The sequence below is a fragment of the Massilia polaris genome (genome assembly GCF_012927275.1).
GTDB lineage: Bacteria > Pseudomonadota > Gammaproteobacteria > Burkholderiales > Burkholderiaceae_D > Telluria_A > Telluria_A polaris.
Map to the genome: position 1 here is coordinate 228,548 of NZ_JABBGG010000005.1, position 55,979 is coordinate 284,526.

At 63.9% G+C, this 55,979-nt stretch carries 54 protein-coding genes, 1 tRNA gene and 2 pseudogenes (1 of these 57 cut by a window edge); 26 read left to right on the forward strand and 31 right to left on the reverse strand.

The features are described from left to right. Window positions 1-257: 257 nt before the first annotated feature. The gene (locus tag HHL21_RS10760; RefSeq protein ID WP_169465574.1) at window positions 258-1,451 is read right to left on the reverse strand and encodes an acyl-CoA dehydrogenase; all 1,194 of its coding nucleotides are present in this window, start codon (window positions 1,449-1,451) and stop codon (window positions 258-260) included. Between the two features lie 66 nt (window positions 1,452-1,517). Beyond that, window positions 1,518-2,027 (reverse strand): flavin reductase family protein, encoded by a 510-nt coding sequence (locus tag HHL21_RS10765; protein ID WP_169465576.1) that lies wholly within the window; start codon window positions 2,025-2,027, stop codon window positions 1,518-1,520. Window positions 2,028-2,168: 141 nt separating this feature from the next. Here HHL21_RS10765 and msrA point away from each other — a divergent pair, with 141 nt between their 5' ends. Then, the gene (msrA, locus tag HHL21_RS10770) at window positions 2,169-2,708 is read left to right on the forward strand and encodes a peptide-methionine (S)-S-oxide reductase MsrA (protein WP_169465578.1); all 540 of its coding nucleotides are present in this window, start codon (window positions 2,169-2,171) and stop codon (window positions 2,706-2,708) included. Window positions 2,709-2,811: 103 nt separating this feature from the next. On the opposite strand, the gene HHL21_RS10775 is transcribed toward msrA, so the two are convergent. Both HHL21_RS10775 and pdxH read right to left on the reverse strand, forming a co-directional pair. After that, window positions 2,812-4,014, reverse strand: a complete 1,203-nt coding sequence (locus HHL21_RS10775; protein ID WP_169465580.1) for a class I SAM-dependent methyltransferase — start codon at window positions 4,012-4,014, stop codon at window positions 2,812-2,814. Window positions 4,015-4,061: 47 nt separating this feature from the next. Further along, entirely contained in the window at window positions 4,062-5,243 is a 1,182-nt protein-coding gene (gene pdxH, locus HHL21_RS10780) for a pyridoxamine 5'-phosphate oxidase (RefSeq protein ID WP_169465583.1), read from the reverse strand. A gap of 76 nt (window positions 5,244-5,319) precedes the next feature. Here pdxH and tcdA point away from each other — a divergent pair, with 76 nt between their 5' ends. The 3 genes from tcdA to cysK are packed head-to-tail and all read left to right on the forward strand — an operon-like array spanning window position 5,320 to window position 7,788. Further along, window positions 5,320-6,198, forward strand: a complete 879-nt coding sequence (gene tcdA / locus HHL21_RS10785) for a tRNA cyclic N6-threonylcarbamoyladenosine(37) synthase TcdA (protein WP_169465585.1) — start codon at window positions 5,320-5,322, stop codon at window positions 6,196-6,198. A 47-nt stretch (window positions 6,199-6,245) separates the two neighbouring features. Beyond that, the gene (locus HHL21_RS10790) at window positions 6,246-6,824 is read left to right on the forward strand and encodes an FKBP-type peptidyl-prolyl cis-trans isomerase (protein WP_169465587.1); all 579 of its coding nucleotides are present in this window, start codon (window positions 6,246-6,248) and stop codon (window positions 6,822-6,824) included. Between the two features lie 34 nt (window positions 6,825-6,858). Next, the gene (cysK, locus tag HHL21_RS10795) at window positions 6,859-7,788 is read left to right on the forward strand and encodes a cysteine synthase A (protein ID WP_169465589.1); all 930 of its coding nucleotides are present in this window, start codon (window positions 6,859-6,861) and stop codon (window positions 7,786-7,788) included. 112 nt (window positions 7,789-7,900) lie between these two features. Here cysK and HHL21_RS10800 read toward each other — a convergent pair whose 3' ends face one another. The 6 genes from HHL21_RS10800 to HHL21_RS10825 form a co-directional block, all read right to left on the reverse strand. Continuing rightward, window positions 7,901-8,320 carry a hypothetical protein gene (locus HHL21_RS10800; RefSeq protein ID WP_169465591.1) on the reverse strand — a complete coding sequence of 140 codons (420 nt, stop codon included), beginning with the start codon at window positions 8,318-8,320 and terminating at the stop codon, window positions 7,901-7,903. A gap of 615 nt (window positions 8,321-8,935) precedes the next feature. After that, window positions 8,936-9,880, reverse strand: a complete 945-nt coding sequence (locus HHL21_RS10805) for a cation diffusion facilitator family transporter (protein WP_169465593.1) — start codon at window positions 9,878-9,880, stop codon at window positions 8,936-8,938. A 1-nt stretch (window position 9,881) separates the two neighbouring features. After that, the gene (locus tag HHL21_RS10810) at window positions 9,882-10,385 is read right to left on the reverse strand and encodes a hypothetical protein (RefSeq protein WP_169465595.1); all 504 of its coding nucleotides are present in this window, start codon (window positions 10,383-10,385) and stop codon (window positions 9,882-9,884) included. A gap of 5 nt (window positions 10,386-10,390) precedes the next feature. After that, on the reverse strand, window positions 10,391-11,119 hold the full coding sequence (locus HHL21_RS10815; RefSeq protein WP_169465597.1) for a P-loop NTPase family protein: 729 nt from the start codon (window positions 11,117-11,119) through the stop codon (window positions 10,391-10,393). A gap of 39 nt (window positions 11,120-11,158) precedes the next feature. After that, window positions 11,159-11,482 carry a hypothetical protein gene (locus tag HHL21_RS10820; protein WP_169465599.1) on the reverse strand — a complete coding sequence of 108 codons (324 nt, stop codon included), beginning with the start codon at window positions 11,480-11,482 and terminating at the stop codon, window positions 11,159-11,161. Between the two features lie 420 nt (window positions 11,483-11,902). Then, window positions 11,903-12,385: a CinA family protein gene (locus HHL21_RS10825; protein WP_169465602.1), complete on the reverse strand. Its 483-nt coding sequence runs from the start codon at window positions 12,383-12,385 to the stop codon at window positions 11,903-11,905. A gap of 327 nt (window positions 12,386-12,712) precedes the next feature. Between HHL21_RS10825 and HHL21_RS10830 the strand changes: the two genes are divergently transcribed. Genes HHL21_RS10830 through HHL21_RS10840 form a run of 3 tightly spaced genes read left to right on the forward strand, consistent with a single transcriptional unit; the run spans window position 12,713 to window position 17,888 of the window. Further along, window positions 12,713-13,264 (forward strand): TOL_0243 family YfiR-like periplasmic protein, encoded by a 552-nt coding sequence (locus HHL21_RS10830; protein ID WP_169465604.1) that lies wholly within the window; start codon window positions 12,713-12,715, stop codon window positions 13,262-13,264. After that, window positions 13,261-15,288 carry a sensor histidine kinase, YfiR-like protein-associated gene (locus tag HHL21_RS10835; protein WP_169465606.1) on the forward strand — a complete coding sequence of 676 codons (2,028 nt, stop codon included), beginning with the start codon at window positions 13,261-13,263 and terminating at the stop codon, window positions 15,286-15,288. Before HHL21_RS10830 ends, HHL21_RS10835 begins: the two co-directional genes overlap by 4 nt. Beyond that, window positions 15,285-17,888, forward strand: coding sequence for an EAL domain-containing protein (locus HHL21_RS10840; RefSeq protein ID WP_169465608.1), 2,604 nt, complete (start codon window positions 15,285-15,287; stop codon window positions 17,886-17,888). Before HHL21_RS10835 ends, HHL21_RS10840 begins: the two co-directional genes overlap by 4 nt. On the opposite strand, the gene thiL is transcribed toward HHL21_RS10840, so the two are convergent. The 3 genes from thiL to HHL21_RS10855 form a co-directional block, all read right to left on the reverse strand. Further along, window positions 17,875-18,843: a thiamine-phosphate kinase gene (gene thiL / locus HHL21_RS10845; RefSeq protein WP_169465610.1), complete on the reverse strand. Its 969-nt coding sequence runs from the start codon at window positions 18,841-18,843 to the stop codon at window positions 17,875-17,877. The genes HHL21_RS10840 and thiL overlap by 14 nt on opposite strands. Before the next feature lie 49 nt (window positions 18,844-18,892). Then, window positions 18,893-19,057, reverse strand: a complete 165-nt coding sequence (locus HHL21_RS10850; RefSeq protein WP_169465612.1) for a rubredoxin — start codon at window positions 19,055-19,057, stop codon at window positions 18,893-18,895. An 89-nt stretch (window positions 19,058-19,146) separates the two neighbouring features. After that, window positions 19,147-19,629: a rubrerythrin family protein gene (locus tag HHL21_RS10855; protein ID WP_169465614.1), complete on the reverse strand. Its 483-nt coding sequence runs from the start codon at window positions 19,627-19,629 to the stop codon at window positions 19,147-19,149. 185 nt (window positions 19,630-19,814) lie between these two features. Between HHL21_RS10855 and HHL21_RS10860 the strand changes: the two genes are divergently transcribed. The 8 genes and pseudogenes from HHL21_RS10860 to HHL21_RS10895 all read left to right on the forward strand — a co-directional run. Then, window positions 19,815-22,127, forward strand: a complete 2,313-nt coding sequence (locus HHL21_RS10860) for an NADP-dependent malic enzyme (protein WP_169465616.1) — start codon at window positions 19,815-19,817, stop codon at window positions 22,125-22,127. Window positions 22,128-22,425: 298 nt separating this feature from the next. Beyond that, a complete protein-coding gene (gene gmd / locus HHL21_RS10865) occupies window positions 22,426-23,469 on the forward strand; it encodes a GDP-mannose 4,6-dehydratase (RefSeq protein WP_169465618.1) in 1,044 nt (347 codons plus the stop codon). 1 nt (window position 23,470) lies between these two features. Then, a complete protein-coding gene (locus HHL21_RS10870; RefSeq protein WP_169465620.1) occupies window positions 23,471-24,412 on the forward strand; it encodes a GDP-mannose 4,6-dehydratase in 942 nt (313 codons plus the stop codon). Continuing rightward, window positions 24,409-25,539: a glycosyltransferase family 4 protein gene (locus HHL21_RS10875; protein ID WP_370659702.1), complete on the forward strand. Its 1,131-nt coding sequence runs from the start codon at window positions 24,409-24,411 to the stop codon at window positions 25,537-25,539. The genes HHL21_RS10870 and HHL21_RS10875 overlap by 4 nt, the downstream gene beginning before the upstream one ends. A 2-nt stretch (window positions 25,540-25,541) precedes the next feature. Continuing rightward, entirely contained in the window at window positions 25,542-26,687 is a 1,146-nt protein-coding gene (locus HHL21_RS10880) for a glycosyltransferase family 4 protein (protein WP_169465622.1), read from the forward strand. Between the two features lie 69 nt (window positions 26,688-26,756). Beyond that, window positions 26,757-27,509 carry a substrate-binding periplasmic protein gene (locus HHL21_RS10885; protein WP_229496303.1) on the forward strand — a complete coding sequence of 251 codons (753 nt, stop codon included), beginning with the start codon at window positions 26,757-26,759 and terminating at the stop codon, window positions 27,507-27,509. A gap of 91 nt (window positions 27,510-27,600) precedes the next feature. Then, on the forward strand, window positions 27,601-27,993 hold the full coding sequence (locus HHL21_RS10890) for a GFA family protein (RefSeq protein ID WP_169465624.1): 393 nt from the start codon (window positions 27,601-27,603) through the stop codon (window positions 27,991-27,993). Window positions 27,994-28,174: 181 nt separating this feature from the next. Further along, a pseudogene (locus HHL21_RS10895) lies at window positions 28,175-28,324 on the forward strand (YbfB/YjiJ family MFS transporter); the annotation flags it as partial. A 9-nt stretch (window positions 28,325-28,333) separates the two neighbouring features. Here the strand turns inward: HHL21_RS10895 and HHL21_RS10900 are convergent. The 11 genes from HHL21_RS10900 to hutC form a co-directional block, all read right to left on the reverse strand. Next, entirely contained in the window at window positions 28,334-28,711 is a 378-nt protein-coding gene (locus HHL21_RS10900; protein WP_169465627.1) for a PH domain-containing protein, read from the reverse strand. A 43-nt stretch (window positions 28,712-28,754) separates the two neighbouring features. After that, complete coding sequence (gene ampC / locus HHL21_RS10905) at window positions 28,755-29,906, reverse strand: class C beta-lactamase (RefSeq protein ID WP_370659710.1); 1,152 nt, start codon at window positions 29,904-29,906, stop codon at window positions 28,755-28,757. A gap of 76 nt (window positions 29,907-29,982) precedes the next feature. Continuing rightward, window positions 29,983-30,309 carry a hypothetical protein gene (locus tag HHL21_RS10910; protein WP_206085725.1) on the reverse strand — a complete coding sequence of 109 codons (327 nt, stop codon included), beginning with the start codon at window positions 30,307-30,309 and terminating at the stop codon, window positions 29,983-29,985. Between the two features lie 137 nt (window positions 30,310-30,446). Beyond that, window positions 30,447-30,531: transfer RNA gene (locus HHL21_RS10915), tRNA-Leu, on the reverse strand. A 65-nt stretch (window positions 30,532-30,596) separates the two neighbouring features. Further along, window positions 30,597-32,324 (reverse strand): ArnT family glycosyltransferase, encoded by a 1,728-nt coding sequence (locus HHL21_RS10920; RefSeq protein WP_169465631.1) that lies wholly within the window; start codon window positions 32,322-32,324, stop codon window positions 30,597-30,599. A 105-nt stretch (window positions 32,325-32,429) separates the two neighbouring features. After that, window positions 32,430-32,699, reverse strand: a complete 270-nt coding sequence (locus HHL21_RS10925) for a type B 50S ribosomal protein L31 (RefSeq protein ID WP_169465633.1) — start codon at window positions 32,697-32,699, stop codon at window positions 32,430-32,432. A 143-nt stretch (window positions 32,700-32,842) separates the two neighbouring features. Beyond that, window positions 32,843-33,151 (reverse strand): hypothetical protein, encoded by a 309-nt coding sequence (locus HHL21_RS10930; RefSeq protein WP_169465635.1) that lies wholly within the window; start codon window positions 33,149-33,151, stop codon window positions 32,843-32,845. Between the two features lie 129 nt (window positions 33,152-33,280). After that, a complete protein-coding gene (rho, locus tag HHL21_RS10935) occupies window positions 33,281-34,543 on the reverse strand; it encodes a transcription termination factor Rho (RefSeq protein ID WP_169465637.1) in 1,263 nt (420 codons plus the stop codon). 144 nt (window positions 34,544-34,687) lie between these two features. Next, on the reverse strand, window positions 34,688-35,014 hold the full coding sequence (gene trxA / locus HHL21_RS10940; protein WP_169465639.1) for a thioredoxin TrxA: 327 nt from the start codon (window positions 35,012-35,014) through the stop codon (window positions 34,688-34,690). A gap of 225 nt (window positions 35,015-35,239) precedes the next feature. Continuing rightward, the gene (locus HHL21_RS10945; protein ID WP_229496305.1) at window positions 35,240-35,662 is read right to left on the reverse strand and encodes a response regulator; all 423 of its coding nucleotides are present in this window, start codon (window positions 35,660-35,662) and stop codon (window positions 35,240-35,242) included. A 177-nt stretch (window positions 35,663-35,839) separates the two neighbouring features. Continuing rightward, on the reverse strand, window positions 35,840-36,559 hold the full coding sequence (gene hutC, locus HHL21_RS10950; protein WP_169465641.1) for a histidine utilization transcriptional repressor HutC: 720 nt from the start codon (window positions 36,557-36,559) through the stop codon (window positions 35,840-35,842). Between the two features lie 144 nt (window positions 36,560-36,703). On the opposite strand from hutC, the gene ada reads away from it, so the two are divergent. The 9 genes and pseudogenes from ada (at window position 36,704) to hutI (ending at window position 47,223) form a co-directional block, all read left to right on the forward strand. Then, the gene (gene ada / locus HHL21_RS10955; RefSeq protein ID WP_229496307.1) at window positions 36,704-37,762 is read left to right on the forward strand and encodes a bifunctional DNA-binding transcriptional regulator/O6-methylguanine-DNA methyltransferase Ada; all 1,059 of its coding nucleotides are present in this window, start codon (window positions 36,704-36,706) and stop codon (window positions 37,760-37,762) included. Between the two features lie 165 nt (window positions 37,763-37,927). Beyond that, window positions 37,928-38,134 (forward strand): annotated as a pseudogene (locus tag HHL21_RS10960) (2OG-Fe(II) oxygenase); the annotation flags it as partial. A 48-nt stretch (window positions 38,135-38,182) separates the two neighbouring features. Next, a complete protein-coding gene (locus HHL21_RS10965; RefSeq protein WP_169465646.1) occupies window positions 38,183-39,853 on the forward strand; it encodes an amidohydrolase in 1,671 nt (556 codons plus the stop codon). 105 nt (window positions 39,854-39,958) lie between these two features. Continuing rightward, on the forward strand, window positions 39,959-41,671 hold the full coding sequence (hutU, locus tag HHL21_RS10970; RefSeq protein WP_169465648.1) for a urocanate hydratase: 1,713 nt from the start codon (window positions 39,959-39,961) through the stop codon (window positions 41,669-41,671). Between the two features lie 19 nt (window positions 41,672-41,690). Then, window positions 41,691-43,235, forward strand: coding sequence for a histidine ammonia-lyase (gene hutH, locus HHL21_RS10975; RefSeq protein ID WP_370659703.1), 1,545 nt, complete (start codon window positions 41,691-41,693; stop codon window positions 43,233-43,235). A 15-nt stretch (window positions 43,236-43,250) separates the two neighbouring features. Next, window positions 43,251-44,039: an N-formylglutamate deformylase gene (gene hutG, locus HHL21_RS10980; protein ID WP_169465652.1), complete on the forward strand. Its 789-nt coding sequence runs from the start codon at window positions 43,251-43,253 to the stop codon at window positions 44,037-44,039. After that, window positions 44,036-45,403: a formimidoylglutamate deiminase gene (locus HHL21_RS10985; RefSeq protein ID WP_169465654.1), complete on the forward strand. Its 1,368-nt coding sequence runs from the start codon at window positions 44,036-44,038 to the stop codon at window positions 45,401-45,403. Before hutG ends, HHL21_RS10985 begins: the two co-directional genes overlap by 4 nt. Continuing rightward, a complete protein-coding gene (locus tag HHL21_RS10990; RefSeq protein WP_169465656.1) occupies window positions 45,400-45,984 on the forward strand; it encodes a HutD/Ves family protein in 585 nt (194 codons plus the stop codon). Before HHL21_RS10985 ends, HHL21_RS10990 begins: the two co-directional genes overlap by 4 nt. Then, window positions 45,985-47,223 (forward strand): imidazolonepropionase, encoded by a 1,239-nt coding sequence (gene hutI, locus HHL21_RS10995; protein WP_169465659.1) that lies wholly within the window; start codon window positions 45,985-45,987, stop codon window positions 47,221-47,223. A 282-nt stretch (window positions 47,224-47,505) separates the two neighbouring features. Here hutI and HHL21_RS11000 read toward each other — a convergent pair whose 3' ends face one another. From HHL21_RS11000 to HHL21_RS11010, 3 genes are all read right to left on the reverse strand, one after another. After that, window positions 47,506-47,994, reverse strand: coding sequence for a GNAT family N-acetyltransferase (locus tag HHL21_RS11000; RefSeq protein WP_169465661.1), 489 nt, complete (start codon window positions 47,992-47,994; stop codon window positions 47,506-47,508). Further along, window positions 47,991-48,929 carry a DMT family transporter gene (locus HHL21_RS11005; RefSeq protein ID WP_169465664.1) on the reverse strand — a complete coding sequence of 313 codons (939 nt, stop codon included), beginning with the start codon at window positions 48,927-48,929 and terminating at the stop codon, window positions 47,991-47,993. Before HHL21_RS11005 ends, HHL21_RS11000 begins: the two co-directional genes overlap by 4 nt. Before the next feature lie 159 nt (window positions 48,930-49,088). After that, window positions 49,089-49,535 carry an Mpo1 family 2-hydroxy fatty acid dioxygenase gene (locus HHL21_RS11010; RefSeq protein WP_169465666.1) on the reverse strand — a complete coding sequence of 149 codons (447 nt, stop codon included), beginning with the start codon at window positions 49,533-49,535 and terminating at the stop codon, window positions 49,089-49,091. Window positions 49,536-49,671: 136 nt separating this feature from the next. Between HHL21_RS11010 and HHL21_RS11015 the strand changes: the two genes are divergently transcribed. Continuing rightward, on the forward strand, window positions 49,672-50,238 hold the full coding sequence (locus tag HHL21_RS11015) for a DNA-deoxyinosine glycosylase (protein WP_169465668.1): 567 nt from the start codon (window positions 49,672-49,674) through the stop codon (window positions 50,236-50,238). Window positions 50,239-50,441: 203 nt separating this feature from the next. On the opposite strand, the gene HHL21_RS11020 is transcribed toward HHL21_RS11015, so the two are convergent. The 3 genes from HHL21_RS11020 to HHL21_RS11030 form a co-directional block, all read right to left on the reverse strand. After that, on the reverse strand, window positions 50,442-51,929 hold the full coding sequence (locus tag HHL21_RS11020; protein WP_169465670.1) for an asparagine synthase-related protein: 1,488 nt from the start codon (window positions 51,927-51,929) through the stop codon (window positions 50,442-50,444). 111 nt (window positions 51,930-52,040) lie between these two features. Next, a complete protein-coding gene (locus HHL21_RS11025) occupies window positions 52,041-53,249 on the reverse strand; it encodes a tetratricopeptide repeat protein (protein ID WP_229496309.1) in 1,209 nt (402 codons plus the stop codon). A 92-nt stretch (window positions 53,250-53,341) separates the two neighbouring features. Beyond that, on the reverse strand, window positions 53,342-54,187 hold the full coding sequence (locus tag HHL21_RS11030) for an HDOD domain-containing protein (RefSeq protein ID WP_229496311.1): 846 nt from the start codon (window positions 54,185-54,187) through the stop codon (window positions 53,342-53,344). 162 nt (window positions 54,188-54,349) lie between these two features. On the opposite strand from HHL21_RS11030, the gene HHL21_RS11035 reads away from it, so the two are divergent. After that, entirely contained in the window at window positions 54,350-54,922 is a 573-nt protein-coding gene (locus tag HHL21_RS11035; RefSeq protein ID WP_169465673.1) for a DNA-3-methyladenine glycosylase, read from the forward strand. Here the strand turns inward: HHL21_RS11035 and HHL21_RS11040 are convergent. Next, window positions 54,919-55,979: the 3' portion of a methyl-accepting chemotaxis protein gene (locus HHL21_RS11040; protein ID WP_169465674.1), read on the reverse strand. 619 nt of this gene lie beyond the right edge of the window; the window shows 1,061 of its 1,680 coding nt (coding positions 620-1,680); its start codon lies off the right edge, out of view — the gene reads right to left on this strand; it ends in the stop codon at window positions 54,919-54,921. The two genes, HHL21_RS11035 and HHL21_RS11040, sit on opposite strands and share 4 nt — an antisense overlap.

Sequence of the window (55,979 nt, forward strand, 5' to 3'; positions counted from 1 at the left end):
GATCATGATGCCGTCGGCTTTGCCCTCGGCGTTGACGAATATTTTTGGCGGGTTCGCGTAGATGCCGACCCTGACGTGCTGGTCCTCGCCGGTACTCATGCCCGTGGCGCATGAGAGCAGGACAAGGCACAGCACCAGGCGATGTACACGACGCACATGTCCTCCCGGACCAAAGCGGTAACCGCACTTGCCGGTGTACGCCCGTCGCCATGAAACAAACCCGCCGCAGCGGGTTTTTCATGAGCACGGCTGCGACCTTAAAACGCCGCGATGCCGGTCTGCGCGCGGCCCAGGATCAGCGCGTGGATATCGTGCGTGCCTTCGTAGGTGTTGACCACCTCGAGGTTGACCATGTGGCGGATCACGCCGAACTCGTCGGAGATGCCGTTACCGCCGAGCATGTCGCGCGCGACGCGGGCGATGTCCAGCGACTTGCCGCAGGAATTGCGCTTCATCATCGACGTGATCTCGACCGCGGCGGTGCCGGCGTCCTTCATGCGGCCCAGCTGCAGGCAGCCCTGCAGGCCCAGCGTGATTTCGGTCTGCATGTCGGCCAGCTTCTTCTGCACCAGCTGGTTGGCCGCCAAGGGCTTGCCGAACTGCTGGCGGTCCATCGTGTACTGGCGCGCGGTGTGCCAGCAGGCTTCGGCCGCGCCCAGCGCACCCCAGGCGATGCCGTAGCGTGCCGAATTCAGGCAGGTGAACGGACCTTTCAGGCCGCGCACGTCCGGGAACGCGTTCTCTTCAGGGCAGAACACGTTGTCCATCACGATTTCGCCGGTGACCGACGCGCGCAGCCCGAACTTGCCGTGGATGGCGGGCGCCGACAGGCCGGCCATGCCTTTTTCCAGCACGAAGCCGCGGATCGCGCCTTCATCGTCCTTGGCCCAGACCACGAACACGTCGGCCACCGGCGAGTTGGTGATCCACATCTTGGAGCCGCTCAGCGCGTAGCCGCCGTCGACCTTGCGCGCGCGGGTGATCATCGAGCCAGGGTCGGAACCATGGTTCGGCTCGGTCAGGCCGAAGCAGCCGATCCATTCGCCGGTCGCCAGCTTCGGCAGGTACTTCTGGCGCTGCGCTTCGGTGCCGAATTCATAAATCGGCACCATCACCAGCGACGACTGTACGCTTGCCATCGAGCGGTAGCCGGAATCGACGCGCTCGATTTCGCGCGCGATCAGGCCGTAGGACACGTAGTTCAGGCCCGGGCCGCCGTACTGTTCCGGAATCGTCGGTCCCAGCAGGCCGAGTTCGCCCATCTCGCGGAAGATGGAGGTGTCCATGCGCTCGTGGCGGAACGCCTCGAGGATGCGCGGCGCCAGCTTGTCCTGGCAGTACGCCGCGGCAGCGTCGCGCACCATGCGCTCTTCGTCGGTCAGCTGTTCGTTCAGCAACAGCGGATCATCCCAGTGGAACTGCGCCTTACGGGGCGAATCGGATCGGTTCATGCTCTTTCCTGTCTCAGTGTTGGATGGTGGAACAAGTTGTATATACTGCTTTATGGATATGCAATTTTACCGCGTTTGCGTGCTTCCGAATTGCCCGGCGTGGAAAATCAGCGACGCCTGGGGATGGAAGGCGCAATTCTCGACTTCGCCCACGAAAATGACGTGGTCGCCCTCCGGGTAGCGGCTGCGGTTGTGGCATTCGAACCACGCCGACACGCCCTTGAGGATCGGCTGGCCGGTGCGCGACAGCTCGTACTCGACGCCGGCGAACGGGTCGTCGGTGCGGCGCGAGAAGCGCTGGGCCAGATGGGCCTGCCCGGCGCCCAGCACATTGATGACGTAGTGGGAATTGCCGCTGAAAATGGGCATGCTGTTGGCGCCCTCGGAAAGGCTCCACAGCACCAGCGGCGGTTCCAGCGAGACCGAGTTGAACGAGCTGGCGGTCAGGCCGCGGAAACTGCCGTCCGCCAGCCGCGTGGTGATCACGGTAACGCCTGTAGCGAACTGGGACAGCGCTTGCCGGAACTGCGTCGAATCGAAATCGCGGGCTACAGCGCGCGGGGAGCTAATGTTCATTGGTGACCTGTCTATTTATACCATTATGCCAAACTTCGGCCCTGCCGTACCACCGGCGGGCCCGGCACTTGTCATAGCTGCACGGTACTGCACTTTGCGTTACAGTTGCTCCATACGCGTTTGCGGGCAATGAGGTGTGTGATGACGAACCAATCGGCGGGCAATGTCGCGATACTCGGGGGCGGCTGTTTCTGGTGCCTGGAAGCGGTGTACCTTGAGGCGCGCGGGGTGACGAAGGTCGAGTCCGGCTATATGGGCGGGCATGAGGACCATCCCAGCTACGAGCAGGTCTGCGCGGGAACCACCGGGCACGCGGAAGTGGTGCGGCTCGAGTTCGACCCGGCCGTGGTCAGCTACCACGACCTGCTGGAAGTGTTCTTCACCATCCACGACCCGACCACCCTGAACCGCCAGGGCAATGACGTCGGCACCCAATACCGCTCGGTTATTTATTACACGACGCCGGAGCAGGAGCGGGTGGCGCACCAGGTGATCGCTGAAATGGCCAATGTCTGGGACGCGCCGATCGTGACCGAATTGGCGGCTGCCGAGACCTGGCACAGGGCCGAGGATTATCACCAGGATTATTTCCGCCAGCACCCGTTGCAGGGGTATTGCGCGTTCGTCGTCGCGCCGAAGGTGGCCAAGTTCCGCAATACGTTCGCCAACCGGCTGAAGTAGTAATCCGGCGGAACAGGCCGAAGGCCGGTGAAGCAGGGGTTTCGAATCGCATGCGGAACGGTATTCGCGTGCAAGCGAATACTCCTTTCGTCCGCCGAATTTATCACGGGTACATATGCCGCCGCGACCAGGGATGATTGTCCGGCGTACTCCCCGCCTTCCCGCACACCACCTGGTACAAACTGATCAGGTCATGGTTGAACGCATACGTGCATCCCGCCAGGTACACATGCCATATCCGGAAATGGCGCTCGTCCGTCAACGTGCGTATCGTCGCCGCATTCGCCTCGTAATTCTCGGTCCATAGCTCGCAGGTACGCGCGTAATGCCGGCGCAGGTTCTCCACATCGCGCGCTTCCAGCCCGCCTTGCTGCATCGCCCTGATGACCGCGCCGAGGTGCGCCAGTTCTCCATGCGGAAACACATACCTGCTGATGAACTCGCCGCCTCCGTACGGCGTCGCGCGTCCCTCCGGATCGGTGCTGGTGATGCCGTGGTTCATCGCCAGGCCGTCCGGCGCCAGCAGCGCATTGATGCGGCCGAAATACTCGGCAAGATGGCGCACTCCGACATGCTCGAACATGCCGACGCTGGTGATGCGGTCGAACTGCCCCTCGACATCGCGGTAATCCTGCAGGCGGATCTCAACCTTGTCCTGCAGGCCGGCCCTGGCGACCTGCGCGCGCGCCAGCCGGTGCTGGTTTTCGGACAGGGTGATGCCGACGCAGCGCGCACCGAAGCGTTCGGCGGCGCGGATCGCCAGCGCGCCCCAGCCGCAGCCGATGTCGAGCAAGGTCTGTCCCGGCCGCACGTCGAGTTTTGTCAGGATGTGGTCGATCTTTTTTTGCTGCGCGGTGGCCAGGTCCTCGTCGCCGTTTTCAAAGTAGGCGCAGGAGTACACCATGGCGGGGTCGAGCCACGCGCGATAGAACTCGTTGGACACGTCGTAGTGGTAGCGGATGGCGTCGGCATCCACCTGGCGGGTGTGCGGCAGCGAGCGCATGAAGCGCCGCAGCGCGCCGTGCGGCCGGACCGAGGCGGCCGCCAGTGCATTGACGACGGCGATCATGTCGGTGGCGCGGCCGCTGACCTCGATGGCGCCCTCGACGTAAGCCCGTCCGAGGTTGTACAGCGACGGCGACACCAGGTAGCGCACCGCCGACGCCTCGGGCACGCGGATCGTGACGCGCGGCGGCTCGGACGAGAAATCCAGGCGCTGGCCATTCCACAGCTCGATCCGCAGCGGCACTGTCGTCTTGCTGCGCACGCCTGAGCTCCAGGCGTCCAATCGTAGTTGGCTAAACACGCTTTCCTCCGGCTCATCGGGCAGGGGCTTTGGCGCCGCCGGTCCCCTTACGGTTGCAAACGCTGCCGTGTCCAGCCGCCGTCCTGCAGCGTATACACGATGCGGTCATGAAAACGCGAACGGCGTCCCTGCCAGAACTCGATGCGTTCGGGCACCAGACGGAAACCGCCCCAGTTGTCCGGGCGCGGCGGCTGTTCGCCATACTGCTGTGCTATCGATTCGTATTGCTGCTCCATGGCCGCGCGGCTGCCGATCGGCTCGCTTTGCGCGGACGCGACGGCAGCCAGCCGGCTCTTCAGTGGCCGGCTGTGGAAATATTGGTCGCTTTCGGCCGGCGACGTGCGCTCCACTCTACCTTCGATACGGATCTGGCGCTCAAGTTCGCTCCAGAAGAACAGCAGCGACGCAAATGGGTTTTGCGCAAGCTGGCGGCCCTTCTGGCTGCCGTAGTTCGTGTACCAGGTGAAACCGCGCGGGTCGAACTGCTTGACCAGCACGATGCGCGATGTCGGGCGGCCGCGCGCGTCCACGGTCGACACGCCCATCGCGTTCGGTTCGTTGACCTGCGCCTTCAGCGCTTCATCGAACCACATGCCGAACTGGACGATCGGATCGGCATCGACATCGCTTTCCGACAGGCTGGCCTGGCCGTAGTCCTGGCGCAGGTGAGCCACCGCCTCGCCCGCCATCGCTTCGGGCGCAATGCCGCGCCGCGCCTGCATCGCCGCGCCCAGCTGGGCCATTTGCCCGGCGCTGAACAGGCGTTTCGCCATCGGCGCGATCTGGCCTTCCTCGCGCTCCATGTGTGAGCTGTAGCGTTCGGCAAATTCGCGCACGTCCGGCCCCGACAGCGCCGCGCCCGCGCCATCGGCGATCGGGCGCAGCTGCTCGTGCAGGCGCTGCCACAGCGCATCCATCTTGTCGTGGTCGTCGATGATGCCAGGCACCAGCGCGGCCAGCGTGACCGCGTCTTCGCCCTGCGCCACCTGGCGCAGCATCGGAATCAGGTCCTGTTCCTCATCCTCATGGTGCAGGTGCGCCGCCTTGTCGAAATAGCGGATCACCGCCGCTGCCGCCTGGCGCGCCTGCTCGTCGGCGCCATGCTGCGGCAGGTGATCGAGCAGTTTTTGCATGGTGGCAAGCTGCTTGCGGATGCGGTCGTGGCAGTGCTTGAGCACGGCGATCGGCTGGTCGAACCCGGGCGCGGCATCGTGGAGGGCGTTGGTCATGTCAGCTTTCAAATGGTGCAATGTTTAATCACATTTTAGAACAGTGTGAACGGCAGTGTTTGTTTACAATGCGTGGATGAATACCATCAACACCCATATCTTCACTGGCGAGGCCGACGAGGTCGATTTCGCCCGGCGTTTTGGCGGCATCGCGCGGCTGTATGGCGATGCGGCGCTGCAACGTTTCCGCGCTACGCACGTGTGCGTGATCGGCGTCGGCGGCGTCGGTTCGTGGACCGTCGAGGCGCTGGCGCGCAGCGCCATCGGCCAGCTGACCCTGATCGACCTGGACAACGTTGCCGAGTCGAATATCAACCGCCAGATCCAGGCGCTGTCCGGCACTATCGGGCAGGCCAAGGTTGGCGCGCTGGCCGAGCGCATCGCCCAGATCAATCCGTTCTGCCGGGTCAACCTGATCGAGGATTTCATCGATCCGGGCAATCTCGACCAGATGATCCAAGGGCGCGGCTACGATTTCGTCATCGACGCCATCGATCACGTCCGGTCGAAAGCCGCGCTGATCGCTTACTGCCGCGACCATGCGATTCCGATGATCACCATCGGCAGTGCCGGCGGGCAGGTCGACCCTTCCCGCATCGAGATCCGCGACCTCAGCAAGACCGAGCAGGAACCGATGCTAAAAATCGTGCGCAAGAAGCTGCGCAACGAGTACGGCTTTCCGCGCAGTATCAAAACCAAATTTAACGTCGATGCGGTATTCTCGATGGAGCCGCTGACTTTCCCTGCAGTCGAGGCCGACAGCTGCGAGATCGAAGAAGGCACGGCCGGCGTGAGCGGCCTGAACTGCGCCGGCTTCGGTTCCAGCATGGTGGTCACCGCCACCTTCGGTATGCTTGCGGCGGGCCACCTGCTGCGCAAGCTGGCGGCGGATGCGAACGGGGAAAGCGAGCCGCAGCAAGCGGCTGTGCAGCCGGAGGCGGCCGCGTTATCATAAGCACAGGACCACCGCGTTTTGACCACCTCTCAAGGAAAGATAAATACATGATTCGCAGCTCCATCTTGTTCGCCATGCTGAGCGCCGCCGGTGCAATTGCCCAGGCCCAGTCCATCAGCCATGACGCGCATGCGCAAGCGCAGGCCCAGTCGCAGACCGCCACCGATCCTGCCGCGGTAGCCGCCGCCATCGCCCAGCCTGCGCAGGCCACCGCGCCAGTCGCGCAGCCCGCTCCGGCCGCCGCACCTGCTGTCGCCGCCGTGCCTGCCGAGCCTGCGCTGGATCCGCTAGTCTCCAAGGACAGCAAGGTGGGCACCGGCAAGGAAGCGACTGCCGGTGCTAAGGTACTGGTCAATTACACCGGCTGGTTCTACAAGCCGCTGGCCAAGAACCAGCGCGGCCGCCAGTTCGATTCCTCGATCGGCCGCGAGCCGCTCGAGTTCCAGCTTGGCGCGGGCCGCGTCATCAAGGGCTGGGACCAGGGCGTGGCGGGCATGAAAGTGGGCGGCAAGCGCACCCTGATCATCCCGAGCCACCTGGCCTATGGCAAGCGCGGTGCGGGCGGCGGCGTGATCCCGCCTGAGTCGGACCTGATTTTCGAGGTGGAACTGCTGCAAGTGAAGTAAGTCAAATCGATAACGAACCGGTGGGAGATATGTAATGAGAATTGCAAACGACGTCACTGAACTGATCGGGAATACCCCACTGGTCCGTATCCGCAAACTTGGCCGCGACGCCGGAGCGCAGATCGTGGCCAAGCTCGAATTCCATAATCCCGCCCACAGCGTCAAGGACCGTATCGGCCTGGCGATGATCGAGGCCGCCGAAGCGGCGGGGCAGATCGGCCCCGACACCGTTATCGTCGAACCCACCAGCGGTAACACCGGCATCGCGCTGGCGATGGTGTGCGCGGCGCGCGGCTACCGCTGCAAGCTGGTGATGCCCGAAACCATGAGCACCGAGCGCCGTACTTTGCTGCGCGCCTATGGGGCCGAGCTGGTGCTGACCCCCGGGTCGGAAGGCATGATGGGCGCGATCCGCCGCGCCGAAGAACTGGTGGCCGACAATCCGAGCCACTTCATGCCGCAGCAGTTCAACAACCCCGCCAATCCTGAGGTGCACCGCCGTACCACCGCCGAGGAAATCTGGCGCGACACCGACGGCCAGGTCGACATCCTCGTGGCCGGGGTCGGCACCGGCGGCACCATCACCGGTGTGAGCGAAGTCATCAAGTCGCGCAAGCCCGGCTTCCAGGCCATTGCCGTCGAGCCGGAAGCGTCGCCGATGCTGTCGAAAGGCACCAAAGGGCCGCACCCGATCCAGGGCATCGGCGCCGGTTTCATTCCTGCCGTGCTCAATGTTCACGCTTACGATGAAGTGATCTGCGTCAGCAACGACAATGCGTTCGAGACCGCGCGCGCCGCGGCAAAGGGCGAAGGCCTGCTGGTTGGCATTTCGGCGGGTGCAGCCCTGTGGGCCGCGCTGCAGGTGGCCCACCGGCCGGAAAACGCGGGCAAGCTGATCGTGGTGATCATCCCGTCGTTCGGCGAGCGCTACCTGAGCACTCCCCTGTACGCTAACCTGGCATAGAGCGGCTAACGTCTCAACGTACCGCCAACGTAGATAGAGCACGCGGCCGACAGCTATCGACCCGAAGTGGTTGTGTCCGTGTCTTCAAAGTTCGGTGCTCGATGCGCACCGCTCAGCGCTTGGCCTTCTGCGCGGGTATCGACACCATCGATGGCTTGCTGGGGTCGGGTACATAACTCAGCTTCATGTCGTCGCCCGTACGTTGGTTGAATTCCATGGTCACGTTGCCGTCGCCGGAGACGAACTTGTTCTTCGACACTGCTTTGAGCCGCATCGGCTTTTCGGTGTCGATGGTCGCGTCGATGTATTCTGGCCTGCCGCGCACTTCCAGTCGCCAGCCATTCGCCATGTCATAGTTTCCCGCGATTTTCTTGACTTCGTCAGGCATGAGCCGGATTGCCTTGCCTGGCGCCGTCACCGTCACGGTCGAGACCGGAGCAGTATCGGGCAGTGGGTAGGGTTGGGTCTGCGCACCGGCGCCAGCGGCAAGCACGAGCAGGGATGCGGGAATCAGGAGAGATAGGGGTCGCATGATCGTTCCTTCACAAAGCAGAAACCTTTGGACAGGCGTCACACCGAATCAGCCTCGTGGCGGGCGTCGGATGCCGCAAAGCCGACATTGCCCTTGCGGTACTTCAGTCTAGGTCAGCGTCGATCCAGGACAAGGGATGCAGGCGCGCACATCACGAAACTGTCTCGAAATGGAAAAAGTCATATCCGCGCGAAATGAGGTCAGGCGGCCGGCACCGGGTTGACGCGTTTCTCGCCTCGGCGGCGAACCGTGCACCGAGGCTCCGGCCAAGGAATCGTCAGCGCGAAAATCGACGATTGACGATACCGAGGTGCTTATTCGTCAAAGTCTGCCGCCAGGCTCTTCCAGCCCCGTGCGGTGTAGCCGGAGCCGAGTGTTACCGATGCTGCTGCAGTGACAACCGCTGCAGGCCCCTCGCATTCTGCATCTGGCAGCGTTGGCAGTGCCTGCTATGAACTAGTGCCCGCAATCAATTACGAACCCAATAAAACCCGGCCAATTGCCATCTGTGGTTATGGACAGGAATGTCTGGAAGTGGCCCGATAGCGGACATCTTCAAAGATCAGTGCCAGAATTGTTTCGCCTTCAAATCAAACGAAATGCTGTTGGGCGATCTTAGTGCGAGTGCCCGTTGAGAGCGCACGCATGGTCAGTGGTGCCTTGTTCCATCTGCAACGTGCAGTGGTGGAGCGCGAAGTTTTCCTTTAAGCCCGCAGTGAGCGCGTCAAATGCGCCGTCGCCTGGGTAGCCGCCCGGCATTACCAGATGCACGGTGAGCGCGTTCTCGGTCGTGCTCATGGCCCAGATATGCAGGTCATGGATATCGGTCACGCCGGGCTGGGCGCGCAGGAAGACGGATACTTTTTCGGCGTCGACATTCGGCGGCACCGCGCCCAGCACCAGCTGCATCGATTCGCGCAGCAGGCCCCAGGTACTCACCAAAATCAGCAGCACGATCACCAGGCTTGCCGCAGGGTCGAGCCAGGTCCAGCCGGTTCCCATGATCACCAGTCCCGAGATCACCACGCCCAGTGAAATGGCCGCGTCCGCCGCCATGTGCTGGTAGGCGCCGCGGATATTCAGGTCGTCCTTGCTGCCTGCCATGAACAGCCATGCCGACAGGCCGTTGACGGCGACGCCGATCGCCGCCACCACCGACACCGTCATACCCGCCACCGGGGCCGGGTTGGACAGGCGCTGCACGGCTTCCCAGCCGATCGCGCCGCACGCCATCATCAGCAGCAGGGCGTTGAGCACCGCCGCCAGGATCGAGCTGCTGCGCAGGCCGTAGGTGTAGCGTTCGGTGGTCGCGGTGCGCGCCAGCATTGCCGCCCCCCAGGCGAGCATCAGTCCCAGCACGTCGGAAAGGTTGTGGCCGGCGTCGGCCATCAGCGCGGTCGAGTTCGCAATAAAGCCGTAGGTGAATTCGATCGCGACGAAGATGGTGTTCAGGCCGATCGCCAGCGCGAATGCGCGGTTGTTTCCGTCCGGCGAAACGTGGTGGTGATGGTGGCCGTGCCCGTGGGCGTGGCCGTGATGATCGTGGTGGTCGTGTGGCATGTCAGGGCTTCTGCATTTCAGACTGGATCAGCTTGCGGCTTTTCGGGTCGAGTTTTTCAACGGCGCGGACCATCTTGTCGGCGTCGGCGAGCGCCTTTGTTTGTTCCGCAGTCAGCTCCTTCGCCTGCACGATCGGCGCGGGCGCCGGAGGCGGGCGGAAGAACATGGCCTGGCCGAGCAGCACCAGCAGCGCGCCCAGCAGGGCGGCGCCACCGGCGATGGCGATCACACGCCGCTCGGCGCTCAGCGCGGCCGCACCGGCCGAGCTGAGCGGGGCAGGGGCCAGCTTTGCTACCGCGGGACGCTCGATGTGGCCGCCATCCTGCAGCGCCTGCACCTGGCCGGCCAGTTCGCGGGTGGCGTCGTCGAGCAGCGCCACGTGGCGCTCGACCGCTTCGGCAAGCACCGCTTCGTTCAGGGCGACCAGGGCGAACACCGGGTCGTCGACGTCGATCCTGACGCCGGTTTTTTCGAATACGAGGGTGCGCAGTTTTTGCTGGTCCATGCGGCTTACCACTGCACTTTGTCGAGTTGTTCGAACAGGTCGCGGAACACGACCTTGATGCGCTGCTTTTCCATCACGTTGAACTTTTCGCTGGCGCGCACTTCCTCGGCGGTCAGGCGGGCGATGTTCATCTTTTTGATGTCGGCCCCGAAGGTGTCGGCATTACGCTGCGACAGCACGATCCGCCCTACCACGCGGCCGGCGTTGTCGGCGTAGGTGTTGGACTCGGTAAACTGCTTGCCGCTGGCCGATTGCAGCAGGCCGAAGTGCTCGTTCTCCCACAGCACCAGCGGAACATTGGTCGACTTGGCGGTCGAGACGAAGCCCATCGCGGTGTCGTGCAAAGTGTCGCCGCCGCCCACGATAACGTGGATGTACACCTTGCGGCCCGAGTCCTCCAGCAGCGAGAAGCAGTCGTTCTCCAGCAGGTAGGCCATCAGCGGCGAGAAGGTGTTGGCGCCGTTGTCGACCACGCAGTTGCCGTCTTCCTCGAGGATGTCGATCATCAGCGCGTCGAAGCGCTTCGGGTCGATCATGCGGTTGTCGGTCATCACCGGCACGTGCTTCACGTTCATCGCCTTGTAGCGCGCAAAGGTGGCGTTTTCCTGGTCGGTATCGAAGCAGCGCAGCGGCTTCTCATCCTTGCCGGCGAGCCATTGCGCGAGGATGGTCGAGACCAGGGTCTTGCCGATGCCGCCCTTGCCCTGCAGGATGAAGTGAACCGTGTTGTGCATCGAATTGCTCCAAAATTAATGAAAACGTTTGCGGCGCCGCTAGTGGCACTTGCCTTCGCCGCGGTCGGGCGCGTTACCGTTCGGGAAGCCTTCATACGCCGCCTCCAGGAACACCCACGCGTAAGCGCCTTCCTTCAGGACCAGCCTGAGCACACCGATGCGGCTATTGTCGCGCATTTCGCTATTGCGCAATGGTAACAAAAACGGCGTGGCATAGGCGCCGCCGGTGCCGACCACGAACTGGCGAATGCCGCGTGCGTCGAAGCGGCCGGCCGCGTCCCGCGGGGCGAAGCGTTCGTAGTCGTGGTCGTGTCCCGAGAGTACGAGTTCGGCGCCGGCGTCGTGCAGTGCCCGCCACGCCACGCCTCGCTCATGCGCACGATGCTGCCATGTCCGCCAGAACTATACAGCGGGTGATGCCAGTAAGCGAGCGTGCACGGGGAGGGATTGGCGGCCAGTTCCCGCGTCAGCCATGCCAGCTGGACTGCGGCAGGGCCGGGCGCGAGGTTGCTGTCGAGGGAATACACCTGCCAGCTGCCGAGCTTGACGCGGTAATAGCCCGCTCCGGCGGCGCTGCCGAAATAATCGAAGTAGCCGCGCGCACCTTGTGTCAGGTATTCATGGTTGCCGGGCGATGGCCAGGTGCGGTCCTTGAAGCGGCCCCAAGTCGGGTGGTAGCACTCGGTAAAGGGTCGCACCACGCGATGTCGCCAGCCGCGTAGACCGTATAGTCCGACGCGTTAGCAACGCCAGCCGCAGCAGGACGCTTGCCTTGACCGCCACCTATTCGATGAAACGCAGCAATCCTTGCAATGCGTGCACGACTGTCTGTTCGCGCACCGACTGGCGGTCGCCCGCAAACACCAGGCGCTCTGTATAAGTATGGTCGCCTTTGGCCCAGCCAAAGCAGACGGTGCCAACCGGTTTGCCCGGCACCGCGCCGGTCGGGCCGGCAATGCCCGTGGTCGACAGCGCCACGTGGGCGTTGCTGTTGGCCAGCGCCCCGATCGCCATCGCCGCCGCGACTTCTTCGCTGACCGTGCCCATCTGGGCGATCAGCGCGGCCGATACATCCAGCAGTTCGGTCTTCGATGGATTGGAATACGCTACAAAGCCGCAATCGAACCAGCTGGTTGAGCCGGAGATTTCGGTGATGGCTTGCGAAATGCCGCCGCCGGTGCACGACTCGGCGGTTACCAGCAGCAGGCCCTTGGCCTGCAACGCCTGGCCAACCCGCCCGGCCAGGTCGAGAATGTCGTTCGTCACGTGTCGCTCCTTTGATCCAGATCGGTCATTTCTAATTTCTACTTTACCATGCTGTTCCCCGGCGTGAGCGCCCGTGCGAATGAAAATTGCCGAGCCGGCCCCATCCTTGGCAAGATGTACAATCCTATCCAAATACCACAAATCGGCGTACCGTAACTTGCACGGCGGCAATTCTTGAGCCGAGCCGTGCGACGGCTTCTCGTCTCGCCTGCTATCCTGCATCGCGCTTGTGCTTGTCAATTTCCCTAGCACAATTCGCTATTTTTTGGATTCAAGATTGATGCCAGTTTTTCACGTCCGCCCACGCAGCACAGCGCCAGGAAGCCCATGGCGCGCCTGAGCCGCCGCGTCGCGGCCGGCTGCCTGGCACTGTGCCTGCTGACGGCGGCCGGGATGGCGCGTCCCCAGGTGCCGCTGGAAAGCGAAGTCAAGGCGGCCTACCTGTATAAATTCGCCACCTTCGTCGAATGGCCCGAAGGCAGCTTCGCGCGGCCCGACAGCGTGTTGCAGATCGGCGTGGCCGGCAACGACGCGCTGGCCGACCAGCTGGCCCGCACCGTCGGCGGGCGCAGCGTCAACGGCCGCACGGTTTCCATCCGCAAGCTCAGGCGCGGCGAATCGCCGGCCGGCCTGCACATCCTGTTCGTGGGCGCGCATGACCGCGCCGCCATCGGCGACTTCCTCAATGCCGCGCGCGGCCAGTCGGTACTGACGGTCACCGACTCCGACCAGGCGCTGGCGCTGGGCAGCATGGTCAACTTCGTCGTCGCCGGCCAGCGCCTGCGCTTCGAGGTCGCGCTCGACCATGTCGCGCCAAGCCGCCTGCGCATCAGCGCGCGCATGCTGGCCGCCGCCCTGCGCGTCGCGGGGGTCACATGATCCCCATGCATTCGCTGCGCCAGAAGCTTGCGGCCGTGGTCATGCTGACCACGCTGGCCGCGCTGCTGGTTTCGGTCTGCATCCTGATTGCCTACGATTTGCGCCAGTATCATCGCGCGCTGCTGGGCGACATGAGCACCCAGGCCGAACTGCTCGGGCACATGACGTCGGCCGCGCTCAGTTTCGACGACCAGCGCCTGGCCGCCGAAAACCTGGCGCTGCTGCGCATCCGTCCGCAAGTGCGCGCCGGCGCCATCTACAACGCGCGCGGCGAGCTGTTCGCGTCCTACGCGGCGCCGGGCGAGGCGGGCGACTTCCCGGTCAGGCCGCGCGGCGACAACGTGCAAATCGAAGGCAATAACCTGTTCCTGTACCGGCGCATCATCGAAAACGGCGAGCTGCTCGGCACCGTCTACCTGCGCGCCGAATACGCGCTGGTCTCGCGCACCCTCGACTACATCGGCATCGCGCTGTTGATCACCACGGTGGCGATGTTGCTGGCATTCCTGCTGACGCGGCGCCTCGGCCGCATCGTCACCGCGCCGATTTTCGCGATCGCCGAAGTGGCGCGCGAAGTGGTCAGCACGCGCGACTACTCGCGCCGCGCGCCGCGCACCAGCACCGACGAAGCGGGCGAACTGGTCGACTCGTTCAACACCATGCTGACCGAGATCGAACAGCGCACCGGCGAACTGGAAACCTCCAACCGCGCCATCGCGCGCGAGGCCGAGGAGCGCGCCCGCGCCCAGCAGGAAGTCATGCGGCTGAACGAGCAGCTCGAAGTGCGGGTGCACGAACGCACGCTGCAGCTGGAGACGGCCAACGCCGAACTCGAACTGGCGATGGAAGAAGCGAAGAATGCCAATCAGGCCAAGTCCGCCTTCCTGTCCGCCATGAGCCACGAGCTGCGTACGCCGCTCAATGCGATCCTCGGCTTCGCCCAGATACTGACTTCGGACTCGCTGCCGTCGACGCTGCCGCAGAAGAAGGAGTTCGCCGGCCATATCCTGAAGTCGGGGCGCCACCTGCTTACCCTGATTAATGAAATCCTCGACCTCGCCAAGGTCGAAGCGGGCGCCGTCAACCTGTCGATCGAGCCGGTCGCGCTGGGCGACGTGCTGGACGAATGCCGCACCATGATCGAACCGATCGCGGCGCAGCGCGGCATCCGCGTGCTGTTCCCCGAAGCCTGCGCGACCGTGGTCGAAGCGGACCGCACGCGCCTCAAGCAGGTGCTGCTTAACCTGCTGTCGAACGCGGTCAAGTACAACCGCGACGCCGGCGCCGTGGTGGTCGGCATGAGCTACGACAGTCCGGCCAGGGTGCGCGTATCGGTGCAGGACACCGGCCTGGGCCTGCGTCCCGACCAGCTTGAGCTGCTGTTCCAGCCGTTCAACCGGCTGGGCCAGGAAAACGGCGGGCAGGAAGGCACCGGCATCGGCCTGGTCGTGACGCGCCGCCTGGTCGAACTGATGAACGGCACCATCGGCATGTCGAGCCGGGTGGGCGTCGGCAGCGTGTTCTGGATCGAACTGCCGATGACGGCGCCGCATGCGCTGCCGATCGAAGGCGCGCCGCCGGTGCTGGCGCTGCCGGCCGGCACGCCCGACAGCAGCGTGCGCCACACGCTGCTGTACGTCGAAGACAACCCGGCCAACCTCAGGCTGGTGCAGGAGATCGTACGCTTCCGCCCCGAACTGCGCCTGATGGCGGCGCACGACGGCCACCTCGGGATCGAACTGGCCAGGCTGCACCTGCCCGACATGATCCTGATGGACCTGAACCTCCCGTGCGTGAGCGGCATGGACGCGCTCAAGACCCTGCGCGCCGATCCGCGCACCGCCCACATCCCGGTGATCGCGCTGACCGCCAACGCGATGCCGCGCGACGTAGAACGGGGACTCGCCGCGGGCTTCTTCCGCTACCTGACCAAGCCGATCAACATCGACGAATTCACCGAAGCGGTCAACAGCGCGCTGGCATGGGTGGACCGCCGCGCCGCCGACAAGGAGCAGCAGCATTGATCGCGCATGACGACATCCTGCGCGCGCGCATCCTGGTGGTCGACGACAAGCCGGTCAACATCGCGCTGCTCGCCGCCCTGCTGGACGGCAGCGGCTACGCTAACGTCAGCAGCACCACCGACCCGCGCCAGGTCGCGCCGCTGCACGCGCAGCACCGCTACGACCTGATCATCCTCGACCTGCACATGCCGGGGATGGACGGCTTCGACGTCATGCAGGCGCTCAAGGAAGTCGAGACCGGCGCCTGGCTGCCGGTGCTGGTGGTGACCGCGGAACCGGACAGGAAGGTGGCTGCGCTGGCCGCCGGCGCGCGCGATTTCATCGGCAAGCCTTTCGATACGATCGAGGTGCTGACGCGCATCCGCAACCTGCTCGAAGTGCGCCTGCTGCACCGCGAGTCGACCAGCTATGGCGCCCGGCTCGAACAGACGGTGCGCGAACGCACCGCCGAACTGCAGCGCTTCCGCAGCGCGATGGACGCCACCTACGACGCGATTTTCCTGATCGACGCGGCCGGCATGATGCTGGTCGACGTCAGCGACGGCGCCTGCCGCATGCTGGGCTACGCGCGCGATGAGCTGATCGGCGCCGACCCGGCCGGCTTCGGCCTGGCCACCCACGCGCAGATGGCATCGCACGCCAGGCCGGCGCGCGCCAGCGGACGCCAGTCGGAGCTGGTGGAAACCGAACTGACAGGCAGCGACAGGGCGGTCGTGCCGACCGAAGTGCGCTGGCAGGTGGAGGTGGCCGACGGCCGCCGCATGCTGATCGCCGTCGCGCGCGACATCACCGAACGCCGCCTCGCCCAGCAGCGCCTCAAGCACCTGGCCAACTACGACAGCCTGACCGGCCTGCCCAACCGCGTGCTGTTCTACCAGACCTTGCACGACACGATAGAAATGGCGCGCGACAAGGACGGCCAGGTCGCCGTGCTGTCGATCGGTCTCGATCGCTTCAAGATCGTCAACGACTCGCTCGGCTCGATCCACGGCGACGAACTGCTGCGCCAGTTCAGCAACCGGCTGGTACAGTGCCTGCATGCGCGCGACACGCTGGGACGCCTCGGCGGCGACGAGTTCGCGCTGATCCTGCCGACCCGCGACCAGGACGAAGCGGTCCACATCGCCAATGAAGTGCGCGAAGTGCTGCGCGCGCCATTCGACCTTGAAGGTCAGCAGCTGCAGATAACTGCCAGCATCGGCATCGCCATGTACCCGGACGACGCCACCGACCCGCAAACCCTGATCAAGTACGCCGATACCGCGATGGGCCGCGCCAAGGCGGCGGGGCGCGACGGCTACCGCTTCTTCACATCGGGGATGAACATCCAGGTACTGGCGCGCCTCGACCTCGAAGTGGCGCTGCGCCGCGCGCTCGAGAACGACGAGTTCGAGCTGTACTATCAGCCGAAGATGAACGTCAACACCGGCCGCATCACCGGCGTCGAAGCGCTGCTGCGCTGGCACCGCCCCGGCTACGGCATGGTATTCCCGGCCGAGTTCGTGCCGATCCTGGAAGAGACGGGCATGATCGTCAAGGTCGGCGCCTGGATCGTCGACGAAGCCTGCCGCCAGGTGGCAAGCTGGCTGGCCTCGGGTGTCGGCGAGGTGAGGGTGGCGGTCAATGTATCGAGCCGCCAGTTTGTCGAAGGCGACCTGGAAGAAGTTGTCGGCGCCGCGCTGCTGCGCCACCGGGTCGATGCGTCGCTGCTGGAACTGGAGCTGACCGAAAGCGCGCTGATGTCCAACGCCGAGCACACCAGCGAAGTGCTCACGCGCCTGCGCGACCTCGGCATCCGCATTTCGATCGACGACTTCGGCACCGGTTATTCAAGCCTGGCCTACCTGAAGCGCTTCCCGATCGACAAGCTGAAGATCGACATCGCCTTCGTGCGCGACATCACCACCAATCCGGACGACGCCGCGATCGCGCTGGCCATCATCAGCATGGCGCACAGCCTGCACATGCAGGTGATCGCCGAAGGCGTCGAAAGCCGCGCCCAGCTGATGTACCTGCGGCGCCACCGCTGCGACCAGGTGCAGGGCTTCCACGTCAGCCGCGCGCTGACGGCGCGCCAGCTTGGCGAGCTGGTGACGGCCAACCGCACGGCGCCCGACGACGACCATGCGGCCAACGACACCGAACACCCGACCCTGCTGATCGTCGACGACGACATCAACGCGCTGGCGGCGCTGCACCGGCTGTTCAGGCGGGATAACTACAGGATCCTGACGGCGGTGTCGCCGGCCGAAGGCTTCGACCTGCTGGCGCAGCACCAGGTGCAGGTGATCGTGTGCGACCAGCGCATGCCGTTCATGAGCGGCACCGAATTCCTCAGCCGGGTCAAGGAAATGTACCCGGACACGGTGCGCATCATCCTGGCCGCCGACACCGGGCTGCAAGCGGTACTCGACTCGATCAACAGCGGCGCGATCTACCGCTTCTACACCAAGCCATGGGACGACACCCAGCTGCGCGACAACGTCCGGCTGGCGTTCCACCAATACTGGCTGGTCAACGGCGCGCGCGACGACCCGCGCCGCAATCACATTGTGACGCAGGACGAAGAAGCCGAAGGCCTGCGGATCAGTCGCCGCTGAAGTGGTCGAAGCCGGCCAGCGACAGGGCCAGCGGGGCGCCGGATGCGTCGGCCAGGCGCAGGCCCGGTTCCGCATCGATGGTCCCGACGCGTGTGACAGGCGTCGCGGCCCGTGTGGCGGCGGCCATCACGGCCTCGCGCGCCGATGCCGGCGCAGTGAAGCACAACTCATAATCGTCGCCGCCGGCCGCGCAGAAGCGGCGCCTCAGGTCCAACGGCTGGCGTGCCAGTACAGCTCCGGCGGGCAGCGCGTCCGCATCGAGCGTCGCGCCCACTTTGGACGCGCTCAGGATGTGGCCGAGGTCCCCCACCAATCCATCCGAAATGTCGATCGCGGCATGCACTGTCGCGTGTTCGGACAGCGCCATGCCCAGCGCGACGCGCGGCGAAGGCGCGTGCATGCGCAGGGCTGCGGCTGAAAGGCTGTCGGCGTCGAGGGCCAGTTCGCTGCGGTAGCCCGCAAGGGCCAGGCGCGCGTCGCCCAGCGTGCCCGAGATCCAGATGTCGTCGCCGGCCTTTGCCGCATCGCGCCGCAAGGCGTGGCCGGGGGCCACTTCGCCAAAGATGGTGATGCAGATATTGAGCGGGCCTTTGGTGGTGTCGCCGCCCACCAGTTCGCAATCGTGGGCGTCGGCGAGCGCGAACAGGCCGGAGGAAAAGCCTTCGAGCCAGTCGCGGTCGGCGGACGGCAACGACAGGGCGAGCGTGAATGCGCGCGGCGTCGCGCCCATGGCGGCGAGGTCGGACAGGTTCACGGCAAGCGATTTATGGCCCAGCATGCGCGGATCGGCGCCGGCGAAGAAGTGGCGGCCTTCGACCAGCATGTCGCACGAGATGGCCAGTTGCATGCCGGGGGAGGGCGCCAGCAGCGCGCAATCGTCGCCGATGCCGAGGACGGCGCGGCCGGGACGTTGGCGTTGAAAGTATTGTTTGATCAGGTCGAATTCGGAGAGCATGCGGGGATTGTACCCAACTGCGTAGCACGCATCCGCCCTGCATGTGTCATTACAGTTCCACCATCTCGAAGTCGGCTTTGGCGACGCCGCAGTCCGGGCATTCCCAGTCTTCCGGGATATCGGCCCAGCGTGTGCCCGCCGCGATGCCTTCATCGGGCATGCCGACGCTCTCTTCGTAGATAAAGCCGCAAACGATGCACTGGTAGGTTTTCATGTTTTTCCCTGATTTAAAGTAATAATTGAACTTCGGGGTCCGTCCCCGGGGACGGACCCCGAAGTTCATTTTTTTCAGTTGATTAACATTCAGGCGGTCGCGTTCAGCTTGTCGAGCGCTTCCTTGTAGTGGTTGGCGTGGCGTTCTTCGACTCTGGCCAGCGCGGCGAAGCGCTTGGCGGCGATTTCCAGCGTGCGCCTGAACTCGGCCGCGTGAACTTTCGATTCTTCGATCTGCTCGTCGTATTCGGCGACCGCCGCGGCGTTGCCTTCCTCGACCGCCATGTGGCGGAACTTCGGGTACATCTCGGTGTACTCGTAGGTTTCGCCTTCGATCGCGATTTGCAGCGCCATCGCCGGGGTGATCTCGTCCTTCGGGTACAGCAGGTCGAGGTGGCCGAAGGCGTGCGCCACTGCCTGGTCGGCGGTCGCTTCGAACGCTTCGGCGACTTCGATGGCGCCGGCGGCGCGCGCCAGTTTGGCGAAGTAGCGGTATTTGATATGGCCCATCGATTCGCCGGCGAATGCAGCTTCGAGGTTCTGGATCGTCACGGATTGGTTTTGGGCTGCCATGATGCTGCTCCTGTCGGTTCTCTGGTATCGGAACTATCATAGCTTTTGTAAATCAATAAATTAAATTGATAGTTTTCATTGATGTAATGGTTTTTGCCTTCATGGCATGGTGAAAATACGTAGTTGTCAAAAGTGGCGGTCTGCTAAAATCGACAATCCCCGTATGTCTTAGGAAGGCCGCACCGATGGATTCGTCATCAGACAAAAAAGAAGAACTGCGTCAACAGCTTCGCCTCGCAGCGCTCGAATATCACGAAATCCCGCGCCCCGGCAAAATCAGCGTTACCCCGACAAAACAATTACTCAACCAGCGCGACCTGGCGCTGGCGTATTCCCCTGGCGTGGCCGCGCCCTGCGAAGAGATCGTCAAGGACCCGGCCAACGCCTTTAAATACACCGCGCGCGGCAACCTCGTCGCTGTGATTACCAACGGCACCGCGGTGCTCGGCCTTGGCAACATCGGCGCGCTGGCCTCCAAGCCGGTCATGGAAGGCAAGGGCGTCTTGTTCAAGAAGTTTGCCGGTGTCGACGTGTTCGACATTGAGATTAACGAATGCGACCCCGACAAGCTGGTCGATATCATCGCGTCGCTTGAGCCGACCTTCGGCGGCATCAACCTCGAGGACATCAAGGCGCCGGAGTGCTTCTACATCGAGCGCAAGCTGCGCGAGAGGATGAAGATACCGGTCTTCCACGACGACCAGCACGGCACCGCGATCATCGTCGGCGCGGCGATCCTGAACGGCATCAAGGTGGTCGGCAAGAACCTGAACGACTGCAAGATGGTCGTGTCGGGCGCGGGCGCCGCGGCGCTGGCCTGCCTCGACCTGATCGTCGACCTCGGCTTCCCGATCGAGAACATCACCGTCACCGACCTGGCCGGCGTGGTCTACAAGGGCCGCGCGGAGCTGATGGACCCGGACAAGGAGCGCTTCGCGCAGGACACGCCATTCCGCACCCTGGCCGAAGCCATCCCCGGCGCCGACATCTTCCTCGGCCTGTCCGCCGGCGGCGTGCTCAAGCAGGAGATGGTGCGCGCGATGGCGCCCAAGCCGCTGATCCTCGCGCTGGCCAATCCGACCCCGGAAATCCTGCCGGAAGAAGTGCGCGCCGTGCGCAGCGACGCGGTGATCGCGACCGGCCGTTCGGACTATCCGAACCAGGTCAACAACGTGCTGTGCTTCCCTTACATCTTCCGCGGCGCGCTCGATTGCGGCGCCACCACGATCACCCGTGAAATGGAAATCGCGGTGGTGCACGCGATCGCCGAGCTGGCCCACGCCGAGCAGTCGGACGTCGTCGCCACCACCTACGGCATCAAGAACCTGTCGTTCGGCCCGGAATACCTGATCCCGATGCCGTTCGATCCGCGCCTGCTGACGCAGATCGCACCGGCCGTGGCGAAAGCGGCGCACGAATCTGGCGTGGCGACGCGCCCGATCGCCGACCTCGAAGCGTATGCCGAGAGCCTGCAGCAGTTCGTCTACCGCAGCGGCACCTTCATGAAACCGCTGTTCGCGACCGCCAAGAACGCGCCGCCTGAGCTCAAGCGCATCGTCTACGCCGAGGGCGAAGACGAGCGCGTGCTGCGCGCCGTGCAGGTGGTGGTCGACGAAAAGCTGGCGCGCCCTGTGCTGGTCGGCCGCCCTGGCGTGCTGGAAAAGCGCATCGAGAAGTTCGGCCTGCGCCTGAAGCGGGACGAGCATTTCGACGTGATCAACCCGGATCACGACGACCGTTACCGCGACTACTGGCAGACCTACCACCAGATGGGCATGCGCAAGGGCGTGACCGAAGACTGGGCCAAGCTGGAAATGCGCCGCCGCCACAGCCTGATCGGCGCGATGATGATCCACAAGGGCCACGCCGACGGCATGATCTGCGGTACCTTCGGCACCACCATGCTGCACCTGCATTACATCGACCAGGTGCTGGGCAAGCGCGCCGGCGCCAATGTTTACGCGGCGATGAACTTCCTGATCCTGCCGGAGCGCCAGCTGGCGATGGTCGACACCCACGTCAACGAAAACCCGAGCGCCGAGCAGCTGGCCGAGATCACCATCATGGCGGCCGAGGAAATGAGCCGCTTCGGCCTGATCCCGCGCGCGGCCTTGCTGTCGCACTCGAACTTCGGTTCGTCCAACACCGAATCGGCCCAAAAGATGCGCGCGGTGCTGGCGCTGGTGCAGCAGCAGGCCCCTGGCCTGGAAATCGACGGCGAGATGCACGGCGACGCGGCGCTCGACTCCAAGCTGCGCGAGAAGGTGATGCCGCAATCGACCTTGAAAGGCGACGCCAACCTGCTGGTGATGCCGGATATCGACTCCGCCAACATCTCGTACAACCTGCTCAAGACCGCGGCCGGCAACGGCATCGCGATCGGGCCAGTCCTGCTGGGCTGCGCCAAGCCGGTGCACATCCTGACCCCGTCGGCGACGGTGCGCAGGATCGTCAATATGACCGCGCTCTGCGTGGTTGATGCTGTAGCGCAACGCTAAGCTATTCCGGCCGGACTGCTTCATTTCCGGTCGGATTTTTCCGCGTTTGATGTGTGTCAGAGAGACGACATATCGCACGTGGATACACTTTAAGACACTAAAAGACACTAGTAACAAACCGTAAGGACGCGCCTTGTCCGCTTGGTTTCAAGGCATAATGATCAGTGTCTTGTGTTGTTTATTTTGCACGACTTACTTTCGTGTACAGAGGCGCATTTGGTCTCTGTTACAATGCCGGGCTGAATTTCGCCTGTTGGCCATTCCGGCAACCTGCCATACACGTCACACATCAAGAACCATGCATACAGCAAAAAAAGCCCTCATTACCGGCATTACCGGCCAGGACGGCGCCTATCTCGCGCAGCTTTTGCTCGAAAAGGGCTATCAGGTCACCGGTACCTATCGCCGCTCCAGCTCAGTCAACTTCTGGAGGATTGAGGAACTCGGCGTCGAGACCCATCCAAACCTGAACCTGGTCGAATACGACCTGACCGACCTGTCCTCGGCGATTCGCCTGATGCAGTCGTGCGAGCCGGACGAGGTGTACAACCTGGCCGCGCAAAGCTTCGTCGGCGTGTCGTTCGAGCAGCCGCTCGCGACCGCCAGCATCACCGGCATGGGCGCCGTCAACCTGCTCGAGGCGATCCGCATCGTCAACCCGAAGATCCGCTTCTACCAGGCGTCGACCTCGGAAATGTTCGGCAAGGTGCAGGCCATTCCGCAGATCGAGGACACCCCGTTCTATCCGCGCAGCCCATACGGCGTCGCCAAGCTGTACGCACACTGGATGACGGTGAACTACCGCGAGTCGTACGGCATCTTCGGCTCGTCGGGCATCCTGTTCAACCACGAGTCGCCGCTGCGCGGCCGTGAGTTCGTCACCCGCAAGATCACCGACTCGGTCGCCAAGATCGTCCTCAACAAGCTGGACGTGCTCGAACTGGGCAACCTCGACGCCAAGCGCGACTGGGGCTATGCGCGCGAGTACGTCGAAGGCATGTGGCGCATGCTGCAGGTCGATACGCCGGACACCTTCATTCTCGCCACCAACCGCACCGAAACCGTGCGCGACTTCGTGACGATGGCCTTCAAGGGCGCCGGCATCGGCGTCGAATGGAAGGGCCAGGGCGAGGCCGAAACCGGCCACTGCGCGCGCACCGGCAAGCTGCTGGTCCGCATCAGCCCGAAATTCTACCGTCCGGCGGAAGTGGAACTGCTGATCGGCGACGCGTCGAAAGCGAAGCGCGAGCTGGGCTGGGCGCCGGAAACGACGCTCGAACAGCTGTGCCAGATGATGGTCGAAGCTGACATGCGCCGCAACGAAATAGGTTTCTCGTTCTGACATGAACCGCATGGCCACGGAAAAATTCTCCACCGTCGTTCTGGAAAACGAGGGTGAAGGAAAGCGCGCGCTGATCACCGGCCTGCGCGGCTTCACGGGCCATTACATGGCGCAGGAGCTGACGGCCGCGGGATACCGCGTGTTCGGCACCGTGCTGCCGGGCGAGCCGACCGGGCCTGACGTCTTTACCGTCGACCTGTGCGACCGCGACGCGGTCATCCGCGCCATCGAGGAAGTCCAGCCGGACGTGGTCGTGCACCTGGCCGGCATCGCCTTCGTCGCGCATTCCAACGCCGACCTGATCTACCGCGTCAACATCGTCGGCACCCGCAACCTGCTCGAAGCGCTGGCGGCCGCGCGCCACCAGCCGTCCAGCGTTTTGCTGGCGTCGTCGGCCAACATCTATGGCCAGGCCGACGTGCCGGTCATCGACGAAAGCATGACGCCGGCGCCGTTCAACGACTACGGCGTCAGCAAGCTGGCGATGGAGCACATGGCAAATCTGTGGTCGGACAAGCTGCCGATCATCATCGTCCGTCCCTTCAATTACACCGGCGTCGGCCAGGATGCCAACTTCCTGCTGCCGAAAATCGTCTCGCACTTCCGCGCCGGCGCACGCGACATCGAACTGGGCAACCTGAACATCGCGCGCGATTTCTCCGATGTGCGCATGGTCGCCAGGGCCTACCGCCGCCTGCTGGCGCTGTCGCCGCCGGGCCAGGCCTACAACGTCTGCTCCGGCCGCGCCTATTCGCTGCGCGGCATTATCGACACCATGGCCGGCATTGCCGGCTACCAGATCGACGTGCGGGTCAACCCCGCCTTCGTGCGCGCCAGCGACGTGCCGTCCCTGGTCGGCAGCAACCGCAAGCTGGCCAGCGTGATCGGCGCCATCGACCCGGCCCCGCTCGAAGACACGCTGCGCTGGATGTACCAGGCGTGAGTGAGCTGACTGTCGGCCTGGGGACGACGATGATCGAACCGGGGCTGACTGGCGGCAGGATCGACGGCATCGGGGTCTACACCGGCGCACTGCTGCGCAACCTGCCGCAAGCCGGCTGCAAGGTCGAACCGTTTTCCTGGCCGCGCCTGCGCGGCGCCCCCGGCGACATTACTATCGGGCGCGCGCTGCCGCGCTCCTTCGCAGGCGCCACGCTGATGGACATGGCGCCCGCGATGCCGCGGCTTCATATGCCGGCCGATATCTTCCACGTCACCGACTACCGCGTGGCGCGCATGGATTGCCCGGTGGTGGCGACGCTGCACGACGCGCTGCCGATCAAATATCCCGAGTGGTGCAACCCGCGCTTCAGGGATGCCAAGAACTGGCTCCAAGTGAAGGCCGCGCGCAAGGCGGACCATGTGATCGCCTTGTCGCATTTCGCCGTCGACGAACTGGTCGAGTGCTTCGGGGCGGACCCGCGCCGCGTCAGCGTGGTGCCGTGCGGCGTCGATGAGGAATGGCTATCGGCTCCAGAGCCAGAGTCTGTGGCCGCGACCTTGCAAGCCAACGGCCTGCGCCCCGGTTACTTCCTGTTCGTCGGCACGCTCCAGCCGCGCAAGAACATCGAGCGCGTGCTCGACGCCTGGCTGGCGCTGCCGGCCGCGGTGCGCAAGGAGCGCCAGCTGGTGATTGTCGGGGCCCGGGGCGCGCGCAGCGAGCAGCTGGCCAGGCGCCTGCATGCCGCTGCCGCCAACGGCGAAAACGTCGCCTGGCTGAGCGGCCTGACGAGCGCCGCGGCCTTGCGCGAAGTGTATGCTGGTGCCGGGGTGTTTGTATTCCCGTCGCTGTACGAAGGCTTCGGCATACCGGTGGTCGAGGCGTTCGCCTCAGGCGTGCCGGTGGTCGCATCGAATACCAGTTCGCTGCCCGAAGTCAGCCAGGGCGCCGCCCTCGAAATCGATCCGCTCGACAGCGGCGCGATCGGGGAGGCCATGCTGGCGCTGGTGCGCGACGATGCCTTGCGCGCGCGCTGCATCGAAGCGGGCCGCCGCCGCGCGGAACAACTTACCTGGCGCGACACCGCGCGGCAAACCGCCGACGTGTACCGCGCCGTACTAAAAAACTGATTATGCGCGTCCTTCATTTCTACAAAACTTATTATCCCGACTCGGTCGGCGGCATCGAACAGGTGATCCGCCAGATGTGCGTCGGCACCGGCCGCCTTGGCGTCACCAACCAAGTGCTGACCCTGACGCGCGAGAAGGACAATTTCGACTTCGAGTTCGACGGCCACCGCGTGCGCCGCGTGCCGCTCGACTTCGAGATCGCGTCGAACTCGGTGTCGTTCGCCGCCATCGGCGAACTTGCGCGCATGGCCGAACAGGCCGACGTGGTGCACTACCATTTCCCGTGGCCGTTCATGGACCTGGCCCACTTCGTCGCGCGCATCAACAAGCCGACGCTGGTGACCTACCACTCCGACATCGTGCGCCAGAAGCACTTGCTGCGCCTGTACCAGCCGCTCAAGCACCGCTTCCTGAAAAGCGTGGACGCCATCGTCGCCTCCTCGCCCAACTACATGGCCTCGTCGGAAGTGCTGGAGCGCTACCCGGACAAGACCCGCATCATCACCTATGGCCTGGACAAGAACACCTACCCGGCCGCCAGGCAGGAACTGCTGGACAAGTGGCGCGCCAAAGTCGGCGAGCGCTTCTTCCTGTTCGTCGGCGTGCTGCGCTATTACAAGGGCCTGCACATTTTGCTCGACGCGGTCGCCAATTCGGACTACCCGGTCGTGATCGTCGGCTCCGGCCCGATCGAAGCGGAGCTCAAGGCGCATGCCGAGCGGCTCGGCCTGAAGCACGTGCTGTTTGTCGGCGCGCTCGGCGAGGACGACAAGGCCGCGCTGCTGACCCTGTGCTACGCGATGGCGTTCCCGTCGCACCTGCGCTCGGAGGCGTTCGGCATCTCGCTGCTGGAAGGCGCGATGTACGGCAAGCCGATGATCTCGAGCGAGATCGGCACCGGCACCACCTACATCAACATCGACGGCGAAACCGGCCTGGTGGTCCCGCCGAGCGATCCGCAAGCGCTGGGCGCGGCCATGCGCAAGCTGTGGGACAACCCGCAGATGGCGGCCGAGATGGGCAAGCGCGCCGAGGCGCGCTACTGGGAGCTGTTCTCGTCGGAGACCATGGCGAAGAACTACGTGGCCCTGTACGAGGAGCTGGCAGCGCGCCATGCGGTCGCCCAGCTGGCGCACGCGGGTGCCTGATCGGCCGGTTGCCGCGCGCCCAAAATTGCTGGTATGCTGAATTCGCACAGCGGCAACACGGAGGTTGGCATGCGAATGCTTCACTCCCTGATGGGCTTTTTGCTGGCCGCGTCACTGGGCCAGGGCCACGCGGCGGCGCCGTCGCTAGACATCGCCACCGAAGAGTCGCCGCCGGCCAGCATGGTCGACGGCCGTACCGTGATCGGCAGTAGCACCGCGAAAGTGCGCGAAATCATGGCGCGCAGCGGCCTCCGCTACCGCATCGACTTGCTGCCGTGGAAGCGCGCGTATACCTCGGCGCTGCGGCGCGACAACGGCTGCGTCTATTCCACCACCCGCACACCCGAACGCGAACACCTGTTCCACTGGATCGGCCCGCTTGACGAAGCCGAATGGGTGCTGCTTGCGCGCGCCGACCGCGGCTACCAGTTCAAGACGCTGGAGGACGCGCGCGGCCTGCGCATCGGCACCTACAACGGCGACGCGCGCGAGGAATACCTGCGTTCGCGCGGATTCAACATCGACTCCGCCAATAACGACCTGATCAATCCACGCAAGCTGCTGCTGAACCGGATCGACCTGTGGGCCGCCAGCCTGCGGCGCGGCAGCTACGTGCTCGAGCAGAACGACTGGAGCAGCCGCATCGTGCCTGTGTTCACGTTCCGCAAAGTGCAGGTCTACCTTGCGTGCAACAAGCGCGTGCCGGCGGCCACCGCCATCCGCATGCAGGGCGCGCGCGACGCCATGGAGCGCGACGGCACCTCGCGCCGCATCGAGCGCAAATATGAGGCGTGGGAAAAGCACAAGGCCAAGGCGCCCTGAGCCGCTGCCGTCAGGCTCGACCCGGTCCCTTGAGATAGCGGGCGGCATGCTGCTAAACTCGTCAGGAATTTCGCAACAGGAATTCCAGACGATGAAAACCTATCACGGCAGCTGCCACTGCGGCGCGCTGCGCTTCGAAGCCGATATCGACCTGGGGCAGGGCACCCTGAAGTGCAACTGCTCGATTTGCCGCAAGCGGCGGTTCTGGCCGGCCATCGTCCGGCCCGGCGCCTTCCGCCTGCTCGACGGCACGCCGTCCGTGTACCTGTTCGGCGCCAGGCGCGATCATCATTATTTTTGCAAAGACTGCGGCGTGCACACGCACGGCACCGGCACGTCGCCGCGCTGGGGCGCGTTTTACGCGGTCAGCGTCACCTGCCTCGACGACGCCAGCGACAAGGAACTGGCGGCCGCGCCCACCACTTTTATCGACGGACGCAGCGATTGCTGGGACGCGGCGCCCGCTGTGGCCAGCTATCTGTAAGCAATTGTCGGCAAGCCTGGCCGCAGCCGACATGCAAGCGCGCCAAGCAAATGCGGAAAAATAAAATGAACAGTATCTGGAAAGCGCCGATGGGGATGATGTCCGCCCCCAAGTCCCTGGCCGCGCGCCGGCCGTTTTTGATAGCGGCCGCTTTATCGCTGGGCGCGGCGATTTCGCTTGGGTGATGGTGTTCGCATTGGGCCAGATCGTCGGTCCGTCTGTGATCGGGTGGATCGCCGACGGACCGGGCGGATTGCAGCGAGGGCTGATCTATTCGGCGCTGGCGCTATTTATCGGAGCGATACTGGCGTCGCGTCAAAACGCTTTGTAGCACGCGAAATCAACGCAGCACGTAGGCCGCAAGTACGCTTTGAACTTCGTAGATGCTGAGCTTCTTGTTGAACTGCTTTTTGAACGGAGCGGCGGTACCGGAGATCCAGATATTCAGTTCCGCATCCAGGTCGAACGTCCCGCCGGTTTCGATACTGAAGTGCGTGATGCTCTTGTACGGAATCGAGTGGTACTCGGTCTTGTTGCCCGTGATGCCTTGCTTATCCACGAGCACCAGGCGTTTGTCGGTGAAAACGAAATAATCGCGGATCAGCTGGTAGGCGTGTTCCACTTTCTCGTTCGGAGCAAGAATCTGCTCGAACTCCTGCTGCACTTTCGATGCATCGATTTTGGATGCATTACCTAAAACTCCGTCGAGCAAGCCCATGTCGTTTCCTTCGCGTTTAGAGAATCAACATCATACTGCAGAACTATTTCGTCACCGGCCCAAGCTGTTCCAGGATCGCATGTGCTGCTTTGACGCGGGCAGGGATCGGATAGTTTTTGTTCGCTAGCATCACGATACCAATCCTTGTCTCCGGGATGAACGCCACATAGGCGCCGAATCCGCCGGTGGATCCGGTCTTGTTGAACAAGGTGCGCTCAGAAGGCAGGTGCGGCCGGGCCAGTTGCTTCGCAGGATTGGGTTCGTGGATCATCGTGGCGGAGTTGCCGGCCAGCAGACGTTCCGCGGTGATGGGGTAGGGATATTGCTCCCATCCGAGCCCCTGGACCATGCCGCCGACCTGGAAGTAACCCACATGGGTTCCGGCAACGGCGCGCTGCATTGGGCCTGGCACCCGGGCCGGATCGATGTTCGCTTGCACGAAACGGAGCATGTCGACGGCGGTCGACTTGACGCCGTAGGCTTCGTCGCCGAATACGCCGGGGTTCACGCGGACGGGTTTGTTTTCCCTGTAGCCCCACGCGTAGTTGGCCATCGCACTTTTCGGCACAGTGATATAGCTGTCGCTCAGGCCGAGCCGGGGAAAGAGCTGGGTTTGCATCGCGTCGGCAAAATCACGTTTCAGGGCGAGGGCGGTGAGATGTCCGAACAGGCCGAGGCTGGGATTGGAATACTCGCGTCGGGTGCCGGGCGCGGCGTCCGGTTTCCACTGCTGGAAGTAGGCGGCCATCGTCGCGTTCTCGACTTCGTCGGGGAACTGCAGCGGGAGTCCGCCTGCGGTGTAGGTGCCGAGATTGAGCAGGCTCGCCTTGTCGATCGCGCTGCCCTTCAGCTGCGGCATGTATTTGCCCGGCTTGTCGTCCAGCGACAGCTTGCCAGTCACCTGCGCGTACGAGGCCAGCGTTGCCGTGAAAACCTTGCTGATGGAACCCATTTCGAACAGCGTTGTCTCGCTGACTGGCGTATTTTTCTCGCGCGACGCGACCCCATAGTTGAAGTACGTCGGTTTGCCATCGATCGTAATCGCGACAGCCATGCCGGGCACGTCGTGCTCGGCCATGAGAGGGCGGATCGCCGTGTCGACGACAGCGCGGATCGTTGCAGCGTCATCGGCGGCCCAGCTGCTGAGCGCGACGGAAGAACAAATGAAGGCAATTGCTGTACGGCGGGACGAGATGATCAAAGTGGGTGTTCCTTATTCTGGGCGAAAAAAAACCCGGCCTTCAAACCGGGGTGTCCGATGCGACGTGGAATTACGATCCTGCGAATGGCGTTCCGATAAGGCCGACGGCAAGTTCCGCCCAGACGAGCAGCAGTGCGACCGCGAGCACAGCGCCGATGACCAGCCGGGAGCGTGGATTGCTCATCTTCATTGTGCAGAGCACATACGCCAGGCCGGTGCCGGCGAGCAGCACGCCGGCGATGACGAAATCGGACAGGGTCCAGTTGACTTCGCCGGTGAACTGCATTGCGACGAAAGGCACCAGCAGGATTGCCGCGGTTACGAGCGCGACCACGCCAATCTTTTTCGCCGCCGACTGCTGCACGTTAAATCCGTGGTCACCGCTCATGGTTTTCATCGTCTGTTCCTTCGGTTAGCCGAATCTCCAGCTTAGCAGGGCTTTGTGTTGTTTTGTACAACGCAGGCGAAAAAAAACCGGCTTATGCCCTGATGGGGCACAAACCGGTCTTTTTCAATTAATTCGTTTTGCGTCGATGGTGCCTCGGGCCGGAATCGAACCGGCACGCCTTTCAGCGGCAGATTTTGAGTCTGCTGTGTCTACCAGTTCCACCACCAAGGCTCACACGCAAGGTCCGCATTATAGACCAGCGACGCACAGAAAACGAGCTTTTTTAACAGCCCGGCTCAGTCCAGCCGCTGGTACAGGCGGAAGCGTTCGTCGCGGTCGGTGGCGCGCCGGCCTTCCCACAGCAGTTTCCAGTTGCGGCCCTTCGGCGGGCGCAGCGCTTCGCGGTCGTCCTTGATCTTCACGCTGTCCTGCAACAGCAGCAGGTCGCATTTCTCGCGATCCTGGGTGACGCCGGCGAACGGCAGCTTGCCAAAGTAGGCGAACGAGGCGCGCTGCGGCTGGCCGACATTCGAGTCGATGCAGCCGCTGTTTTCAGGCAGCTTTTCGGCGATCTGCCGGGCCACCGTCGCGTAGCTCTTGCTGTAATTCAGGTCGGGCAGGAACAGCGTCATCACCAGCACCCACAACAGGATCAGGCCGCCGGACGACAGCACCACCGCGCGCCACAGTACCGATGGCCGGCGCGATACGCGCCAGTACACCAGGAAGAACCAGCCGATGGTGGCGCAGGCGGCCACCAGCACGGGAACGACCTGGAATTCGGGTTTGTAGCCAGGCAGCAGCTTGAGCAGGTTCTTGGCGAACTGCGCGGGCCAGCCGGTCAGCTTGGCGGCCCAGAACAGCCAGAAGATGCTGGCGATCATGGTCAGCACCATCACCGAGAACCAGTCGATCGCGTTGATCGCGCTGCGCTTCATCGTCGGCAGGCCGAACGCGGCCATGATCGCGAGCGGCGGCAGCAGCTTGAGCAGGTCGCCGTTTTCCGGCGCCGGGTCGCACAGCACCAGCAGCGTCAGCGCGCCGGTGAAGCAGAGCGGAAGCACGATGTGCAGCATGTGGCTCTGGCGGCGCCAGGCGTAGATCGCCCAGCCGGCGAACGGCAGCGCCGGCCAGAAGAACCAGATGCCGATGCGGAAGAAGCTCTTGATCGAGGTCCAGCCCGGCAGGCCGAACTGGCTGGCGTTCCATGCGATCCAGCCGGCGACCGGCGCCTGGCCATAAGGTTCCAGCAAGGTGGCGGGCGCGATCCAGACCAGCGCAATGGCGACCGCGGCCGCGCAGGCCACGGCAAGGTGGCTCAGCGTGCGGCCCGGCGGTACCGACAGGAAGCGGGTGCCGAGGAACAGCGTCAGGATCAGCGTGACGGGCGTCAGCCAGCCGCGCGTGAGGATCAGGCCGCCAAGGGACAGGCCGATCAGGACGGCGTTGCGCATACCCGGCGCCTCGACGTAGCGCACTGAGCGATACAGGAAGTAGGCGACCAGCGCGCCTTGCAGGGTAACGGCCAGGGTTTCATGGCTGAACAGCAGCAGGCCGAGGCAGCCGAGGTAGATCAGCGCGGCGGTGTCGGCCAGCGTGCGGCCGTAGTCGTTCGGTTCGGGCTGGCCGCCGAAGGCGAGGCGCAGCGGCTGGGCTTCGGGACGGCGTCCGAGGTGGAAGGCGGTGTACCAGACCGAAACGGTGCCGGTGACGAAAATGGCGATGGTCGAGACGCGGGCGGCGTTGACGTCGCCCAGCAGCCAGCCGAACAGCTTGATGCAGATGGCGCCCAGCCAGAACGCGAGCGGACCGTCTTCGGCGTACGGCAGGCCGGCGATGTTGGGCACCAGCCAGTCGTTGAGGCTGCCGTGCGCCATGGTCCACATGATGCCGAAGCTGCCGGCGTCGTCCTTCCACGGATCGCGGCCGATCAGGCCTGGCAGGATGTACAAGAGACCCAGTGCGAACAGGGCCCATCGAGGCAGCGCCAGGGTGGCGGCGGCGGGAAGGCGGACTGGCTTCATCGATAGCGGTAGGGAAAAATTTGGTAAGGCGTAGTATCAACGAAAAAAAAGCAGCCGGGGGCTGCTTTTTTTCCGCTGCAACTTCCAGCGTGCATCGCGCGGCGATTAGCCTGCTGCGATTTCGGTCTTCGAACCGACTTTGCCGAACTTCTGGCGGAACTTTTCAACGCGGCCAGCGGTGTCGACGATCTTGTGCTTGCCGGTGAAGAACGGGTGCGATTCAGCGGACACCTCGATCTTGACCAGTGGGTATTCTTTACCGTCGTGGGTGATCTTGTCGCGGGTCTGGATCGTCGAGCGGGTGACGAATTTGAAATCGCACGACAGGTCGTGGAACACTACTTCGCGGTAATCTGGATGGATATCGGTCTTCATTTGTATAGCCTCGGTTGGTTTGGTAGCCAAACACCACTTCGTCGGTCGGACTTGCTTCGTGACCCGATTGTTGTTCACTTGCCAGGGGTTAAATACTGCAACCGGCGATTATACAGGGGATTGGTGGGGGAGGGCAAATGCTGCTAGCGCCTTGGCTGGGTGAGGACGGCTTGCTCAACGCGGTCTGCAAGCGAGTTGATCAGGCTGAGCATGGTGAGCGACATTCCACCAAACCCCAGAAGCATCGCGATTGCCATCGCAGCAAGCCATTTGTGTACCCCGGCGATCGATTTATGCAACTCGGTGATCACGCGCATTTCAAGTTGCGCCAGATCGGCCTTCGTAGCAAGCGTAGGCAGGATAGTATCGAAACGCGTTTCGAGCACGGTCAGTCGGCGGTCCATCTGTCTAATATAGTCATCGTGATCACCGTTCGCAATGTCGGACTCCATGAACGCTCCCATGCTAATCCTGCTAGTTTGCGTAAGCGTCGCGGGTTGTCGTTGAGGTGTGTCTATAGTGCGCGTAAACGTAAAAACGGACGGCAATGCCGTCCGTTCCTGAGATGCTTCTGGCAGGTATTAACCCCCGCGGCGCATCATGTCGAAGAATTCCGCGTTGGTCTTCGTCGCACGCATCTTGTCGAGGATGAACTCCATCGCTTCGATCTCGTCCATCGAGTACAGCAGCTTGCGCAGGATCCAGATCTTCTGCAGCTGGTCCGGCTTGATCAGCAACTCTTCGCGGCGCGTGCCGGATTTGTTCAGGTTGATCGCAGGGTAGACGCGCTTCTCGGCCAGGCGGCGCTCGAGGTGCACTTCCATGTTGCCGGTACCCTTGAATTCTTCGTAGATCACGTCATCCATGCGCGAACCGGTTTCGATCAGCGCGGTGGCGATGATGGTCAGCGAGCCGCCTTCTTCGATGTTGCGCGCGGCGCCGAAGAAGCGCTTAGGACGCTGCAGCGCGTTGGCGTCGACACCACCGGTCAGCACCTTGCCCGATGCCGGGATCACGGTGTTGTAGGCGCGTGCCAGGCGGGTGATCGAGTCGAGCAGGATGATGACGTCCTTCTTCATCTCGACCAGGCGCTTGGCCTTTTCCAGCACCATTTCGGCGACCTGGACGTGGCGGGTTGCCGGTTCGTCGAAGGTCGATGCGACCACTTCGCCGCGCACGGAGCGCTGCATCTCGGTGACTTCTTCAGGACGTTCGTCGATCAGCAGGACGATCAGGGTGCAGTCAGGATGGTTCGCGGTGATCGCGTGCGCAATGTGCTGCAGCAGGACCGACTTGCCGGACTTCGGCGACGCCACCAGCAGGCCGCGCTGGCCCTTGCCGATTGGCGCGATCAGGTCGACGATGCGGCCGGTGATGTTTTCCTGGCCGTTCATGTCGCGCTCGAGGCGCAGCGGCTCGTTCGGGTGCAGCGGGGTCAGGTTCTCGAACAGGATGCGGTGCTTGCTCGCTTCCGGCGATTCGCCGTTGACCTTGTCGACCTTGACCAGCGCGAAATAGCGTTCGCCGTCTTTCGGAGTACGCACTTCGCCTTCGATCGAGTCGCCGGTGTGCAGGTTGAAGCGGCGGATCTGCGAAGGCGAGATGTAGATGTCGTCGGTGGACGCCATGTAGCTGGCGTCGGGCGAGCGCAGGAAGCCGAAGCCGTCAGGCAGCACTTCGAGGGCGCCGTCGCCAAAAATTTGTTCGCCGGATTTCGCGCGCTTTTTCAGGATCGCGAACATCAGCTCTTGCTTGCGCAGGCGCGCAGCGTTGTCGATATCAAGGCCGATCGCCATCTCAAGGAGGGCTGAGACGTGCATCGCCTTTAGTTCAGATAAGTGCATGTGTTGAGTCCCGTGACGGGAGGTAAAGGTAGGGGAGGGAACTGCGTGGGTTAATCAAGTTGGGAAGGAATCAGTCGAGGCTGTTTCGCTTCCCGGCCAGTCGTTGGCGGCAGTGCGGGCGCGCTGCCGCCGCTTAATGTCTCTTTAGATATTGCTGTCGATGAAGGACGTCAGCTGGCCCTTGGCCATCGCGCCAACCTTCTGCGCGGCTGCAACGCCGTTCTTGAACAGGATCAGGGTCGGGATGCCGCGGATGCCGAACTTGGCAGGCACAGCCTGGTTCGCATCGACGTCCATCTTGGCGATCAGGATCTTGCCGTCATATTCTTTAGCGACTTCTTCGAGGATCGGGCCGATCGCCTTGCATGGACCGCACCACTCGGCCCAGAAGTCGACCAGGACTGGACGCTCGGATTTCAAAACGTCCGCTTCGAAGGACGCGTCGCTAATGTGTTTGATGTTTTCGCTCATTTTTTCCTCAAATCAGAGGTGGGTCAATAACGCCTGGGATTTAGCCGACCCTGCTAAAAGGTATCGCCATCCGGCTTCCGGTTTTACTTGCAACACTTATGGTGGAGACTGTGTTGCCAATTTCAAGATTCGGAAGGGCGGCAAGAGGGTGTCAGGCGGGGAATTAGCCGAAATAATAACCTATTTTCCATATCGTGTCGTGCGCTTGTACAAATTCTCGTGCGCTCAATGGCTGCGGCCCGGGCGCGCGGCCACCAGCCCTTCGACGACGCCGCGCAGCGCATCGAGCGACAGCGGCTTCGCAAATGAGCCAAGGACGCGCAATCCGTAAGCGCTGGCCAGGCCTTCCGCCGCATTGCGCACGCCTTTGTCCAGGCCCGAGAGCAGCACCACGCTGCCGGCAAAGCCGGTACGCGACGCCGCCTGCATGAATTCGATGCCGTCCATCTCCGGCAGGGACAGGTCGCAGACCAGCAAGTCGGGCGCGTTGGTGGGCAGGGTGCGCAGCGCGCTGCGCGCGCAGGTCGCGCGCAAGACGTCGAACGAGCCAAGCTCGTCGAGCATGCCATGCAGCAGTTCCAGCATAAAGGGGTCGTCGTCCAGCAGCAGCACGCGCAAGGGCGCGGCGGCCATATTCGTTTCACTCATCGGTATCCACTAATTTTATTGTAATTTATCGTTACAGCGGCGGGTTGGATTATCAACCATGAAACACGCGCCATGCACTATGCATTACAAAAATATCAGTGTGTTGGTAAAACGATACGATCCCTCGAGGGGGTGTGAAATACTATTTCGAAGATTGGCGTTCCGTGAAAGGAAATTTCACCCCAGCGCGCCGGCGAACTGGTAGAGCTGGCCTGGATGCCACATCGTGACGACCGAGGCGATCTGGTCATGCGATTGCGTTTTGCGCTTCAGGACGAGGCAGCAGGTGCGCGGTTCGATCGCCAGCATGTCGGCGATCGGGCGCGGTGCAGGCAGCGCTTCGATACTGTAAGTAGCGCTCTGGAGCGGCGCGGCCGTCATCAGGTACTGGTTCGGGGTGCTGGCGTGGAAGTCCTGTTCGAGGTAATCCGGCGCGCAATCCGGGTTGACCCAGCGGTCCTCGACCTGGATCGGGACATCGTTCTCGAAGTGGACGATGACCGAATGGAACAGCAGATGCCCGGCCGGCAGGCCGAACTGCAGCGCCATCGCGTCGCTGGCTTTGGCCGGCTCCAGCCGGTGCAGGTGGCTGCGGTGTTCGTGGCCGCGCGCGCGGATCTCGTCGGCGATGTTGCGGATTTCGACCAGCGTGGCCTGGTACTTCTGCGCCGCGACGAAGGTGCCCGAGCCCTGGCGGCGCGTCAGCACCTGCTCGGCGGTCAGTTCGCGCACCGCGCGGTTGACGGTCATGCGTGAGACGCCGAACTGGCGCACCAGCGCCTGCTCGGACGGAACCACGTCGCCTTCCTTCCAGCGGCCCGCGGCGATCTCGCCTAGCAGGTAATCCTTGATACGCTGGGAAATGGGCGTGCTGTCTTGCGCAATCTGATCTTCCAAACTACTCTCCGAAGGCCGGCTTAAAAGCCGATTCTAGCACCGCGCGGCCCAACTGAATTCAAAAGCAAGCGCCGGGATGACGATGGTTGCGCCAGGCGCGAAGATGCGGGCATCAACCACGCGAGGTGCACCATGAAAGCAGAGATGATCAAAGCAAGATACGCCAGCGACGATGAACGCTGGGAAGCGGTGCAGCAGCGCGACAGCGGCGCCGACGGCATTTTCTATTACTCGGTCAGGAGCACCGGCGTGTACTGCCGCCCGTCCTGCGCCGCCCGTCCGGCCCTGCGCAAGAACGTCGCCTTCCATGAATGCTGCGCCGATGCCGAGAAGGCCGGGTTCCGCGCCTGCCTGCGCTGCAAGCCGGGCCAGCCGACGCTGGCCGAACGCCATGCGCAAGTGGTGGCGCAAGCCTGCCGCATCATCGATGCCGCCGACGGCGCGCCCGACCTCGACACCATGGCCCAGGCGTGCGGCATGAGCCGCTTCCACTTCCACCGCATCTTCAAGGCGCACACCGGCATCACGCCGAAAGCGTACGCCGACGCCGGCCGCGCGCGCCGCGTGCAGCAGGGACTGGCCGATGCGCCGACCGTCACCGACGCGATCTATGCGGCCGGCTTCAATTCCAGCGGCCGGTTTTATGCGGCGTCGGCGCAGGTGCTCGGCATGACGCCGCAAGCCTTCCGCGCCGGCGGCAGCGGGACCAGCATCCGCTTTGCCATCGCCGACAGTTCACTCGGCGCCATCCTCGTCGCGGCCACCGGCAAAGGCATCTGCGCGATCCTGATGGGCGACGATCCCGAACTGCTGGTGCGCGACCTGCAGGACCGTTTCCCGAAGGCCGAACTGCGCGGCGCGGAAGCCGATTTCGAACACACGGTGGCGCAGGTGGTCGCCTTCGTCGAAGCGCCCCAGATCGGCCTCGACCTGCCGCTGGACGTGCGCGGCACCGCGTTCCAGCAGCGCGTATGGCAGGCGCTGCGCGAGATACCGGCCGGGCAGACGGTCAGCTATGCCGAACTGGCCGAACGAGTGGGCCTGCCGAAAGGCGCGCGTGCCATCGCCGGAGCCTGCGCGGCGAATCCGGTTGCAGTGGCGATCCCGTGCCACCGCGTGGTGCGTATCGACGGCAGCATCTCGGGTTATCGCTGGGGCGTCGAGCGTAAACACGCGCTGCTCAAGCGCGAAGGCGCCAAATAATGCTGCGGCCGGACGACTGGGAACGCATCGGCGCCGATCTCGATAACTTCGGCTGCGTCGTGCGACAACGACATTTGGGGGACATTTGGGACATTTGGACATTTGGGGTCAGGTCTGACATTCCGACATTTGGGGTCAGGTCTGACATTCGGACACGGCCTCAACCGTATCCGCATGAGCTCGTGTCCGAATGTCAGACCTGACCCCAAAGCGGACCCCAAAGCGGACCCCAAAGCGGTGATCTTCCCGGTCAGTTACCGCCCGGTCAACGGCACCCGCGGCATTTATCGCGTCAATCTGCGGCATGGCGTAAGCCGGCTGCGCTCCGGATTGCGCCACACCCTCGGCATGATCTTCCACGACGCCGAATAGCCCGGTACACTCCGGTAGTTGTATTTGAAACCACTACCGGAGAGTTCGATGCGCCCGATCCATTTGTCCCGTTCCCTGTTCGTCCTTGCTTGCCTCGGCGCGTTTGCGCCGGCCCACGCCGACACTGTCATCGACAACGCCAACGGCTACACGCTCAACAGCAAGAATGAACTGGTGCGCTTCGCCTCGCTGGCGTTCGACGACAAGGGACGGATCATCGCGGTTGGGGGCGCAAACGAAGTCGCGGCAAAGGCGAAGAACGCGCGCCACATCGACGTGCAGGGCAAGACGGTGCTGCCAGGCCTGATCGACGCGCACGGCCACGTGTTCGGCCTCGGCGAGATGCTGACCCAGCTCGACCTCTCCACCTCCGCCAAGCTGGCCGACGCGGTCAAGGCAGCTGGCGACTACGCCCGCGCCAATCCTGGCCAGGCATGGCTGCGCGGGGGCGGATGGAACCAGGAGATATGGAAGCTCGGCCGCTTCCCGACCGCCGCCGAACTCGATGGCGCCGTCAAGGACCGCCCGATCTGGCTCGCGCGCGTCGACGGCCACGCCGGCTGGGGCAACTCACGCGTACTGCAACTGGCCGGCATCACCAAGGACACGCCCGACCCGGTCGGCGGCAAGATCGTGCGCGACGCGAACGGCAACCCGACCGGCGTGTTGATCGACTCCGCCCAGGACCTCGTCACCAGGGTCATGCCGAAGCAGACCGAGGCCGAAGCGCGCCGCGTGCTTGACCGCTCGCTCCAGCAGATCGCGAAGATGGGCCTGACCAGTGTGCACGACGCCGGCATCGACGCCGGCAACGACCGCCTGTATCGCGACTATGCCGACAACAAGAAGCTGACCACGCGCGTGTACGGCATGATCGGCGACGTCGGCAAGGACTTCGACGAGCTGTCGAAAAAGGGTCCGTTGAAAACCTACGCCAACGATGTGTACGCGCTGCGCGCGGTGAAGCTGTATTCCGACGGCGCGCTGGGCAGCCGCGGCGCCGCGCTGATCGAGCCGTACAGCGACGAGCCGAAATCGCACGGCCTGCTGTTCCGCAAAAGCCCCGACATCTACGGCCTGATGGAAAAGGCGATGCGGAAGGGCTACCAGGTCAACGTGCACGCCATCGGCGACGCCGGCAACCGCCAGATCCTCGACGGCTACAAGAAGCTGGTCGGCGGCACCGCCACCGGCCCGCTGCGCCACCGCATGGAGCACGCGCAGGTCGTCACGATGGAGGACATCGCGCGCTTCAAGGAGATCGGCATCGTTCCGTCGATGCAGCCGACGCACGCCACCTCCGACATGAATATGGCCGAAGACCGCGTCGGGCCGAAGCGCATCAAGGGCGCGTACGCATGGCGCACCTTCCTCAAGCAGGGCTCGAAGATCGCCTGCGGCTCCGACTTCCCGGTCGAATCGCCGAACCCGTTCTACGGCATCCACGCCGCCGTCACACGCCAGGACGCATCCGGCAAGCCGGCCGGCGGCTGGTACGCAAACGAAGCGATGACCCTGAAAGAAGCGTTCCGCTGCTTCACCCTTGACGCGGCCTATGCGGGGCAGCAGGAAAATTCCCTGGGCTCGCTGGAGACGGGAAAGTGGGCCGACTTCATCGTCATCGACCAGGACCTGTTCAAGATGCCGGCGAAAGACATCCACAAGACCGTCGTGCTTCAGACCTGGGTGGGAGGACAGCAGGTGTTCGGCGCAAAATAAACGACGCAAAAAATATTGACTGCGTTGTATATACAACTTAGACTTTGAGGATGCATGATGGGGTGCGCTGGAAGCGCGCCTTTTTAACTTTCAAGGAACAACGCCATGAGCCAAGATTCGAACCACCTGGACGACGATCCGCGTTACGACGGCAGCCGCGAGATCCGCGCGCCGCGCGGTACTGAACTCTCCTGCAAAAGCTGGCTCACCGAAGCCGCCTACCGCATGATCCAGAATAACCTCGACGCCGAGGTGGCCGAGAATCCGAAGCACCTGGTGGTCTACGGCGGCATCGGCCGCGCAGCCCGCAACTGGGCCTGCTACGACCAGATCCTCGCCTCGCTGCGCGAGCTCGAAGACGACCAGACCCTGCTGATCCAGTCGGGCAAACCGGTCGGCGTCTTCCAGACCCACGAGAACGCGCCGCGCGTGCTGATCGCGAACTCCAACCTGGTGCCGAAGTGGGCCAACTGGGAACACTTCAACGAACTCGATCGCAAAGGCCTGTTCATGTACGGCCAGATGACCGCGGGCAGCTGGATCTACATCGGCACCCAGGGCATCGTGCAGGGCACCTACGAGACCTTCGCCGAAGCCGGCCGCCAGCACTTCGGCGGCGACTGGGGCGGGCGCTGGATCCTGACGGCTGGCCTGGGCGGCATGGGCGGCGCGCAGCCGCTGGCCGCGACCTTCGCCGGCGCGGTCTCGCTGAACATCGAATGCCAGCAAAGCAGCATCGACTTCCGCCTGCGCACCCGCTACGTCGACAAGCAGGCGAAGGATATCGACGATGCCATCGCGCTGATCAAGCACCACACCGAAAAGCGCGAAGCTGTTTCGATCGCACTGCTCGGCAATGCGGCTGACGTCCTGCCCGAACTGGTCAGGCGCGCCAAGGCCGGCGGCATCCTGCCCGACCTGGTCACCGACCAGACCTCGGCGCATGACCTGATCAACGGCTACCTGCCGCGCGGCTGGACCGTGGAGCAGTGGAAGGCTGCGCAGAAAGACCCGTCGCAGCACGCGCGCCTGCAGGCCGAAGCTGCCGCGTCGTGCGCGGTGCACGTGCAGGCGATCCTCGACTTCCACGCGATGGGCATCAAGGCCGTCGACTACGGCAACAACATCCGCCAGGTCGCGCTGGATGAAGGCGTCAAGGATGCATTCGCGTTCCCGGGCTTCGTGCCGGCTTACATCCGCCCGCAGTTCTGCGAAGGCCGCGGCCCGTTCCGCTGGGTTGCGCTGTCGGGCGATCCGGAAGACATCTACAAGACCGACGCCAAGATCAAGGAACTATTCCCGCACCACGCGCAGGTACACCGCTGGCTCGACATGGCGCGCGATCGCATCGCCTTCCAGGGCCTGCCGGCGCGTATCTGCTGGCTGGGACTGGGCGAGCGCCACATCGCCGGCCTCGCATTCAATGAGATGGTGCGCACCGGCGAACTGAAGGCGCCAATCGTCATCGGCCGCGACCACCTCGACACCGGCTCGGTCGCAAGCCCTAACCGCGAAACCGAAAGCATGCGCGACGGGACCGACGCGGTATCCGACTGGCCGCTGCTGAACGCGATGCTGAACACCGCCGGCGGCGCGACCTGGGTCTCGCTGCACCATGGCGGCGGCGTCGGCATGGGCTACTCGCAGCATTCGGGCGTGGTCATCGTTGCCGACGGTACCGACGCAGCTGCCAAGCGGCTTGCGCGCGTGCTGGTCAACGACAGCGGTTCCGGCGTGATGCGCCACGCCGACGCTGGCTATGAAACCGCCATCGACTGCGCCAAGCGCAACGGCCTGAATCTTCCAATGATCAAATAGGAACGACGAGACAATGAACATGAATCCAAACACTGGCTGGACCCTGGAACCTGGCGCTATGACGCTCGCCGACCTGCGTTCCGTATGGGCGTCGCACACCAAACTGACCCTGGCCGCTGAAGCCTATCCGGTCATCCGCGCATCCGCGGCTGCGGTCGAAAAGATCGTGGCCAAGGGCGACGCCGCCTACGGCATCAACACCGGTTTCGGCCTGCTGGCCAAGACCCGCATCCCCGACGCCAAGCTCGGAGAACTGCAGCGCAACCTGATCCTGTCGCACTCGGTCGGCACCGGCGATCTGCTGTCGGATGCAGTGGTGCGCCTGATCGTGCTGATGAAGATCGGCAGCCTGGCGCGCGGCTTCTCCGGCGTGCGCCCGGTGATCATCGACTCGCTGATCGCCATTTACAACGCAGGCATCACGCCGGCGATTCCGGCCAAAGGTTCGGTCGGGGCATCAGGCGACCTCGCACCGCTGGCGCACATGACGCTGGCGATCATGGGCGTGGGCCAGGTACGCGTTGACGGCAAGCTGGTCGACGCGACCGACGCACTCAAGGCGGCCGGCATCGAGCCAGTCGTGCTGGCGGCGAAGGAAGGGCTGGCGCTGATCAACGGCACCCAGACCTCGACCGCGCTGGCGCTGCACGGACTGTTCATGGCCGAACGCCTGCTGGAAGCTGGCGTCGTGACCGGCGCGCTGTCGCTGGATGCTGCGAAGGGCAGCGATTCCCCGTTCGACGCGCGGGTGCATGAAGTGCGCGGCCAGCCGGGCCAGATCGCCACGGCGGCCATGTACCGTGAGCTGGTGTCGGGCAGCGCAATCCGCGCCTCGCACCTGCTCGGCGACGAGCGCGTGCAGGACCCGTACAGCCTGCGCTGCCAGCCGCAAGTCATGGGCGCTGTCATGGATATCGTCAAAAACGCCGCCCGCACCTTGCTGATCGAAGCGAACGCCGTCACCGACAACCCGCTGATCTTCCCGGAGACCGGCGAGATCATCTCGGGCGGTAACTTCCACGCCGAGCCGGTCGCTTTTGCCGCCGACACGCTGGCGCTGGCCATCGCCGAAATCGGCGCGCTGTCCGAGCGCCGCATCGCGCTGCTGATCGACGCCACGCTGTCAGGCCTGCCGCCATTCCTGGTGCGCGACCCCGGCGTCAACTCCGGCTTCATGATCGCCCACGTCACCGCTGCCGCGCTGGCGTCCGAGAACAAGTCGCTGGCGCATCCGGCCAGCGTCGACAGCCTGCCGACGTCGGCCAACCAGGAAGACCACGTCAGCATGGCGACCTTCGCTGCGCGCCGGCTCGACGATATGGCGCAGAATACGGCTGTCATCGTCGGCATCGAGCTGCTGGCGGCGGCGCAGGGCGTCGACTTCCATCGCCCGCTCACGTCGTCCGCGCACCTGGAACAGGTGCACGGCCAGCTGCGCCGGAAGGTGCCTTTCTTCGACACCGACCGCTTCTTCGCGCCGGACATCGAAGCCGCCAAGCAGATGGTCATCAAGGGTGAACTGAGCGCGTCCTGCAAGGAGCTGTTCGCGTCGCTGTATAACTGATTCAGGAGTCACGGCATGGATTTCCAGTTCAAGGCAGGCACGCTTCCGTTCCTGGTGTCGATGCCGCACGTCGGCACTGACATACCGGACGATATCGCGGCGCGCCTTTCACCCGAGGCGCTGGTGAAGCCCGATACCGACTGGCACCTGGTGCAGCTGTACGATTTTCTCGAGCAGATGGGCGCGTCGACGATCTCGGCGCGCTGGTCGCGCTATGTGATCGACCTGAATCGCCCGCCCGAAAACACCAACCTGTATCCGGGCATGGACACCACCGGCCTGTGCCCGATCGATACGTTCAGCAGTGCGCCCCTGTACCAGCCTGGCCTGGCGCCGGATGAAGAAGAGGTGCGCGTGCGGCTCAAGCACTACTGGCGCCCATACCACGCGCAGATCCGCTCCGAACTTGACCGCCTGCTGTCCATCCACGGCAAGGTCGTGCTGTGGGACGCGCATTCGATCGCGTCAAGGGTGCCGCGCTTCTTCGAAGGGCGCCTGCCGGACCTGAACTTCGGCACCGCCTGCGGCGCATCCTGCGCGCCGGGGCTGGAGCAGGCAGTGGTCGGCGTGGCGCAGGCGCAGGACCGCTTCTCGGTCGCCGTCAACGGCCGTTTCAAGGGCGGCTACATCACGCGCCACTTCGGCCAGCCGGACAACAACGTGCACGCGATCCAGCTCGAGATGGCGCAGTGCCTGTACATGGACGAGGCGCCGCCGTTCGGCTACCGGCCGGACCGGGCGTGCGACGTGCAGGGTGTGCTGCAGCAGATGATGGAAGCGGCGGTCATGTGGGTACGCGCATGAACGCGTTATTCGCCCGCCACGCGCTGCTGCCGGAAGGCTGGCGGCGCGACGTCCACATCGAATGGAACATTGACGGCGACCTGCTTGCGGTGACGCCGGATACGGTCCAGCCTCCTGGCGTGCCTGCGGCCGGCCTGGTCATGCCCGGCATGGTCAACCTGCATTCGCACGCCTTCCAGCGCGCGCTAGGCGGGCTGACCGAAACCGCGGGCGAGGGTCCGGACAGCTTCTGGACCTGGCGCGACCTGATGTACCGGTTCGCGCGCAACATCACGCCGGAGCACATCGAAGCGATCGCCGCGCAGCTGTTCTCCGAATGCCTGCGCCACGGTTATACGTCGGTGTGCGAGTTCCACTACGTGCAGCGCGACCAGCAGGGGGCCATGTACGCACGGCCCGGCGAGACGGCGGAACGCGTTGTCGCCGCGTCGAAAGCGGCCGGCATCGGCATCACGATGCTGCCCGTCCTGTACAGCTATTCCGGTTTTGGCGAGCAGCCGCTCAAGCCGGAGCAGAACCGCTTCCGCACCGATGCGGCCGACGTTTTGCGGATCATCGAATCGCTTGAGCCGCTGCGCGATGCGCAGACCGAGGTTGGCGTCGCGCCGCACTCGCTGCGCGCCGCGTCCGTTGGCCAGGTACGCGAAGTGCTGGCCAGCCTGCCCGGCAGCCGCCCGGTGCATATCCACATCGCGGAGCAGCAGGCCGAAGTACAGCAAAGCCTGGCGCAGACGGGTGCGCGACCGGTGCGCTACCTGATGGACAATATCGACATCGACGCGCGCTGGTGCCTGGTGCACGCGACCCACCTCGACGAAGGCGAGATCGGAGCGCTCGCCGCCAGCGGCGCCGTGGCCGGCTTGTGCCCGACGACGGAAGCGAACCTCGGCGACGGGCTGTTCCCGCTCGAGCCTTTCCTGAAGGCGGGCGGGCGCTTCGGCATCGGCAGCGACAGCCACATTTCGCAAAGCGCGGTCGAGGAACTGCGCTGGCTCGAATACGGCCAGCGCCTGCTGCACCAGCGCCGCAACGTGGCGGCATCAAGCACGCAGCGCAGGGTCGGCGACTTCTTGTGGCAGGGCGCACTTCAAGGTGGCGCGCTCGCGGCCGGGCGCAGGGTAGGATCGCTGTCAGCGGGACTGCGCGCCGACCTGCTGGTGCTCGACAGCGACCATCCGAACCTGGATGGCCTCGAACCGTCCGACGTTCTGGGCAGTTTTGTCTTCTGCGGCAACGACAACCTGGTGAAGGACGTGCTGGCCGGCGGCCGCTGGGTCGTGCGCGATGGCGCGCACATGGCGCAAGACGCGATTAGGCAACGCTACAAACGAGTGCTCACCGAACTGCGAAGGCTACGATCATGACAGTCCTGATTCCGTATGCAAGCCTGGCGCCGGCGCCGTGGAAGAACGGCGGCGGCAGTACGATTGAAATCGCCGTGGTCCCGCCCGGCGCCGCCTTCGATGAATTCGACTGGCGCATCAGCCTCGCGACCATCGCGCAGGACGGGCCGTTCTCGAAATTCCGTGGAATCGACCGCTCGTTGGCGCTGGTCGACGGTCCCGGCGTCAGCCTTGAGATCGACGGCGACTCGCGCTTTGTGCTCAGCGAGGAGGCGCCGATCGTGGAGTTCCCCGGCGAGGCTGACGTGACCGCGTCGATGCTGGGCGCGCCCACCACGGATTTCAATGTGATGACGCGGCGCTCGCGCTGCCATCACCGGCTCGGCCGCCGCAGCCTCGAGGGCATTTCCGAGTTCGCGCCGCGTGGCGACGTCACTATCCTGTTCCTGGCCGAGGGAGAAAGCCTGTCTGTCAGCAGCGATACCGAACGCATTGGCATGGTCCGCTTCGACGCCGTCGTCTTCGATACCGACACGGTATGGAAGCTCGAGACCGGCGAGGCCACCGTGCTGGTGGTCGATATCTTCCTCGATGGGGCGTAAATGGATTTGGACGTACTGATTACAAATGTCCACCTGACGACGATGGCCGATGGCTATGGCGAAATACGCGACGGCGCAATCGCGGTCAGGGACGGGCGTATCGCATGGCTCGGCAAGCGCGCTGACGCGCCGGCCGGCGCAAGCGTGGAGCATGACGGCGGCGGCTGCTGGCTGACGCCGGGCCTGATCGACTGCCATACGCATATCGTCCATGCCGGTAACCGCAGCGGCGAATTCGAAGCGCGCCTGAACGGCGCCACCTACGAAGACATCGCGCGTGCGGGCGGCGGCATCATGTCCACGGTGCGCGCCACGCGCGCAGCATCGGAAGACGACCTGCTGCGCCAAAGCCTGCCGCGCGTCGCCAGCCTGCTGTCCGAGGGCGTCACCACCATCGAAATCAAGTCCGGCTATGGCCTGTCCACCGAATCCGAAGCGAAGATGCTGCGTGTGGCGCGCCGCGTGAGCGAGGCGCTGCCGGTGCGGGTGTCGACCACCTTCCTTGGCGCGCACGCGCTGCCGCCGGAGTTCGCCGGCCGGGCCGACGACTACATCGACGAGATTTGCGAAGTCATGCTGCCGGCGCTCGCGGCTGAAGGACTGGCCGACGCGGTCGACGCGTTCTGTGAGCGCATCGGTTTTTCGAATGCGCAGACCGAGCGCGTTTTCAACGCCGCGAAGAAGTTCAGGCTGCCGGTGAAACTGCATGCCGAACAGCTGTCGGACCAGAACGGCGCCGAGCTGGTGGCGCGCTTCGGCGGGCTGTCGGCCGACCACCTGGAGCACCTGACGCAAGCCGGCATTGACGCGATGGCCGCCGCTGGCACGGTCGCGGTGCTGCTGCCCGGCGCTTACTACTTCCTGCGCGACACCACGCCGCCACCGGTGGCGGCGATGCGTGCGGCTGGCGTGCAGATGGCCGTGGCGACCGACTGCAATCCCGGCACCTCGCCGATGACGTCGATCCTGCTGGCGATGAACATGGCCTGCACCCTGTGGCGCCTGACGCCGCAGGAAGCGCTGGCCGGATGCACGATCAACGCGGCGCGCGCGCTGGGGCTGCAGGACGACATCGGCACACTGGAAGTGGGCAAGTGCGCCGACTTCGCGTTATGGCAGATCGCGCGTCCGGCCGACCTGTCCTACGGGATCGGGTTCAACCCGTGCAGCGCGGTAGTAAAAGGAGGGCAGTTACGCCGGAGGACAATGTTTGACAACGCTCAACACGAAAAAATGTAGATGCGTAAATCTTGGTCAACGGCTGTTTCCTGTGTTTATACACTGGTAAGCAATTGTAAGGAATCAGGAATCGAGACTCCTTCGCATCTATAGTGAAAGTGTTCGATTCAAGTCTCCCCTCCCCATCCTAACAGTTGGGTTAACCCACGGTGCTTCCTGCCCGTGGGTTTTTTCTTTTCCACACTTCGCACTTCGGCATTCGGGGTTTGTCCCCGGCGGCATTCGGGGTCACGTTGACCCCGAATTTGCGCTGGGAACCAGTTATCCGCAGCGCGCTGCAAATCAGGCGTTCGGTGCGGCCAGCTGCGCCAGCGCCGGGCCGCTCACGCGGCAGACGCGCCAGTCGGGCAGGATGTCGGCGCCCATTGCCTTGTAGAAGTTGATCGCAGGCTCGTTCCAGTCCAGTACCGACCACTCGAAGCGGCCGCAGTTGCGCTCCACCGCGAGCTGCGCCAGTTTCACCAGCATCTGCTTGCCGAAACCCTTGCCACGATGCGCTTGCTTGACGTACAGGTCTTCCAGGTACAGGCCCTTTTTGGTCAGGAAGGTCGAGAAGTTGTGGAAGAACAGCGCGAACGTGACGACCTCGCCGTTTTCTTCGCCGATGATCGCTTCGCACGCCGGAGGGGCGCCGAACAGGCCTTCGTGCAGCATGGCCTCGGTGGCGACCACCATGTGTTCCAGTTTTTCAAAGACAGCCAGTTCGACGATCATGCCGTGGATATGGGCGAGGTCGGATGGCTGGGCGGGACGGATGGAAAAAGCGCTCATGGAACCTCAGGTACGGTATTCAGGTTGATGGATTTGGCAGGCCGGGGCGCCGGCGACGCCATCACCCAGGCGACGCTGGACAGGCACAATATCATGCCGCACCACTCGAACGGGCCCGGGCGGTAGTGCTCGAGCTGCATCGACAGCAGCACGGAAATCACCGGCGTGATCACGCCGATGTAGACGGCTTTGGACGAGCCGATGCGGTTGATCAGCGTGAAGTAAGCGGCAAACGCGATCACCGAACCGAACATCGACAGGTAGAACAGCCCGAACCAGTAGCGCGGCGCCGACGGCAAGGTGAACGATTCGCCGTTGGCCAGCGCCCACAGGCTCACCATCGCGCTGCCCCAGAACATCGACCACGCCATCGTCAGGAACAGGTTCTGCGACTGTTCGCGCACCTTCACGACCATGATGTTGCCGACCGAGCTGGCGATCGTCGCCGTCAGCGCCAGCACCAGGCCGAGCAGGAAGTGGCCGCTGCCGCCTTCGCTGATGTCTTTCCACGACGACGCGATCGACGGATAGAACAGCATCGTCACGCCGCCCATCGCCACCGCGCCCGCGGCCCAGGTACGCCACGAAATCGGCGTGCCGAAAGCGAAGCGGCTGCAGATCGGGTTCCAGAACACCATCAGCGCGAACAGCACGGCGACCAGCGCCGAAATCACGTACTGCTCGGCGTTGTAGGTGCAGACGTAGGACAGGCCGAAGGTGAAGAATCCCTGCAGCAGGCTCCAGCGCTGGACTTTCCACGGCAGGCGCAGGCGCTCGCCGCGCACCAGGCACCAGGCGAACAGCGCGGCCGAGGCCAGCGCAAAGCGATAGGCGACCGACACCTCGGGCGCGCCTTCGCCCAGCTGCAAGGTGATGGCCCAGAACGTCGAGCCCCAGATCAGGGACGCGATAGCAAAGAGGAGGGGGGAGGACATCGTGAAAGTATACGGTTAAACATAATTTCCTGCTGGATATGACTTGGAAACGACAGGCCGGCCAAAAGCCTGTGACGGCGGGCAAACGCAGGAGGGTATGCGGCCGCAGCGCGGACCGCGCCACCTCAGATGATCCGGTAGCGCAGCGCTGAGCTGGACCTAGTAGGCGACGTTGAGGCGGCGGTACAGGAAGCCGAGCACGAACAGCGGGCCGATCAGCAGGAAGCGCAGGTCGTCGAGGAAGGATGGCTTCTTGCCTTCGATCTGGTGGCCGATAAACTGGCCGACCCAGGACAGCACGAAGATGGCGATCGACAAGGCCAGCACGGTCGCCGGCGGCAGCATGGCCAGCAGCACCAGCATCACGGTCGACATCGCCAGCATGCCGATCGCAAACGGTTTCGACAGCTGGAAGTAGTACCACAGCGCCGCGGCAACCACGGCGACGGCTGCGACCGGGTGAATCGCCCAGATAATGCCGAGCAGCGAAAACACGATCAGCGGCACGCACACGATGTGGATCAGCTCGTTCGTGTGATTCCTGTGGCTCTCGCTGTAAAGCGAGAGCAGGGTGTGGATATCCTGTCGCTGGCCGGTGTTCCGCATCGGTCTGTCTCCGTTTGTTGGTGTGATTGTCCGGGAATTCTACACCGGCCGCGCGGCGCCGGATCGATTATGATGCGCCCTGATGCCATCCGCGCACCCGCGCAAGAGTTGTCGCATTTAATAATTTTTTCAAAAGATGAGCAACGCCACTCTTACCGTTGATGTGCCACCTGCCGCGCGCAAGCGCTGCTTTGAACCGGTGGTCGATGAGCGAACCCGCGTCCTCGTGTTGGGTAGTCTGCCGGGCGAACAGTCGCTTGCGCGGCAAGAATACTATGGCAATAAGCAGAACCGTTTCTGGATGTTGATGTCCGAGGTGATTGAACTTGAGCTGGTGTCGCTGGACTATGCGTCGCGCTTGAAAGCACTGCTGGCGAACGGCGTCGGTCTGTGGGATGTCATTGCCGAGGCCGAACGGGAAGGTAGCCTTGACAGTCGAATACGTGACCGCGCCGACAATAATCTGCTCGGGTTGATTGCGGAACTACCAAACCTGAAGACGCTTGCATTCAATGGCGGCACGGCGGCGCGGCTTGGTATGAAGGCGCTGGGCCAGCATGCGCGGCGTTACCGCGTCGTGTCGTTGCCGTCGAGTAGTCCGGCCTATACGCTTGCTTATGCTGAAAAATTGATGGTATGGCGGACCTTACGCGAAGGGCCCTCGCGATGGGGGGCTGAGCACGGGCCAGGTCTACCTGAATGAACGGATTTTTCATCAGATGACGACCTGCTAGCGCAGCCACATGCCCAGCGCCTGCCGCGCCTGCTCGCGCATCGCTTCGGCCTGTGGGACGTGCTGGTACTGTCGTCGACCTCGCCAGCTCATGCCAGCATGACGTTGGCGGAGAAACTGCTTGCCTGGCGCATCCTGGCCATGTGAGGCCAGGCCAGCGCTGCGCATCGCCGTTAGCGGCGCGTTGCCGTATCGAGCTGGTCGAGGTAAAGCGCCAATGGACTGTACCAGTGTGTGGACGCGCCAAAGGCTGAACTGAAGAGGCTCCGCACGGCGCGCGGCAAAGCAAAGCGCTTGCTGATCAGGCGCGATGACGGTCGAAGCAACAGGCGTTTCGCGACCCGCGTGCCGAATTGCGCGTGAAGCTTGACGAGGTCCGGCGTATCGGCCAGCTTGTCCTTATCCTCGTAGGGAAGGTGGGCGTACTCGGGATATGCACGGCTTATCGTGTCGCTGTGGAAGGTATGATCGAGTAGCATTTCGGCCGGCAAACCGGCAAGGTAGTCGTAGAGATCATGGTCCAGGAATGGCGCATATACCGTTGGCACATCGCCCAGCAGGCCGTACGGCGCCAGGGCGATCTCGCGCCGTGTACGGTTCCAGAAGAAAAACGATCCCACCGGATTCGGCTTGTCCAGGTGGGTTTTGACTTCGGCCTCCAGATGGGCGATCGCAAGGTCCAGGCCCGTGCTGCGGTACAGCTGCGGCGTAAGCAGGCTGCGCAGCTTTTTTTCGCCCTTGTCGAGGAGCCGGGTCGCGATCGCGTTGGGTGAGGCGGACTGGAACAGCCGCAGGCGTGCTTCATTCAGGAACACGCTTTGAGACAGCACATCCCCTGCGATGCCGTCATAAACGACGCGTTCCCGCGCGCAAATATTGGACGCCGCCTCCATGTACCAGGCGTGTTCGTCAGTGCAATAACTGGTCAGTGGATTCTTCGCCGCTTCCGCGTCGTAAAACGAACCGGTTTGGGCAATAATGTCATGCTTCAACCCAAATTCCTGGGTGAGCATGGTGGCAATTCGCGCATCCTCGTTCCCCCGTGGCGGAAAGTGAAGCGCAGTGATGCAGCGGCCAGGCCTATGTCCCTGGCGCAGCAGCTCGAACAAGATATGGCGCGAATCGCGCCCGCCGCTGAGCGGGACCGCGAAGTCCGCGTCGACGGGAGCCCGCCGGGCCATCGACTGGCGGAACAGTTCGTTGTAGGTGTCGAGTGAAGACGTGCGCGATTCGCCCCTGCTGGGGATGCCGCGAGCCCTCGGGGTGCGTTCGAGGCGCAGTTCGCCGTCCCACTGCAGGGTTGCACCTGGCGGCAATGCGCGTATATGGCGGAACGGTGTATCTTCGCCGATGAAAAAGCCGAGCCGAAAGAATACTGACAGCGCTTTTTCATCCAGCGCGGGATCAGCGCCGGCCTCGAGTAGCCGATCGATACACGAGGAAATCGCGAATTCACCGTCGCGCGAATAATAAAAAGCCGGGAACATCCCATAGCGGTCATTGCGCGCGGTCAGGCACTTGCCGTCCCAATTCCATTCGGCATAAATGCCATCGGGAGGCCCCGATTCGCGTGCGATCTGGTGCCCAAGGGCGCATTGCGCGCTCCCCAGAGTTTCAAACCCTTCAGCCCTTCGTTTGACGCGAAAAATAGATTCGTTCATTCCGATGCCCACTCATAAAAAATGTGCTGGCGCGACTGGGACGTGACGTTGTCACTGGGCGCGGCTCGTTTAAGGAATCATTCAAGCTGATGATAGCATTTTATAAACAAACTAGTGCAAGCGCTTGCCGGTAAGCGCGGACGGTCCGCCCTTTAGCTGGCTGAGCTTGGCCGAATAACGCTGGGACGACGCATTTGTCGTACTCGTATCCAGCGCAAGCTTCAACTCCGCATGCGCGCTGCGGCCGTCGCCAAGGCGCCAGTGCGCGATCCCCAGCCAGAAGTGGAACTCGTGATAATACGGCGCCCGCTTGACCTCTTTCGCGAACAGCTTGCGCGCACCCTCGAAGTCGCCTTTCTCCATCGCCGTCATGCCGCGGTTGAAGTAGTAGAACGGCGGGTGCGGTTCGATGACCGCCAGGCGCGCCTTGATCTGGTTCGATTCGTCGGTCTTGCCCAGCGCGGCCAGCACCGGCACCAGGTTGTGCATGACAACCGTGTTCTCCGGCTCACGGTCGAGCGCCGCGCGGAACACGCGTTCGGCCAGCGCGGTCTCGCCGCGCCGCTGGTAGACCACGGCCAGCGTGTTATAGCCGGTGACGAAGCCCGGATTCTGGCTGACCGCTTCGCGCGCCCACCAGTAGGCGTCGTCGATGCGCTCCTGCGCCAGCGCTTCGGCGGCGCGGTTATTCAGGTACATGGCCACGATGTCGCGCTCTTCCAGCGGATGCGTGATGAAGTCGTCCGAATCCTTCGGACGCAGGAAATCGATGGTCAGCGTCGCGCGCACGTTCGAGTAAATGCGCTGGAATTCCGGCGCGGCCTCGGTGAGGACCAGGTTGACGTGGCTGCTGCCGAAGTACAGGTTGCCGGCGCGGCTCCAGGTGTGGTCGACCATGACGTTCTGATACGTGACCGGCACGCCAAGTTCGCGCGCGAATGCGGCCGTCATTACTACCAGCGACAGGCAGTTGCCGACGCGCGCGTCGTAGGTTTCGGCGGCGGTGCGGGTCCTGGTCGACTCGTATTCGAGTTTAAGTTCGCCCTTCTGGTAAAGCGCCGCTACCAGGCCATGCTGTGCGCCCTTGAGCCGCACCTGCGACATGAACGCGGGGCTGTTCAAATATGCGCGCATCGCCGGGCTGAGGGTGAACAGGTCCGCCGCGCCGACTGGTTCGGAGGCCGGCTTGAAGGCGGCGTCGGAAAACAGCTGGGTGGCCGGCGGCGGGGCCGGCACGCGCACCGAGGCGCAGGCGGTGAACAGGAGAGGCGCCAGCAGCGCTGCCGCCAGCTTGGTGGTGAGGTTCGCCAGGATCGTCATGTCGCGTCTCCGTCAGGATGCGGCGGCATGCGGCGCCGGATCGATGACTGGAGTATCGTCCCAGGCGCGGCGAATGTAAAGCCTGTCAGGCCTTAGTGGTCGTTGTGGAAGGAGTCGTGCAGTTCGTCGAGCAGGTCGTCGGTTTCTTCGGCCGACAGGCCGAGATAGGCACACGCGCGATCGCCGCCCTTGTTCCATTCGACCGACTCGACCAGGCCCTGGTATTTCTGGATCGCGCACTCGGCCAGCAGCGACAGCGCGATCAGCGAACGCACGCCGTCGCCGGTGGCGCCGTCGTCGAATACGCTGTAGTCCTGGTGGTGCAGGATCGCCCACGAGACGTCGCTCGACAGGCCCCAGTTGCGGGCCAGCAGGCAGCCGATGGCGGCGTGGTTGGTGCTGTGGCGTTCATCTTCGAGCGCGGTGAACGGGCGTTCGGTATCTTCCGCGGCCGCCGCGAAGGTGTCCGCGTAGCCCGGGAAGCGGTCCATCAGCAGCGGCACGCCGGTGTCGCAGAACAGGCCGAAGGTGTGGGCGACGTCCGGCTCGCCGATGCGCAGGCGGCGCGACAGGTACACCATCGCTTGCGCGCGGCGGCCCGAGATGTCCCAGAAGTTCGCCAGTGCGGCGTTGTCGGTGGCGATGGCCTGGCGCGCCAGCAGCCCGGTCATCAGGGACGCTACCTGATTAATTCCGAGGAAAAGTATGGCCTGTTCGATCGATTTGGCCTTGCGTTTGCCGCCGTAGAACGAGGAGTTGGCCAGCTTGAGCAGGGCGCCCGACATGCCGACGTCGCGCGCGACGATGCGGCCGATCGCGTCAGGCGACGGATCGTCGGCCGCGAGTTCGCGCTGCATGTCCGCCAGCAGGCTCGGACGGGGCGGAATCCGGATCGATTTGATCAGGGCGTCCACCGGGTCCGCGGTTGGTGTTGCCATATCGGCTAGGTTGCTCATGGGGTAGTGCAGCGAGTTGCTGCCGGTGCGTGCTACAAAGCACAACTATAAACGAATGGCCTATTTGTTGCATCTAGGCAATCGCAATGTGTGGCAATTTTGCATGTGCCAGGGTTCCCGGCGATATCAATATAAAATTCTTGCATGAAGACTATGCTCGCTGGAATCGACTTCCGCGCGCCGGCCGACGAGGTCGCGCAACAACTCATCGGTACGGTGGTGCTGGTCGATGGCGTCGGCGGGCGCATCGTCGAAACCGAGGCGTACGACCGCGAGGATCCGGCCTCGCACGCGTTTTCCGGCCCGACCGAGCGCAACGGCGCGATGTTCGGCGAGCCGGCGCACGCTTACGTGTACCGTTCGTACGGCATCCACTGGTGCCTGAACTTCGTCTGCCGCGAACATGGCCACGGTGCCGGGGTGCTGATCCGCGCGCTGGAGCCGCTGGCCGGGCTGGACATCATGCGCGAACGGCGCGGAGTGGATGATGTGCGGTTGCTCTGTTCAGGGCCTGGAAAGTTGTGCCAGGCCCTCGGCGTCAGCCGTGCGCTGAACGGCGCTTCGCTGGCGGCGCCGCCGTTCGAGCTGCTGGCGCCGGAGGACGCGATCGAACGGGTGGCCGGCCCGCGCATCGGCATCTCGAAAGCGATGGCGGTGGCGTGGCGCTTCGGGCTGGCCGGTTCGCGCTTCGTCAGCAAGCCGTTCCGGCAGGATTAGGTCGCGCGCCGCGCTACCGACGGGCTGGCGCCAAGGCTGGGAGGAGGGCCGCCGCGCATCGGGCTGGAGGATGCGCGCCGTTCGCCGGGATGGTGGAATTCGTTACCGTCGGCATTCTCGCCGGCGCCGCCGTCGTCGATCTTGAATACCGCGACCGCCTCCGCAAGCGTCACGGTCTGCTCGTGCAGGCTGGCCGCCGCCGCCGCCGCCTGTTCGACCAGCGCGGCGTTCTGCTGGGTCATGTCGTCCATCTGGCCGACCGCGTTGTTCACCTCGGCGATGCCTTCGGCCTGCTGCGAGCTGGCCACGCTGATGCGTTCGATGATCTCGTTCACCTGCCGCACCGACGCGACGATGTGGCCCATGCTGCTGCCGGCTTCATTGACCGAGGCGCTGCCGCCGTCGATGATCGCGACCGAATCGGCGATCAGCGCCTTGATTTCCTTCGCCGCCGCGGCCGAGCGCTGGGCCAGCGTGCGCACTTCGGCCGCGACCACGGCAAAGCCGCGACCCTGTTCGCCGGCGCGCGCCGCTTCCACCGCGGCGTTCAAGGCCAGGATATTGGTCTGGAACGAGATGCCGTCGATGACGCCGATGATCTCGACGATCTTGCGCGAGCTGGCCTTGATCCGTTCCATCGTCGTCACCGCGCGGTCGACCGCCTTGCCGCCGTCTGCCGCCAGGTTGGCGGCGCTGGCAGCCAGTTCATTGGCCATGCGCGCGTTGTTGGCGTTTTCTTTCACTGCCAGGGTCAGGCCCTCCATCGCGCTGGCGGTTTCTTCCAGCGAACCGGCCTGTATCTCGGTGCGGCTCGACAGGTCGAGATTGCCGGTGGCGATTTCCTGCGACGCGGTGTCGATCGAGCGCACCGACGTGAGCACGGTGCGCAAAGTCTGGTTCAGGTTGGCGATGGTGTGATCAAGCGCGCGCGAGGTCTCGGCTATTTCGTCGCGCCCCTTGCTGCCGATGCCGGCGCTGAGGCGGCCTTCGGCCAGTTCCGCTACCACGTCCGAGATCGCGCGGATATCGCGCAGCATCGCGCGCCGCACCAGCATCG

Bases quoted from the DNA above. Each gene is read 5' to 3' on its own strand.
- HHL21_RS10880 (WP_169465622.1), top strand. From the start codon at position 25,542: ATGCGCGTCCTTCATTTCTACAAAACTTATTATCCCGACTCGGTCGGC.
- HHL21_RS10985 (WP_169465654.1), top strand. From the start codon at position 44,036: ATGAACGCGTTATTCGCCCGCCACGCGCTGCTGCCGGAAGGCTGGCGG.
- HHL21_RS10920 (WP_169465631.1), bottom strand. From the start codon at position 32,324: ATGAAGCCAGTCCGCCTTCCCGCCGCCGCCACCCTGGCGCTGCCTCGA.
- HHL21_RS10945 (WP_229496305.1), bottom strand. From the start codon at position 35,662: ATGAGTGAAACGAATATGGCCGCCGCGCCCTTGCGCGTGCTGCTGCTG.
- HHL21_RS10800 (WP_169465591.1), bottom strand. From the start codon at position 8,320: ATGCGACCCCTATCTCTCCTGATTCCCGCATCCCTGCTCGTGCTTGCC.
- HHL21_RS10830 (WP_169465604.1), top strand. From the start codon at position 12,713: ATGGCGCGCCTGAGCCGCCGCGTCGCGGCCGGCTGCCTGGCACTGTGC.
- HHL21_RS10870 (WP_169465620.1), top strand. From the start codon at position 23,471: ATGAACCGCATGGCCACGGAAAAATTCTCCACCGTCGTTCTGGAAAAC.
- HHL21_RS10900 (WP_169465627.1), bottom strand. From the start codon at position 28,711: ATGGGCTTGCTCGACGGAGTTTTAGGTAATGCATCCAAAATCGATGCA.
- tcdA (WP_169465585.1), top strand. From the start codon at position 5,320: ATGAATACCATCAACACCCATATCTTCACTGGCGAGGCCGACGAGGTC.
- HHL21_RS11030 (WP_229496311.1), bottom strand. From the start codon at position 54,187: ATGGCAACACCAACCGCGGACCCGGTGGACGCCCTGATCAAATCGATC.
- HHL21_RS10860 (WP_169465616.1), top strand. From the start codon at position 19,815: ATGGATTCGTCATCAGACAAAAAAGAAGAACTGCGTCAACAGCTTCGC.
- HHL21_RS11010 (WP_169465666.1), bottom strand. From the start codon at position 49,535: ATGCGGAACACCGGCCAGCGACAGGATATCCACACCCTGCTCTCGCTT.
- HHL21_RS11005 (WP_169465664.1), bottom strand. From the start codon at position 48,929: ATGTCCTCCCCCCTCCTCTTTGCTATCGCGTCCCTGATCTGGGGCTCG.
- HHL21_RS11000 (WP_169465661.1), bottom strand. From the start codon at position 47,994: ATGAGCGCTTTTTCCATCCGTCCCGCCCAGCCATCCGACCTCGCCCAT.
- pdxH (WP_169465583.1), bottom strand. From the start codon at position 5,243: ATGACCAACGCCCTCCACGATGCCGCGCCCGGGTTCGACCAGCCGATC.
- HHL21_RS10990 (WP_169465656.1), top strand. From the start codon at position 45,400: ATGACAGTCCTGATTCCGTATGCAAGCCTGGCGCCGGCGCCGTGGAAG.
- HHL21_RS10855 (WP_169465614.1), bottom strand. From the start codon at position 19,629: ATGGCAGCCCAAAACCAATCCGTGACGATCCAGAACCTCGAAGCTGCA.
- HHL21_RS10760 (WP_169465574.1), bottom strand. From the start codon at position 1,451: ATGAACCGATCCGATTCGCCCCGTAAGGCGCAGTTCCACTGGGATGAT.
- HHL21_RS10890 (WP_169465624.1), top strand. From the start codon at position 27,601: ATGAAAACCTATCACGGCAGCTGCCACTGCGGCGCGCTGCGCTTCGAA.
- msrA (WP_169465578.1), top strand. From the start codon at position 2,169: ATGACGAACCAATCGGCGGGCAATGTCGCGATACTCGGGGGCGGCTGT.
- HHL21_RS10925 (WP_169465633.1), bottom strand. From the start codon at position 32,699: ATGAAGACCGATATCCATCCAGATTACCGCGAAGTAGTGTTCCACGAC.
- HHL21_RS10765 (WP_169465576.1), bottom strand. From the start codon at position 2,027: ATGAACATTAGCTCCCCGCGCGCTGTAGCCCGCGATTTCGATTCGACG.
- hutH (WP_370659703.1), top strand. From the start codon at position 41,691: ATGAATCCAAACACTGGCTGGACCCTGGAACCTGGCGCTATGACGCTC.
- HHL21_RS10885 (WP_229496303.1), top strand. From the start codon at position 26,757: ATGCGAATGCTTCACTCCCTGATGGGCTTTTTGCTGGCCGCGTCACTG.
- HHL21_RS11020 (WP_169465670.1), bottom strand. From the start codon at position 51,929: ATGAACGAATCTATTTTTCGCGTCAAACGAAGGGCTGAAGGGTTTGAA.
- HHL21_RS10805 (WP_169465593.1), bottom strand. From the start codon at position 9,880: ATGCCACACGACCACCACGATCATCACGGCCACGCCCACGGGCACGGC.
- hutG (WP_169465652.1), top strand. From the start codon at position 43,251: ATGGATTTCCAGTTCAAGGCAGGCACGCTTCCGTTCCTGGTGTCGATG.
- HHL21_RS10790 (WP_169465587.1), top strand. From the start codon at position 6,246: ATGATTCGCAGCTCCATCTTGTTCGCCATGCTGAGCGCCGCCGGTGCA.
- hutI (WP_169465659.1), top strand. From the start codon at position 45,985: ATGGATTTGGACGTACTGATTACAAATGTCCACCTGACGACGATGGCC.
- HHL21_RS10835 (WP_169465606.1), top strand. From the start codon at position 13,261: ATGATCCCCATGCATTCGCTGCGCCAGAAGCTTGCGGCCGTGGTCATG.
- HHL21_RS11025 (WP_229496309.1), bottom strand. From the start codon at position 53,249: ATGACGATCCTGGCGAACCTCACCACCAAGCTGGCGGCAGCGCTGCTG.
- HHL21_RS10850 (WP_169465612.1), bottom strand. From the start codon at position 19,057: ATGAAAACCTACCAGTGCATCGTTTGCGGCTTTATCTACGAAGAGAGC.
- HHL21_RS10810 (WP_169465595.1), bottom strand. From the start codon at position 10,385: ATGGACCAGCAAAAACTGCGCACCCTCGTATTCGAAAAAACCGGCGTC.
- rho (WP_169465637.1), bottom strand. From the start codon at position 34,543: ATGCACTTATCTGAACTAAAGGCGATGCACGTCTCAGCCCTCCTTGAG.
- trxA (WP_169465639.1), bottom strand. From the start codon at position 35,014: ATGAGCGAAAACATCAAACACATTAGCGACGCGTCCTTCGAAGCGGAC.
- HHL21_RS10930 (WP_169465635.1), bottom strand. From the start codon at position 33,151: ATGGAGTCCGACATTGCGAACGGTGATCACGATGACTATATTAGACAG.
- ada (WP_229496307.1), top strand. From the start codon at position 36,704: ATGATCAAAGCAAGATACGCCAGCGACGATGAACGCTGGGAAGCGGTG.
- cysK (WP_169465589.1), top strand. From the start codon at position 6,859: ATGAGAATTGCAAACGACGTCACTGAACTGATCGGGAATACCCCACTG.
- HHL21_RS10965 (WP_169465646.1), top strand. From the start codon at position 38,183: ATGCGCCCGATCCATTTGTCCCGTTCCCTGTTCGTCCTTGCTTGCCTC.
- HHL21_RS11035 (WP_169465673.1), top strand. From the start codon at position 54,350: ATGAAGACTATGCTCGCTGGAATCGACTTCCGCGCGCCGGCCGACGAG.
- gmd (WP_169465618.1), top strand. From the start codon at position 22,426: ATGCATACAGCAAAAAAAGCCCTCATTACCGGCATTACCGGCCAGGAC.
- hutU (WP_169465648.1), top strand. From the start codon at position 39,959: ATGAGCCAAGATTCGAACCACCTGGACGACGATCCGCGTTACGACGGC.
- HHL21_RS11015 (WP_169465668.1), top strand. From the start codon at position 49,672: ATGAGCAACGCCACTCTTACCGTTGATGTGCCACCTGCCGCGCGCAAG.
- HHL21_RS10815 (WP_169465597.1), bottom strand. From the start codon at position 11,119: ATGCACAACACGGTTCACTTCATCCTGCAGGGCAAGGGCGGCATCGGC.
- thiL (WP_169465610.1), bottom strand. From the start codon at position 18,843: ATGCTCTCCGAATTCGACCTGATCAAACAATACTTTCAACGCCAACGT.
- HHL21_RS10910 (WP_206085725.1), bottom strand. From the start codon at position 30,309: ATGAAAACCATGAGCGGTGACCACGGATTTAACGTGCAGCAGTCGGCG.